At 70.8% G+C, this 42,393-nt stretch carries 43 protein-coding genes and 3 pseudogenes; 30 read left to right on the forward strand and 16 right to left on the reverse strand.

Going from position 1 to position 42,393, the window contains the following annotated elements; translation table 11 throughout:
- Nucleotides 1–340 precede the first annotated feature (340 nt).
- Nucleotides 341–586 carry a hypothetical protein gene (locus ACWD0A_RS29945; protein ID WP_451303135.1) on the reverse strand — a complete coding sequence of 82 codons (246 nt, stop codon included), beginning with the start codon at nt 584–586 and terminating at the stop codon, nt 341–343.
- A gap of 418 nt (nt 587–1,004) precedes the next feature.
- Here ACWD0A_RS29945 and ACWD0A_RS29950 point away from each other — a divergent pair, with 418 nt between their 5' ends.
- On the forward strand, nt 1,005–2,279 hold the full coding sequence (locus ACWD0A_RS29950) for a hypothetical protein (RefSeq protein ID WP_451303137.1): 1,275 nt from the start codon (nt 1,005–1,007) through the stop codon (nt 2,277–2,279).
- Between the two features lie 170 nt (nt 2,280–2,449).
- Here the strand turns inward: ACWD0A_RS29950 and ACWD0A_RS29955 are convergent.
- Nucleotides 2,450–3,248: pseudogene (locus ACWD0A_RS29955) on the reverse strand (IS5 family transposase).
- Between the two features lie 303 nt (nt 3,249–3,551).
- Between ACWD0A_RS29955 and ACWD0A_RS29960 the strand changes: the two are divergent.
- Both ACWD0A_RS29960 and ACWD0A_RS29965 read left to right on the forward strand, forming a co-directional pair.
- Nucleotides 3,552–4,013 (forward strand): GntR family transcriptional regulator, encoded by a 462-nt coding sequence (locus ACWD0A_RS29960; protein WP_451303139.1) that lies wholly within the window; start codon nt 3,552–3,554, stop codon nt 4,011–4,013.
- Nucleotide 4,014: 1 nt separating this feature from the next.
- Entirely contained in the window at nt 4,015–4,587 is a 573-nt protein-coding gene (locus ACWD0A_RS29965; protein ID WP_451303141.1) for an HD domain-containing protein, read from the forward strand.
- Here the strand turns inward: ACWD0A_RS29965 and ACWD0A_RS29970 are convergent.
- Together ACWD0A_RS29970 and ACWD0A_RS29975 are read right to left on the reverse strand one after the other, a co-directional pair.
- Entirely contained in the window at nt 4,575–5,048 is a 474-nt protein-coding gene (locus ACWD0A_RS29970) for an NUDIX domain-containing protein (RefSeq protein WP_451303143.1), read from the reverse strand. The two genes, ACWD0A_RS29965 and ACWD0A_RS29970, sit on opposite strands and share 13 nt — an antisense overlap.
- A 2-nt stretch (nt 5,049–5,050) precedes the next feature.
- Complete coding sequence (locus tag ACWD0A_RS29975; protein ID WP_451303145.1) at nt 5,051–5,809, reverse strand: helix-turn-helix domain-containing protein; 759 nt, start codon at nt 5,807–5,809, stop codon at nt 5,051–5,053.
- A gap of 967 nt (nt 5,810–6,776) precedes the next feature.
- Here ACWD0A_RS29975 and ACWD0A_RS29980 point away from each other — a divergent pair.
- From ACWD0A_RS29980 to ACWD0A_RS30040, 13 genes are all read left to right on the forward strand, one after another.
- Entirely contained in the window at nt 6,777–7,040 is a 264-nt protein-coding gene (locus ACWD0A_RS29980; RefSeq protein ID WP_451303147.1) for a DUF6284 family protein, read from the forward strand.
- Nucleotides 7,037–7,372, forward strand: coding sequence for a hypothetical protein (locus ACWD0A_RS29985; protein ID WP_451303149.1), 336 nt, complete (start codon nt 7,037–7,039; stop codon nt 7,370–7,372). The genes ACWD0A_RS29980 and ACWD0A_RS29985 overlap by 4 nt, the downstream gene beginning before the upstream one ends.
- Entirely contained in the window at nt 7,369–8,379 is a 1,011-nt protein-coding gene (locus ACWD0A_RS29990) for a DUF2637 domain-containing protein (RefSeq protein WP_451303151.1), read from the forward strand. The genes ACWD0A_RS29985 and ACWD0A_RS29990 overlap by 4 nt, the downstream gene beginning before the upstream one ends.
- Nucleotides 8,376–8,615, forward strand: a complete 240-nt coding sequence (locus ACWD0A_RS29995; RefSeq protein ID WP_451303153.1) for a hypothetical protein — start codon at nt 8,376–8,378, stop codon at nt 8,613–8,615. Before ACWD0A_RS29990 ends, ACWD0A_RS29995 begins: the two co-directional genes overlap by 4 nt.
- Nucleotides 8,615–8,953 carry an RRQRL motif-containing zinc-binding protein gene (locus ACWD0A_RS30000; RefSeq protein WP_451303208.1) on the forward strand — a complete coding sequence of 113 codons (339 nt, stop codon included), beginning with the start codon at nt 8,615–8,617 and terminating at the stop codon, nt 8,951–8,953. The genes ACWD0A_RS29995 and ACWD0A_RS30000 overlap by 1 nt, the downstream gene beginning before the upstream one ends.
- 78 nt (nt 8,954–9,031) lie before the next feature.
- Nucleotides 9,032–10,600 carry a hypothetical protein gene (locus ACWD0A_RS30005; RefSeq protein WP_451303155.1) on the forward strand — a complete coding sequence of 523 codons (1,569 nt, stop codon included), beginning with the start codon at nt 9,032–9,034 and terminating at the stop codon, nt 10,598–10,600.
- A gap of 1 nt (nt 10,601) precedes the next feature.
- Nucleotides 10,602–12,674 carry a hypothetical protein gene (locus ACWD0A_RS30010; RefSeq protein ID WP_451303157.1) on the forward strand — a complete coding sequence of 691 codons (2,073 nt, stop codon included), beginning with the start codon at nt 10,602–10,604 and terminating at the stop codon, nt 12,672–12,674.
- Nucleotides 12,675–13,046: 372 nt separating this feature from the next.
- Nucleotides 13,047–13,511 carry a hypothetical protein gene (locus ACWD0A_RS30015; RefSeq protein ID WP_451303159.1) on the forward strand — a complete coding sequence of 155 codons (465 nt, stop codon included), beginning with the start codon at nt 13,047–13,049 and terminating at the stop codon, nt 13,509–13,511.
- Nucleotides 13,512–13,523: 12 nt separating this feature from the next.
- Complete coding sequence (locus ACWD0A_RS30020; RefSeq protein WP_451303161.1) at nt 13,524–13,661, forward strand: hypothetical protein; 138 nt, start codon at nt 13,524–13,526, stop codon at nt 13,659–13,661.
- 86 nt (nt 13,662–13,747) lie between these two features.
- Entirely contained in the window at nt 13,748–14,602 is an 855-nt protein-coding gene (locus ACWD0A_RS30025) for a bifunctional DNA primase/polymerase (protein ID WP_451303163.1), read from the forward strand.
- A gap of 3 nt (nt 14,603–14,605) precedes the next feature.
- Entirely contained in the window at nt 14,606–16,081 is a 1,476-nt protein-coding gene (locus ACWD0A_RS30030; RefSeq protein WP_451303165.1) for an ATP-binding protein, read from the forward strand.
- A gap of 507 nt (nt 16,082–16,588) precedes the next feature.
- Nucleotides 16,589–16,810, forward strand: a complete 222-nt coding sequence (locus ACWD0A_RS30035) for a helix-turn-helix domain-containing protein (RefSeq protein ID WP_451303167.1) — start codon at nt 16,589–16,591, stop codon at nt 16,808–16,810.
- A gap of 78 nt (nt 16,811–16,888) precedes the next feature.
- Complete coding sequence (locus ACWD0A_RS30040; protein ID WP_451303169.1) at nt 16,889–18,157, forward strand: tyrosine-type recombinase/integrase; 1,269 nt, start codon at nt 16,889–16,891, stop codon at nt 18,155–18,157.
- 75 nt (nt 18,158–18,232) lie between these two features.
- On the opposite strand, the gene ACWD0A_RS30045 is transcribed toward ACWD0A_RS30040, so the two are convergent.
- Nucleotides 18,233–19,594 (reverse strand): glutamine synthetase family protein, encoded by a 1,362-nt coding sequence (locus tag ACWD0A_RS30045; RefSeq protein ID WP_307715817.1) that lies wholly within the window; start codon nt 19,592–19,594, stop codon nt 18,233–18,235.
- A gap of 315 nt (nt 19,595–19,909) precedes the next feature.
- Here ACWD0A_RS30045 and ACWD0A_RS30050 point away from each other — a divergent pair, with 315 nt between their 5' ends.
- The 5 genes from ACWD0A_RS30050 (at nt 19,910) to ACWD0A_RS30070 (ending at nt 24,326) form a co-directional block, all read left to right on the forward strand.
- Entirely contained in the window at nt 19,910–20,314 is a 405-nt protein-coding gene (locus ACWD0A_RS30050; RefSeq protein WP_451303171.1) for a hypothetical protein, read from the forward strand.
- 67 nt (nt 20,315–20,381) lie between these two features.
- Nucleotides 20,382–21,029 carry a DUF3105 domain-containing protein gene (locus ACWD0A_RS30055; RefSeq protein ID WP_451303173.1) on the forward strand — a complete coding sequence of 216 codons (648 nt, stop codon included), beginning with the start codon at nt 20,382–20,384 and terminating at the stop codon, nt 21,027–21,029.
- A 5-nt stretch (nt 21,030–21,034) separates the two neighbouring features.
- Nucleotides 21,035–21,721, forward strand: coding sequence for a DUF305 domain-containing protein (locus tag ACWD0A_RS30060; RefSeq protein ID WP_451303175.1), 687 nt, complete (start codon nt 21,035–21,037; stop codon nt 21,719–21,721).
- Between the two features lie 176 nt (nt 21,722–21,897).
- A complete protein-coding gene (locus ACWD0A_RS30065; protein ID WP_307715813.1) occupies nt 21,898–22,329 on the forward strand; it encodes a CBS domain-containing protein in 432 nt (143 codons plus the stop codon).
- Nucleotides 22,330–22,568: 239 nt separating this feature from the next.
- A complete protein-coding gene (locus ACWD0A_RS30070; RefSeq protein ID WP_451303177.1) occupies nt 22,569–24,326 on the forward strand; it encodes an NAD+ synthase in 1,758 nt (585 codons plus the stop codon).
- Here the strand turns inward: ACWD0A_RS30070 and ACWD0A_RS30075 are convergent.
- From ACWD0A_RS30075 to ACWD0A_RS30090, 4 genes are all read right to left on the reverse strand, one after another.
- Nucleotides 24,295–25,521, reverse strand: a complete 1,227-nt coding sequence (locus ACWD0A_RS30075) for an MFS transporter (protein WP_451303179.1) — start codon at nt 25,519–25,521, stop codon at nt 24,295–24,297. The genes ACWD0A_RS30070 and ACWD0A_RS30075 overlap by 32 nt on opposite strands.
- 620 nt (nt 25,522–26,141) lie before the next feature.
- Nucleotides 26,142–27,161 (reverse strand): endonuclease/exonuclease/phosphatase family protein, encoded by a 1,020-nt coding sequence (locus tag ACWD0A_RS30080; protein WP_451303181.1) that lies wholly within the window; start codon nt 27,159–27,161, stop codon nt 26,142–26,144.
- 268 nt (nt 27,162–27,429) lie between these two features.
- Nucleotides 27,430–28,092, reverse strand: a complete 663-nt coding sequence (locus ACWD0A_RS30085; RefSeq protein ID WP_451303183.1) for a TetR/AcrR family transcriptional regulator — start codon at nt 28,090–28,092, stop codon at nt 27,430–27,432.
- Nucleotides 28,093–28,292: 200 nt separating this feature from the next.
- The gene (locus ACWD0A_RS30090; protein WP_451303185.1) at nt 28,293–29,900 is read right to left on the reverse strand and encodes an MFS transporter; all 1,608 of its coding nucleotides are present in this window, start codon (nt 29,898–29,900) and stop codon (nt 28,293–28,295) included.
- A gap of 155 nt (nt 29,901–30,055) precedes the next feature.
- Between ACWD0A_RS30090 and panB the strand changes: the two genes are divergently transcribed.
- The 3 genes and pseudogenes from panB to ACWD0A_RS30105 form a co-directional block, all read left to right on the forward strand.
- The gene (gene panB, locus ACWD0A_RS30095; RefSeq protein WP_451303187.1) at nt 30,056–30,928 is read left to right on the forward strand and encodes a 3-methyl-2-oxobutanoate hydroxymethyltransferase; all 873 of its coding nucleotides are present in this window, start codon (nt 30,056–30,058) and stop codon (nt 30,926–30,928) included.
- Nucleotides 30,929–31,075: 147 nt separating this feature from the next.
- Nucleotides 31,076–31,444, forward strand: a complete 369-nt coding sequence (locus tag ACWD0A_RS30100) for a cupin domain-containing protein (protein ID WP_451303189.1) — start codon at nt 31,076–31,078, stop codon at nt 31,442–31,444.
- A gap of 90 nt (nt 31,445–31,534) precedes the next feature.
- Nucleotides 31,535–32,116: pseudogene (locus ACWD0A_RS30105) on the forward strand (ATP-binding cassette domain-containing protein); the annotation flags it as partial.
- Here ACWD0A_RS30105 and ACWD0A_RS30110 read toward each other — a convergent pair.
- Nucleotides 32,076–32,851: pseudogene (locus tag ACWD0A_RS30110) on the reverse strand (AfsR/SARP family transcriptional regulator); the annotation flags it as partial. The pseudogenes ACWD0A_RS30105 and ACWD0A_RS30110 overlap by 41 nt on opposite strands.
- Before the next feature lie 165 nt (nt 32,852–33,016).
- On the opposite strand from ACWD0A_RS30110, the gene ACWD0A_RS30115 reads away from it, so the two are divergent.
- Nucleotides 33,017–33,814, forward strand: coding sequence for a site-2 protease family protein (locus ACWD0A_RS30115; RefSeq protein ID WP_451303191.1), 798 nt, complete (start codon nt 33,017–33,019; stop codon nt 33,812–33,814).
- A gap of 26 nt (nt 33,815–33,840) precedes the next feature.
- On the opposite strand, the gene ACWD0A_RS30120 is transcribed toward ACWD0A_RS30115, so the two are convergent.
- Both ACWD0A_RS30120 and npdG read right to left on the reverse strand, forming a co-directional pair.
- Nucleotides 33,841–34,029: a hypothetical protein gene (locus ACWD0A_RS30120; RefSeq protein WP_177150116.1), complete on the reverse strand. Its 189-nt coding sequence runs from the start codon at nt 34,027–34,029 to the stop codon at nt 33,841–33,843.
- A 128-nt stretch (nt 34,030–34,157) separates the two neighbouring features.
- Nucleotides 34,158–34,871 carry an NADPH-dependent F420 reductase gene (gene npdG / locus ACWD0A_RS30125; protein ID WP_451303193.1) on the reverse strand — a complete coding sequence of 238 codons (714 nt, stop codon included), beginning with the start codon at nt 34,869–34,871 and terminating at the stop codon, nt 34,158–34,160.
- A 95-nt stretch (nt 34,872–34,966) separates the two neighbouring features.
- Here npdG and ACWD0A_RS30130 point away from each other — a divergent pair, with 95 nt between their 5' ends.
- The gene (locus tag ACWD0A_RS30130; RefSeq protein WP_451303195.1) at nt 34,967–35,587 is read left to right on the forward strand and encodes a hypothetical protein; all 621 of its coding nucleotides are present in this window, start codon (nt 34,967–34,969) and stop codon (nt 35,585–35,587) included.
- A 99-nt stretch (nt 35,588–35,686) separates the two neighbouring features.
- On the opposite strand, the gene ACWD0A_RS30135 is transcribed toward ACWD0A_RS30130, so the two are convergent.
- A complete protein-coding gene (locus ACWD0A_RS30135; protein ID WP_307715799.1) occupies nt 35,687–35,914 on the reverse strand; it encodes a hypothetical protein in 228 nt (75 codons plus the stop codon).
- Nucleotides 35,915–36,003: 89 nt separating this feature from the next.
- Between ACWD0A_RS30135 and map the strand changes: the two genes are divergently transcribed.
- The gene (map, locus tag ACWD0A_RS30140) at nt 36,004–36,861 is read left to right on the forward strand and encodes a type I methionyl aminopeptidase (protein ID WP_307715798.1); all 858 of its coding nucleotides are present in this window, start codon (nt 36,004–36,006) and stop codon (nt 36,859–36,861) included.
- Nucleotides 36,862–36,953: 92 nt separating this feature from the next.
- The gene (locus tag ACWD0A_RS30145) at nt 36,954–37,613 is read left to right on the forward strand and encodes a biliverdin-producing heme oxygenase (protein WP_451303198.1); all 660 of its coding nucleotides are present in this window, start codon (nt 36,954–36,956) and stop codon (nt 37,611–37,613) included.
- A gap of 31 nt (nt 37,614–37,644) precedes the next feature.
- Here the strand turns inward: ACWD0A_RS30145 and ACWD0A_RS30150 are convergent, their stop codons facing one another.
- Complete coding sequence (locus tag ACWD0A_RS30150) at nt 37,645–38,487, reverse strand: PhzF family phenazine biosynthesis protein (protein WP_451303200.1); 843 nt, start codon at nt 38,485–38,487, stop codon at nt 37,645–37,647.
- A 261-nt stretch (nt 38,488–38,748) separates the two neighbouring features.
- Between ACWD0A_RS30150 and ACWD0A_RS30155 the strand changes: the two genes are divergently transcribed.
- Nucleotides 38,749–39,738: a hypothetical protein gene (locus tag ACWD0A_RS30155; protein ID WP_451303202.1), complete on the forward strand. Its 990-nt coding sequence runs from the start codon at nt 38,749–38,751 to the stop codon at nt 39,736–39,738.
- A gap of 192 nt (nt 39,739–39,930) precedes the next feature.
- Here the strand turns inward: ACWD0A_RS30155 and ACWD0A_RS30160 are convergent, their stop codons facing one another.
- Nucleotides 39,931–40,698 (reverse strand): bifunctional DNA primase/polymerase, encoded by a 768-nt coding sequence (locus ACWD0A_RS30160; protein WP_451303204.1) that lies wholly within the window; start codon nt 40,696–40,698, stop codon nt 39,931–39,933.
- A gap of 197 nt (nt 40,699–40,895) precedes the next feature.
- Nucleotides 40,896–41,513: a TetR/AcrR family transcriptional regulator gene (locus ACWD0A_RS30165; protein ID WP_177150107.1), complete on the reverse strand. Its 618-nt coding sequence runs from the start codon at nt 41,511–41,513 to the stop codon at nt 40,896–40,898.
- Nucleotides 41,514–41,708: 195 nt separating this feature from the next.
- On the opposite strand from ACWD0A_RS30165, the gene ddaH reads away from it, so the two are divergent.
- On the forward strand, nt 41,709–42,393 hold a 685-nt coding region (ddaH, locus tag ACWD0A_RS30170), incomplete at its 3' end, for a dimethylargininase (RefSeq protein ID WP_451303206.1).

A 42,393-nucleotide genomic window follows, 5' to 3' on the forward strand; every position in this document is an offset into this window, starting at 1 on the left:
CCGTCCGCAGGTCAGCGCGCTGCGGGTGGGGAGAAATGTGAGCAGGTCTGGGGAACCCCTGAGCACCGGGTGGGGAAATTCAACGAGCCTCATCAGGCAACAGGCGTACAGCAAAGCTGAGCCTGTCGGCGCGTGCCTGCACCGCCTCACACCCCAATTGACCGTGGCTGACCGCTCGATCTGGCCCGGATCTGGCACGCGCGGCGTCGCCGACACCTGCCTTGTAAGTTCGCTCACCGGGCCGTGCTGCCTGCTCCGCGCCCACGACGCTGACAGTTCCCGGTGCTCCTACTCTGTTCCAGTCCGTTGCGTCCGAGGGCGTTGATGTCATCCGCTGATGTCACTCCGCGGAGCGCCGACGTGCTGCCAGTCGCCGTAGCCTACGGCGGCGCTGTCCTGCTGCGCGCTGCTGAGATCTAACGATGGCGACCGTCTGCGGATCACTGATCAGGTCATAGTCGTACATCAGAAGCGCGTCGTCATCCTCGGCGAGCAGGCGTCGCAATGTGTCGATGTGGCGCTCAGGGCTCGTGAGTAGCCGCTTCGACTCCAGCCAGGCGGTCAGACCACCATCGTCTTCCAGCACGGAACCACCGTAGTCAGCCGGCCCGGCGTCGTCATGCCAGTTCTCCGGGCTTAGGCATGGCTGTACCAGTGGCGCAGATCCACTCCGGTAGCCCAGGCCGCAGCGGGGTTGGGGGCGGTCACCCGTGGGTGCCGCCTGTCAGCGTTGGTCGGCCTCGCACGGCCCAGGGACGGCCCGGGGCTCACCCTTGGTGATCACCGCTGGGCAAGCGTAGATGTGTACTGATGACGACCCCCCGAAGCCAGCTTGGCTGTACAGCTCTCCAAGTGGCCGCCCGCAGCCGCACGCCAGCATCTTTCCGAGGCGTTGACTACACCGAATCGTGATACGTCACGACGGGCGAACATAATGCAGGACACGACACCACGCCCTGTGGGATCATCACTTCCTCAGAATCCACGCAACCCCGGGAAGAACGATGACTGCCGATAACAGCCCAGCGGATTCCCTGAAGTCGGATTCCCCATTGCTTGCCCTGGAGAAAACAATCCAGGCGGCGGGCATCTCCTGCGAATGGGCGACATCGTGGGACGAATCGGCATTACTGCAGATCGACATCGCGTCCGGCAGGAGCTCTCGCGCTGTACTCATTTCCGAAAATGATGCACCCACATGCCTGGAAATGGATTTCTCGAAAATTCGCGCCCTCGGCGAGTACGAAGCCTTTGAGGTATTGGGGGAAAATCCCAGTATCGAAGTTGCCCTGTCGGCCAACAGCGGGCCAACCCACCGCCTAGTAGAACGTATTCCCGGATGGGTAACTGCAGATCCGGCGAATCCACGCGCCAAAATTCAAGGATCCGTTACAATAACCGGCACTAGGGATGAGGACTGGTCTGCGGAGATCAGTCCACCGTCTAAGAGATTCTCTGTTCTCTCCAACTTTGGGCCTGTCACTCTCAAACTTAAGGGGCGACAGAACAGCACTTACCCTGAGGCTTTGGCATTTCTTGAAAGTGCGGGTAACGCCATCCTCTTCGAGCTCGATCTGAAGTATGGCCTTTCATTCACCTTCCGGCGCATGCGACCGGTGAGCGCAATGAGATTTGGTCGGCGGGCCAACCCAAACGCAAGCGCTCCTACGCTACCTAAGCTTCAGTACGCCGCTGAGCCGCTGAGTCTCTACCGGTACGCTCGATCAGCAGTGGGAATGCCCCTGCTTGAGTTCCTTGCCTACTATCAGGTCCTCGAATACTACTTCTCTCGCTACAGCCAGCGAGATCTTCTCGATAAGCTGCGCAACGAGTTGCGTGATCCAAATTTTAGAGCGAATGATGAACGTCACTTGTCGCGCATCCTGCGAATCACACGTCAACCTGGAAGAGGGTACGGAGACGAGCGTAGCCAGCTGAAGGCAACGGTTAGGTACTGCGTTTCCGAAGATGCAATTTCGGACTTTTTCTCAGCGAATCCTGAAGTCCTTGGACACTTCAGCGCTAAGAGGCAAGTAATTGCAGGACTTGAGCCAGTAGACCCGAAACGGAAAAAGGGAGACCTGGCCGACTCGCTTTGCGAGAGAATCTATGAAATCAGGTGTCGAGTGGTTCACACGAAGGAAGATGGTGGAGGTCAGGTGGACTCACTGCTGATGCCCTTCTCGCCTGAAGCCGAGTCTCTCCGCGCCGAGAATGTACTCATGCGATTTCTGGCACAGAAGGTGCTCATCGCTGGTGCTGTCGATCTTCCCGCATGAAACGTTCCAGGTCGGCGGAGCGGCTTTGGGCTGGAGCTGCTTTGGGGCGAGTGATCATGGCCCCGTAAGCTTCCGGCGCGTCGGGCAGTCTGTGGACCTGCCCGGTAAAGCACGACGTTGGGGCCATGATCTTCGAGGCTCGCCCCAAAGTGGCTGCCTAAGACGCCATCTCATTTGGTGAGTCTGCGGTAGCAGATGAGTGTGCAGGCGATGCTGGTGAAGGCGAGGAAGTGCTCGGCTTTGCGCTCGTAGCGTCGGTGGAGGCGGCGACAGCCGGCGAGCCAGGCCATGGTGCGCTCGATGGTCCAGCGGTGGCGGCCCAGCCGCTGCGAAGTCTCGATACCCTTGCGGGCGATGCGGTGCGTGATGCCGCGCCCGCGTAACCATCGCCGCAGGTGGGAGTAGTCGTAGCCCTTGTCGGCGTGGAGCTTTCCCGGCCTGCGTCGTCGGCGTCCTCGGCGGGAGCGGATCGGCGGTATGCCCTTCACCAGAGGGATCAGGGCCTGGCTGTCGTGCAGGTTCGCCCCCGAGATTCCGACGGACAGAGGCAGACCGGTTCGCTCGGTGATCAAGTGGATCTTCGACCCGTACTTGCCCCGGTCGACAGGATTCGGACCTGTCAGGTCCCCCTTTTCAGAGCCCGCATGTTCACCGAGTCGATCGCGCAGCGGGACCAGTCCAACTCGCCGCGGGAGCCGAGCTCATCAAGGACCAGGCGGTGGAGCCTGGCCCACACCCTGGCCTTGTCCACTCGGCAAAACGCCGATGAGCCGTCGCCCCCGACGGTCCGAACGACGCCGTAGGCAATTGCTGCCACGTGCAGCCCGACGTGGCCACGAACACGATCGCCGCCAGCACCTCCCGGTCACCATGCCGGCGTCGGCCACCACCCTGAGGCCGCGAGGGAGCCTCCGGCACCACCCGCTGGAACAACTCCCACAACTCGTCCGGCACCAGCCGCTCAACAATCCCCACCACAACCGACAGCCTACCGAACCAGCCAAATGAGATGACCTGTAAAGCCGTGGAGCCGACCGCCCCAGCCACAGAGGGTTTCTCCCACTCCATGCCCGCAGCCGCCGAGCGCGGCCAGCCGGGGCGGAGATAGGAGGCAGGCCGCGCCGCAGAGGCGGCGCGCGCCCGCGCCGTGCGCGGGCCTTGATCACGTAGAGAAAGTACGAGCTCACGACAGCCCGACCCGCTCAGCCCCAAGAGCCGAAACGATGCCATGGGACGCTTGTCCGTGACCAAGGGCACGAGAAGGGAGACCATGTGTCGCAGGAGGCTAGCCCTCGGGGAACCTTCCTGAGGATCGCCGATGTCGTGAAGGCAGAGATCGACGCCAAGCCGGAAATGGCCGAGCTGCCGTCGGCGGCGGAGCTCATGCGCGACCACGGGGTCTCACGCGGGGTCGCGCTGCGCGCCTTTGGTGTCCTGGAGAGTGAGGGGCGTGCCGAGCGGGTGCCTGGGGGGCGGTGGCGCGTCGTCCGGGCAGGGCAGGAGCGTGACCGCCGGCCGCTGACGGAGCAGATCGCAGAAGTGATCCGCGCCGACGATCTCAAAGTGGGGGCAAAGTTCCCCAGCACAAGTGCTCTTGCCGAGCGCTTCGGTGTCTCACGGCCGACTGTGGCAAAAGCACTCGACAAGCTGGAGGCAGCCGGTCTGCTGTCAACGAGCCAGCAAGGAAAACAGCGAACCGTACTGGCCCTGCCGGGCCGAGAGGAGCGTTCGTAGCGTGAGCAGCACGGGACTGACCGACTGGGCCTACCCGCTCGCGGAGTCGTTGCTCGCCGAGCCACTACCACGGCGGTGGGCGCACTCACTCGGGGTCGCCGAGCGTGCTCGAATCATCGCGCCGATCCTGGGCGACGATGCCGAGCTGCTGGAGGCCGCGGCGGTGCTTCACGACATCGGTTACTCACCCGACCTCGCCAAGACCGGCTTCCATCCCCTCGACGGCGCCCGGTACCTGCGGGACGTAGCCAATGCCGACGTTCGCGTGATCCGTCTCGTGGCCCACCACTCCTGCGCATGGATGGAGGCTGAGGCCCGCGGATTGCGCGAGGAGCTGGAATCCGAGTTCCCCCGCGAGCGCGCGGAGCTCTCCGACGCGCTCTGCTTCTGCGACATGAATACGACGCCAGACGGCGCCCCGACGAATCCTGTCGACCGCATCAACGAAATCGCGGGGCGGTACGGGCCGAACAGCCTGATCGGCATGTTCATCCGGCGCGCCGAACCGGAGATCCTGGCCTGCACCGCCCGCGTGCTCGAACGGGTCGCCGCAGTGAAGCGTCAGCCGATGTAGGGAGCCGTCCGCGTCCGGTCCATGGCGTGCTCGATGCGGAGCCGCATCGTTGGGTGAATGTCGAGTCCTGCCAGGTCCGCTGGGGCAACCCAGCGGACTTGCGTCGTCTCGCTACTCGTACGCACATCCCCGCCGACGGGCCGGGCGCGGAAACAGATGCTGAACTGCTGGCGCGCCTCCCCATCGTCGTAGAGCATCACGTGACCCGGGTCGGTGTAGATCCCTGACATGTCGACGACTTCGGCCTCGATGCCAGTCTCTTCCCACACCTCGCGCACGACCGTGTCGCTGATCGACTCTCCGACGTCGTGGCCGCCGCCAGGGAGCGCCCAACGGCCGTTGTCGGACCGCTGAATGACCAGCACCTCCCCTGCGGCGTTCTGCACGAACGCCACGACGGACGGCACCACCGAGTTGGCCGGCGGAGCGTCGGGGTCGTGAAGGTAGTCGATGCGTCCCATGGTCAAGCTCCCGTGAGGTCGTGATCCGTGACCTGGCGCGCGCCTCCCCAGGTCTGTTCGATGCTATTCGCGTACGTGTCGAAGAGGCCGCCGCCCGGCAAGCGTCGCAGGTGCAGGACGGGCGCCATGTACGCGCCGATGCCGTAGACGTGGGTGTTCACGAGCATCTCGTCGTCGGCTCGGAACAGTGAGTTGTAGAGCGTCGCGTCGTGGAGCCGGAAGCCGATGTCCGGGTGGCTCTTGAACAACGGGCGGTAGTTCATCAGTGCGTTTCGAATCTTGCCGTCCATGATCTGGTGCCCCTCGTCTATGCCGCGCTGCCGCACTGCGGCACAGTCGGGGTCCCCGAGCAGGATGCGTACCTGGGCGTTCCCCTGCACCTTGGTCTTGAGCAGGTCGTGAAAGAGCGGGTCCTCCGAGAGCCACAGGCCGGAGTAGACGAGCACGTCGATGTGCGACTGGGCCCGCCCGTAGATCTCCCGCCACAGGCCGGTGGGCACCATGTGCCGATGCGGGTAGACCGTCACGATCTCCGCTTTGCTCAGGTCGGTCGCACCGTCCACCGTGCGGGAGTCCTCCCACAAGGTCGTCACCTCGACTTTGAGCACGGATGCGGTCGCGTACTGGTGCCGCCGGTACGGGACCTTCCCCTGCGTGATCCAGCGCTCAACCGTCTTCGGGTTGACCTCGATCGCTTCGGCCAGGTCCTGCACGGTCATGCCCTGGGCCAAGAGGGCGGACCGTAAGCGCTCGTTGGACATCTCAACCCCCCGGCGGGACGTCTAGGGACTTCCTGACCGTAGCGAGATGACCCTCAGGTGTCCAAGGGCGGGGTGAACAACGCCCCTAACCTGCACCGATTCTGATGGTGCGCCAAGAAGTCCCGGCGCTGAGATCGGAGAGTTCGCCGTCAAGCTTGACGGAGCTCGAAGCAGTACCTGTAATAGAGGTACTGCTTCGGCTTGCAGGTCGATTGCGGTTCTCAACCGCACCCGAGGGGCCTTCTTTGGGCTGCTCGGAGCGTGCTCAACAACTCGACAGCGTGATCCACCGCAGCATCACGGTCGTGAAGACGCCGGCCGAGGCGAGTGGAGACCAGCCGACCGAGACCGGGCCCGCGTCACAACCGGGCCCCACACCCCGCGCAGGGGGACACGCCATCGGCTCTAAAGAACCGCGTGGCCGACATTGACGCCGCAAAACGCCCCGGGAACCAGACCTCCCCGGCGCCAGCGCCACCACGCGAATCGGAGGTCTGACGCACCACCCCCCTGATCCGCCGTCTGCCGACGGCGGCCGGTTGCCTCCCTCGCCCGTCCGGTGCTCGCGCCGTACGGGCGGGGCGTGGGGAGCTGGAATCCCCTGGCTCTACATGGATGCGCCGCCCGGAGTTGCAGCTCTGGGCGGCGCCTACAGGCACCTGTGTGGAGGTCCCTGTGTTCACCAGTCTGACAGAGGCGGAGCGGGCCGAGCTGGCCCGGAAGGCCGCTGAGGCGAACAAGCGCAGTGCGGACAACGCCCGTGTGCAGGGCCGCCGGTGAGCGGCGAGCACGAGCGGGACGAGCGGCCACCGCTTCCGGTGCGGCCCCCGCGTCCGCATCCGGATGCGGCGGCCGGCGGCCGCTGAGCTGATGCGAAGTACCTGATTCCCGACAACGGCGTGCGCCCCCGGAGCGGCAACTCCGGGGGCGCTGTCGAGCCGTCCACCTGCTAGGGAGAACACGACTCATGAAGCACATCGTTGCTGTTCAGGCGGTTGTTACCGCCGACATCGACCGCGAGCCGACGGCCGCGGAGCTGGAGGCGATCGAGCGGGAGATGCCGCTCATCGTGGCGGAGGTCGACCTGCTCGACGTCCAGATCGGTCTGCTCGACCGTCCGGCCACGGTGCTGGACGAGCGGCGGATCCGCCGGGCTCGCAACCGGGTCCTCGCGGCCCGCCGGGACCTGACGAACCGCGCCGCGACGGCGCTGAGGGGTGGTGCCGCATGAGCTCGTCCACCCTGGCAGCGCTGAACGCTCCGCTGGTCGTCCTGCGGATGTTCAGCGCGGAGTACGCGCATCTCCCGGCCCCGGGAGTGTCGGTGTCCACGGTCTACCCGGACCGGCTGGAGCTGTCCTTCCACGACGACTTCGCCGGGTTCGAGGCATGGCGGGACGCTTTGGGGATCGCGCCCGAGTCCGTGAGCTACCACGAGCACGGCGTTCACACGCGCGTCCTGAAGACGGAGACCGACTACGCCGGCGCCCGACTGGTGCTGGTCGGCTACACCAAGATCCCCGCCACCCCGGTGATGCGTTCACGGGCGGAGGTCGGCCCGTGAACAGTGTTCAGATCCGTTCAGCCGAGCGCGCTCTGTCGGTCGGGACGTGGATGATCGTGGCCGGGGCGATGCTCTACTCGATCCTCACCGTCACCCCGCTCGCGGCCCGGCACACCCCCGACGAGTGGGACTGGACCGCGCCGATCCTGCCCCTGGTGGTGGACGCCGCGGTCGTCATCGTGGTCCGCCTCGATGCCGTCCTGGCCAGCCTGGGCGGGCACGGCGGCCGGTGGCCGGTCGTGCTGCGGTGGCTGACCGGCTGCATGACCCTCGCCCTGAACGTGGCCGACTCCGCGCTGAAGAAAGACCTGGTCGGCGTGGCCGTGCACGCGGTCGCGCCGCTGCTGCTGATCGTCACAGCAGAGACCGGGCTCGCCTACCGGCGCGCCATCACCGCCGCAGTGACGCGGCTGGAGGCCGAGCAGCGCGCCGAGCGGGAAGCCCGCGAGCAGAAGGCGGCCGAGCGGCGGGAGGCGGCCGAGAAGCGGGCCCGCGAGGAGCGCGAGCACGCCACGCTGCTGGCGCGTGAACAGCGCGAGCACGAAGCAGCGCTCGCCCGTGAACACGCTGAACGCGAGGAGCGGGCACGCCGTGAGGAACGCGCGGAACGGGAGGCTCGGGAGCGAGCCGAGCGAGAGGCTCGTGAACGCCGTGAACGCGAGCGTGAACAGCTTGAGCGCGATCGTGAACGCCGTGAACGGGAGGCCGCTCAGCGCCGCGAGAACGAGCGTCGTGAGCGCAAGGAAGCCGCCCGTCGTGAACAGCGTGAGCGTGAGGAGCGGGCCGAGCGTGAACGCGCCGCACTGCTCGCCGCCGGGCCCGCGAACGAGAAGCTTCCCGAGGGCCGCGCCCGGCAGATCGTCCACGCCGCCTACGCCACCGGCCTGCCGGTGCGCACAGCCGCGGAGCTGTGCGGCTGGTCCATCGGCTGGGTCTCCACCCGCTACCAGGAACTGCGCGACACCGCCCCGACCGGCCCGCATGCTCTGGAAGGAGCCGTCTCGTGAAGCTCTCCCCGAACACCGCCCCGGTCGAGCCGGGTGACCTGCTGATCCGCCTGCACAACCAGTTCGGCGCCGCTGTCGACGTCACCGGCAGCCAGCATGGCCAGGCATCGCGCTGGGACTGTCACGGCTGCGGCGAGCAGTCCGAGTTCCCTCTGCTGGACAGCCTGTTCATGACCCGCGCCAAGGCCAACAAGCACGCCGCAGCCTGCCGGGCTGCCTACCACCGGCTCACGTGATGGCCGCGCTGCCGGTCTACCAGTGGCGGCTCGCCCCGGACGGCTACGCCACCTACCGCCAGCTGCGCGCACTGGGCTTGCGGCCCGGCGGGCAGGGTGTCGCGGCCGAGTTGCAGCGCCCGCGCCGGCGTCGCGGCCCGCTGGTCGCCTACCTGTACCGGATCGACCAGGCCAAGCCCGTCCGACCCATGACGCCAGCGAAACGGGCCGCTTTGGCGAAGGCGAACGCCGCACAGCGCGTCTGCCTCAACTGCCGCCGGGATGTGGGCTATCGCATCCCACGCTCGCACGGCATGTGCGGCACCTGCATCCACCACGAGGAACAGCGCGCTACCTGACCACATGCGCAAGGCCCGGACGTCTGCTTGGAGGCGCGTCCGGGCCTTGCTGATCTCCCGTGAAGGAGTGCACTCAGCATGACGGACACCACCATCACTCCGGTAGCGGCCCCCGAGGCCGCCCCGGAGCCCACACCACCACTCGTGACGCCGGACCAGACGAAAACCCCGGCCGCCGAGGTGGACCACACGCCCGGCGGCTGGCCGGTCGTCCCGCTCGCGGTGACCGGCACAAACGCCACCACGTCCCTGCTGGCCGCTGCCGCGCTGGTGGGTGGACCGGCCGCGCTCGCCGTGGCCGCCACCGGCGCGGTCGTGCTGGGCACGGCGGCCGCGACCCGCAACCGCCGTGACAAGTGTGGCCAGGCGAAGGCCCGGAGCGCTGCTCGGACCGGCGTGAAGGCCGGGGCCACTGCGCCCGGCCGCGGCTCCCGCCCCAGCGGGGGGCGGGTGCCGGGGCAGTCCCGTCACGGGAGCGCCGGCACCACTAAGGCCACTGGTCGCGGCCGGGGCAAGTCGCCCCGCAGCACGACCGGTTCCGCCGCCGCATCCGCCGGGCGGACGCGGGGACTGAACCGTACCGGCCGTAAGGGATCCGCCGGGTCGCCTTCCGCCTCGTCGGGCAAGGCACGCGGCACGGTGGGCCAGATCAAGGCATTGCGGGAAGCTGCGCGGCAGTCCTCGCCGTCGCGGGCCGCCCGCCGCAACGAGACGACCGGCGCCCGCCGTTCGGTGGCGGACGCGCGGCGGCAGGCCAAGGCCGACCGGCGGTCCGGGAGTCTGGCTGGTAAGGGGCCGGTCGGCCGTGCCGTGGGCAAGGCCGCCGGCCGTGTCGGGAAGGCACGCGGGGCGGCGATAGAGCGGGCCCGGAAGGCGCGGGATGCGCGGGCGGCCGGGCAGGTCGCCGCCGAACGCGACCAGGCGCGCAAGGCACCGGCCCGCAAGAAGGCGCGCAAGGCCCTGTGGCGGTCGGCGGCCCGGTTCCAGCGCCGCCGCCTTCTGGCCGCGCTGCTCGCCGGTGCGCTCGGGGTGGTCGGTCTGATCACGTCCCCGATCGGCCGCAAGCTCGGGCTTCCGTGGCTCATCCACCCCGGCCGCCGCCTGTACGCGCGGCTGATGCGCACCGCCGACGAGCAGCGCACGGCCCGCGACGAGGCCATTCGTGCCGCCCTGCAGGACGACGAGGCCGCCGCCGACGCCGAGGCGAACAGCGACGGCACCGAGCAGATCGGGGACCAGGTCGAGCGCCCGGCCGGTGTCGTCCCCGCAGCACCCAGCACGACGACGAGTGAGGGAGAGATCGTGTCCGGTTTCCGCTTCGAGGACTACGCGGCGGAGATGGAATCCGCTGCTCAGCAGTACGACCCCGAGAACGCCATGGAGATCCTCGCCATGGTCGAAGGGCTCCCCGCGGCGCTGACCAGCGTGGCGAACGTGATGCGGGTCCTCGCCGAGCGCGCGGACTCCGAGTTCCCGCTGGAGAAGGAGGTCGCGGACGGCTTCAACGACATCTTCGGCGCCGTCATGTCCGCGGTCGCGGTCGCGGAGGACATGGGCCCGCTGTTCCGCCAGGCCCACGAGCAGGACATCGCCCGCCACGAGGACCCGCGCAACGGGCCCGAGGCCGAGAAGGGATGGAACGTCTGACATGAGCGCCAACACACAGGCCAGCACGGGGCCGGTGTGGGACTGGGCGGCCGGTCACGGACCCGTGACCGGCGCTCTGTCCGCCACCACCGGATGCCTCGCCGTCGCCACCACCGGAGCCGCCACCGGCATGCCCCCGGGGTGGGCGCTCGCAGTCGGCGCGACCGGGGCGATCGGCCACACCGTCACCAGCCTGCGCGACCGCCTGTCCGCCCGCACCATCGGCATGCGCGCCGCCTCCTGGCTCGTCGGTGCCGGGTGGACCACGTGGGCCATGACCACCGGCCCGCTCTCGTGGGCCGCGCTCGGGTCGCTCGCCACGTTCGGGGTCGGGCTGGGGGCCGCCGCCCGCGCCACCCTGCTGCGTGAAGAGGCGATCGCCGTCCATGAGCGGCAGGTCGCCCGGGAGCTGTCCGCGGAGCGGCGGGCGATCGCCGCGGAATGGGTGGACCGGATCCAGCGCGTGTGTGGCATCACCGTGCGCGTGCTCGCGGTCGAGCAGTGGCCCGCCGGCACCGGGTTCACCATCGACGCCGAGCTCCCGCCCGGCGGCACCACCTACGACAAGATCGCGCAGCACTCCGCGCAGCTCTCCGCCGACGCGCGGCTGCCGCACGGCTGCACCGCAACCGCGTCGCAGGGCATCGACCAGGGCCGCGTCCTGGTGGATGTGACCACGGTCAACGTGCTCGCCGCCGAGGTCACCTACCCCACCGATTACGGTCCCCTGTCCCTGCACACCGGGATTCCGTGGGGGCTGCGGACGAACGCGGACGAGATCCGTGCCTACCTGCGCGAACAGTGCGCCCTCGTCGTCGGGCCGACAGGGTCGGGCAAGACGAACATGGTCCACACGATCCTCGCCGGATTCGCCCGCGCCACCGACATCCTCACCTGGGTCATCGACCTCAACGCCGGATCCGCCGGCCTGCCCTGGGTCCGCCCCGCCCTCGACGCGACGTCGGGCGACGGGATGCGGCCGGGTGTGGACTGGCTCGCCGCCTCCCACGAGGAAGCGGCGCTGATGCTGGACACAGCGGTCAAGGTGGCCAAGCACCGGAAGATGGCCTACCAGGACCTCATGTCCAAGGCGAACACCGATCTCCTGCCGATCAGCGACCGGATCCCCCAGATCATGATCGTGATCGACGAAGGCGCGGAAATCCTCGCCAGCAGCGACAAGCAGTCCCGCAAGCTCGCGGAGAAGATCCTCGAAGTGATCCGGATCGCCCGCGCCATGGGCATCCGCACCGTCCTGACCGCCCTCGGAGCCACCGGAGCCGTACTCGGCAACCTGATGATCCGCCGCGAGGCCAAGGTGCGCGTCGCTCTGACCGGCGGGGAGACCGAGGGCATGGACCTGGGCAAGCAGTTCCCCGGCTCCCGCGGCCTGCGCGTCGACCAGGCCCCATACAAGGGCGCCGGGTTCATGGGCACCCCCGAGTCCCCGGCCGCACTGTTCAAGTCGTGGCGGATCCTGCCCAACCAGATCCGCGACATCGTCGCCGCCACCTCCGACCGGCACCCGCAGCTCGATGCCACGTCCGCGAAGGCGGCCGGACCGGACTACGCGCGGCGCTGGGACAGTGCCCGCACCGCCTGGATGCGCGACGACGCTACCCAGGACCGGAGCACCGAGACCGGCACAGGGGCGCACGGACTGAACCTGTCCGCGCTGCGCGAGCAGCGGCCGACCGGTCCCCTGGACGAGGACGCGCTCGCGCGGAAGTTCCGCGAGCAGATCGACGCCCAGTTCGCCACCGCGCCCGAACGGGACGGCTCAGGAGCAGAGCAGCCGCCCGCGGCTGGCGGGCTGAACCTGTCCGCCCTGCGGGCCGAGGACAACGCAGCCAAGGAAGCGGCGCTCGCGCTGCTGCTCGCCGCCGGACCAGACGGCACCGGGGCATCCGCGATCGCCCGCGCCCTCGCGGACGAACACGGCACCACCCGGCAAACGGTCGTCGGCTGGCTCAAGACCTGGACCGACGACGGCACCGCCGTGCGGGTCGGCACCGGCACCAAAGCCCGCTACGTCCACCACCGCCACGCCCAAGAAAACCCTGCCGAAGAGTGAGCGGAGAAGGGGGGTGGTGCCACGGATCCCAATTCCAGTCCCGGGCTGGATGCCGGGGACCTTCCTACCCACCCCCCATGGCCGCGAGTCCCTCACGATCTCCGTCCGGCCGACCACCCCGCACAGTATCCGGAGCCACCGACAAGGCCCCGCGGCGTGTGGCCGCCTGCCACTTGTCGCACCGCCCGCGAGAAGGGGCCTGGGCAGCTCTGTGAGGGCCGAAAACAGCTTGTGACCTGCAAGGCGACAAGCGACAAGACAAGACAAGCGACAAGCCGCACGACAAGGCAGACGACAAGCGACACGACAAGCCGACACCGGGCAGCACCCCACCCACGGGGTGCTGCCCGCCGTCGTTGAAGGGACCCCGTTGTGCACTCCGAGACTCCGTACGAGATCACCACCCTGCCGCTCCAGCCCACCAACCGGCACGGCGAGATGCTGCCGCACGAGATCCCGCCCGGCGTCCAACTCGTCACCCTGCCCGGCGGCATGCGCACCCTCGCCTACACCCAGCCGCCCACCGTCCCGGCCCCTCAGCCGATGGCGATCGCGCAGCCGATCCCGACCTGGGCCAAGACCACCGCACTCCTCACCCCGACGATCGGCGGCGGCATCGCCGCCGCCGGCATCGGCCTCTCCTACGCCGCACCGGGACTGATCGCCATGAGCCAAGCCCTGTGGGCCGCCGTCGCCCTCATCGCCGCCGGAGCCCTCGCCCCCCTGCTGCTCCGCGCCACCCGCACCGGCAAGGCAGCGGCCGCGACGTACATCACGCAGAACATCACCGCCACCGGCCTGCTCGGCAAGGCCACCGGCACCATCAACCACCGCTGAGGAGAACCGCCCGTGCTCACGGACGACGAAGAGTTCATCGACTGCGAGCTGTGCGCACCCACCGACGACAGCGAGCCCTACCCCTACCCGCACTGCTGCCAGTGCGGCGACACCGGGTACGGCGACGTGCCCGAGTGCACCTGCGACTGACAACGCCGAGGGCGGCCCGCGTCTCGCCAAAGCCTCGGGCCGCCCTCGCCTGCCAGCAATCACCAAGAGAACTGGAGACGTCCAGCATGACCCAACCGACCACGAACGACCACCTCCGAACCGCCCTGCACTTGGCCGGGGCCGCCGTTCCGGTGTTGCCGCTGCGGGCCGGGAAGGTCCCGTTCGGGAACTGCCCCGACTGCACGGGCGGCGCGTGCGGCGGGCGGCCGAACATGAAGACGACCGGGGACTGCCGCTGCCCGCGGGTCTGCCACGGCTGGGCCGCCGCTACCACCGACCCCGCCGTCATCACCTCTGCGGCGTGGGCGCCGATGTGGCGCACGGCCGCCGCGGTCGCCTACCACCCCGCCGGCGCCGGGCTCACCGTCGTGGACCTGGACGACACCGACGCCGTCGCCTGGGCCCGCCACGCTCTGCCGTCGACCCGGACCGTGGCGACCACGCGTGGCGAGCACTGGGTCTACCGAGGCACGATGCGGTCCGTGAACGCCGTCCGCCCGGGCGTCGACATCAAGTCCACGATGGCCTACGCCCGGTGGCTCGGCCCCGGCATCGGCACCGTGACCGCCCTCCCCGACGCCGTCCGCGCCCTGGCCGCGAAGAAGCCCGCCCCGACCCGGCCCGCACAGACCGCCGTCACAGTGCCCGCACTCGCCGGGGGCGGGGAGTGCCGTCACCGGACGCCCGTCTACCTGGAGCGTGGCATCGCCATGGCGGAGCAGCGCATCACCGAGGCCCGCACCGCAATCCACACCACCGTGTACCGCACGTTCCTCGCGGTGCTGTCCGTTCACGGCCGGTGCGGCTGCCTGACCGACTCCCACGTCGGGCGGCTGTTCACCGCTGCGCAGGCCAAGGGCGAGAGCCTGCGGCACTGCACCGACGCGTGGGCCAACGCCCGCACCGCCCTGGGGATGTGAGGCATGTCTGAGGACGACAAGACCCCGGCCCGCGAGATCATCACCGACTACGCGCAGGCGCACTTCAGGTACTTCCGCACCCCCGACGGAACCGTGTACGCGCAGAAGAACGGCCACCCCGTGGCCCGGCCGATCCGGTCCCAGGGCACGACGGGCAGCCACCGGCAGGAACTCATGGTCGGCCTGTTCAAGGACGGCATCGGCGTGTTCAACGGCACCGCCCTCAAGGAGGCATTGGACTTGATCGAGGCACTGGCGATGACCGAGGACACCCAGCCCGTGCACATCCGCGTCGCGCCCGGTTTCGACGGCGCCACGTGGCTCGACCTTGGGCGCACCGACGGGAAGTCGGTCCGCATCCACCCCACCGGGTGGGACATCGCCGTCCCGGACCCGCGTGAGGTGTGCTGGCGGCGTACCCAGCTCACCGGGGAACTGCCCCTGCCCGTCAAGGACACCGACGGCAAAGGCATCGACCTGCTAATGCGGCTGTGCAACTTCGCCAATGCCGAGACCGAGTGCCTGGCCATCGCCTGGCTTATCGGCTGCCTCGGGCCCTCCGTCCCTGTCCCCGCCCCGTTCCTCACCGGCCCTCAGGGCGCGGGCAAGTCCACCGGCGGCAGGATGCTCGTGCGGATCATCGAGGGCATGAGCGGCGACCTGCGCCGGGCGCCGAAGGACGAGGAGAACCTGATTGCGGCGGTGGCGGCCGGATGGGTCACGGCGCTGGACAACCTCTCCCACATGACGCCGGACCTGTCCGACGCCATGTGCTGCATCGTCACCGGAGCTGAGAACGTCAAGCGCGCCCTCTTCACCGACGGGGACGTGTTCCGCGCTCGTTACCGCCGCCCGCTGCTGCTGACTGGTATCGATGTGGGAGTTGTCCGGCCCGACCTCGCCGAACGCCTTCTCGCCCTCCGCCTGGAGCGGCCCCGCGTCCGGCGCACCGAGGCGGAGCTGTGGGCGGAGTACGCGGAGGTGCTGCCCGTCGTTCTCGGGTCCCTCCTGGACCTGACGGTGAAGGTGCGGGCCGCCGAGGCGGAGACCCCCACCGACCTGCGGATGGCCGACTTCGCGCACCTGTGCGCGCAGCTCGACGCGGCGACCGGCCTCGGCGTCCTCAACGCCTACCGCGCCAGCCTGGACGACCTCAACGACGACGTCATCGAAGGCGACCTCCTCGCGCAGACCGTGCTGAAGCACGCCGCCGGCATGGCTCCGGGCACGGAAGTCCGGATGACCTCCTCCGATTGGCTGCACGCCCTCACCGGCCTCTACAGCAGCGACGAGTGCCGTCCCCTGCCCAAGGGCTGGCCCACCACCGGCAAAGTCCTCTCAGACCGCCTCAAGCGCCTCCAACCCACACTCGCCGCCCGTGGCGTCCTCATCGACTGGGGTCGCACCAGCTCCGCCCGCTACATCGAAATGACCCGCCCTCCCACGCCTGTCCAGCACCAGCAAGAAGCGATGCCCTGACCTGCGGCACCGCGACCGCCGCGCAAAAGCAAGAGGAGCACCGGGGCCGCGCGGACGTGCTCCTCTTGCTGTTCGGCGGCAACGCCGCCGCCCGATAGTCGCGCCGCGAAGCGGCTCCTTCTTCACGCCTTGAGGCGAGCCTCACCACAACAGACACACCCCTGCTTTTTTCCGAAGAGGAGAGACGCTGCGTCACCGACGTCACCCCGGGGCGCAAGACTGCCCGGGACCTGCCACAACAGCGGTGACGCAGACGACAACGGCTGCGTCATTCCGCGTCATCCGCGTCACCCGATGACAGAGACCACCGTCAGCGGTGACACACTTCAGGACCCGTCGCGTCACCCAAAACAGCAGGTCAGACGCACGGTTGACGCAGATGACGCGATGACACAGAAATCGGCACCTCGGACAGGCAGGGACCTCTGCGAAGCCCTCGGACCCGGCCCCGCTACGCCTACGGCCCGAATGTCACTCCAACTCTCGGAGGGTCACTCAATGCAGCCCATGTCCGACCCTCGCGCCACGCTCCGAGCCGGTCTGCCCGATCGCTACCTCACCCCCGAAGACATCGCCGCGATGTTCTCCGTCCCCATCGAGACCGTCTATCAGTGGCGCAAGAAGCGGACCGGTCCGCCCGGTTTCCGCGTCGGCAAGCACCTTCGTTACGACCCTGCGTCAGTCCGCACCTGGGTCAACGAGCAGATGGCCGCTGACCTGGCCGCCTAACAACCCGTCACACATCCGCGAGGGAGGGCCGCGAAAGCGGCCCTCCCTCGCGCGTCCTCAGAAGGGACCGACGCCTCCATGGCAGGCCACATCCAAGACCGCTGGTACAAGACCGAGACCGGTTCCGACGGCAAGCCGCGGCGCGTCAAGAGCGACCGCCACGGGACAGGCATGCGCTACCGAGCCCGCTACATCGGTCCCGACGGGACCGAGAAAAGCAAGTCGTTCCCCGACCGGCAGAAGCGTCTCGCAGAGCAGTGGCTCGCCCACATCGAGGCGGACATGTCACGCGGCCACTACGTCGACCCGACCGCCGGCCGGGTCACGTTCCGGCAGTACGCCGAGAAGTGGTTGGAGTCGCAGACCACCGACATCACCACTCGCACCTCCGTCGTGGTGCAGCTCCGCAGTCACGCGATTCCCTACCTCGGCTCACGTCCGCTCGGCTCTTTTCAACCGGGCCACATTCGCGACTGGCTCAGCGAACTTCAGCGGGCAATTACCGCATCGTCGTACCGCCGCGTGATCTACAACAGCGTCTCGAGCGTCTTCAATGCAGCGGTGGACGACGGGCATCTTCCAAAGAATCCCTGCCATGCGCGGTCCGTTCGGCCACCGGAACTGGGAGCTGGCCGGGTCGTTCCGTGGACCGCGGATCGGACCTTCGCCGTACGAGCGGCACTCCCCCGGCAGTACCAGGCCACAGTCGACCTTGGAGGGGGCTGCGGCCTGCGGCAGGGCGAAATCTTCGGTCTGCCGGACGACGAGATCGGATTCGACACGGGATGGCTGCACGTCGCATACCAGGTGAAGGTCGCGAACGGTCACCTCGTCTTCGGCCCCCCGAAGCGCAACAAGGTGCGCGATGTCCCCTTGCCGGATCGCGTGGCGCACGCTCTCAAGCAGCACAGAGAGGAATTCCCGCCTGTCGCCGTCACGCTGCCCTGGCTGCGGCCCGACGGCCCCCTGGTCACCAAGCGGCTGCTCTTCACGCGTATCGACTGCGGCGGAGCAGTCCGCCGTACTGACTTCAATACGAGGGTGTGGAAGCCCGCCCTTGTGGCGGCCGGCGTCATCCCCGAGCCGAAGACGGGCGAGCGGCACCAGGCCGCGCGCGAGCACGGCATGCACGCGCTCCGGCACTTCTACGCCTCGGTCCTGCTGGATGCCGGCGAGAACATCAAGGCACTGAGTCAGTACCTCGGACACAGCGATCCGGGGTTCACGCTCCGCGTATACACGCACCTGATGCCAAGCAGCGACGGGCGCACGCGAAGGGCCGTGGACAGCATGTACGAGGGCATCGTTTCGACACCGGACGGCCCAGAGACGGCCCAGGACGAGTAAGACGCCTCCGGGCCCACGGTCGGTGACCGTGGGCCCGGAGTGCCGTGCAGGACGAAGGCCGCCGCTGACCTGCGCCTACAGCACCGGCAGCGACTTGCGTAGCTCGAAGGCGGTGACCTCGGAGCGGTACTCCTCCCACTCCTGCTTCTTGTTGCGCAGGAAGAAGTCGAAGACGTGCTCGCCCAGCGTCTCGGCCACGAGCTCGCTGCGCTCCATCAGGTCGATCGCCTCGCCCAGGTTCTGCGGGAGCGGGGCGATGCCCATCGCGCGGCGCTCCGCGTCCGACAGCGCCCACACGTCGTCGTCCGCGCCCGCGGGGAGCTCGTAGCCCTCCTCGATGCCCTTGAGGCCCGCCGCGAGCAGGACCGCGTACGCCAGGTACGGGTTGCAGCCGGAGTCCAGCGAGCGCACCTCGATACGGGCCGAGCCGGTCTTGCCCGGCTTGTACATCGGGACGCGGATCAGAGCGGAGCGGTTGTTGTGGCCCCAGCAGATGTACGAGGGGGCCTCGCCGCCGGCGCCGGCGCTGCGGGCCGAGCCGCCCCAGATGCGCTTGTAGGAGTTGACCCACTGGTTGGTCACGGCCGAGATCTCGGCGGCGTGCCGCAGCAGGCCCGCGATGAACGAGCGGCCGACCTTGGAGAGCTGGTACTCGGCGCCCGACTCGTAGAAGGCGTTGCGGTCGCCCTCGAAGAGCGACAGGTGGGTGTGCATGCCGGAGCCGGGGTATTCCGAGAACGGCTTCGGCATGAACGTGGCCTGGACGCCCTGCTCCAGCGCGACCTGCTTCATGACCAGGCGGAACGTCATGATGTTGTCGGCCGTCGACAGCGCGTCCGCGTAGCGCAGGTCGATCTCCTGCTGGCCCGGCGCGCCCTCGTGGTGGCTGAACTCCACCGAGATGCCCATGGACTCCAGCATCGTGATGGCCTGGCGGCGGAAGTCCATGCCCACGTTCTGCGGGGTGTGGTCGAAGTAGCCGGAGCTGTCCGCGGGGGTGGGGCGGCTGCCGTCGACCGGCTTGTCCTTCAGCAGGAAGAACTCGATCTCCGGGTGGGTGTAGAAGGTGAAGCCCAGGTCGGAGGTCTTGGCGAGGATGCGCTTCAGCACGAAGCGCGGGTCCGCGAAGGACGGCGACCCGTCGGGCATCAGGATGTCGCAGAACATCCGGGCGGTGCCGGGGGCCTCCGCGCGCCACGGCAGGATCTGGAAGGTGCCGGGGTCCGGTTTGGCGATCATGTCCGACTCGTAGACGCGCGCGAAGCCCTCGATCGCGGAGCCGTCGAAGCCGATGCCCTCGTCGAAGGCCTGCTCCAGCTCGGCGGGGGCCACGGCGACGGACTTGAGGAAGCCGAGCACGTCGGTGAACCACAGGCGCACGAAGCGGATGTCGCGCTCCTCGAGCGTGCGGAGCACGAATTCCTGCTGCTTATCCATTTCCACCATTCCTTGCCGGTCCCGCCGCCTGTCTGCCGCCTGCCTACCCGCTCCGAGGATGCCACTCACGAGTTTCGGGCAGGTTGCGCAGGGCGGTTGTGCCCATTGTGGGCCAGGGCACATCCGGAGACGACCCTGAGGGGTGCCTCACCCCCTCCGGGGCCCCTGTGAAGGTCCTCACGGGCGCCCGAGGGTCCCGTCGCTTCCTGCGCCGGGGCCTTCGAGCGGTTCGCGCCGGTTGTCCGCCACCGGACCCGTGAGGTTTCCCTCCCCGTCCGGCCTGCACCGCCCGTGCGCCTACTACGATCTCGGGCCATGAGGGGTTCGCGGAGCGACCGCGTCTCGCGCAGTGCGCGTCCCACGGCTCTGCTGAGCTCCGTGGCGACGCTGCTCGGTGCGCTCTTCATCTGCCTGGGCCCGTCGGCGCCCGCGCCCCACCAGGGGGCGGCACACGAGGCCGCGGCCGTGCGGGCACCCGGTGCCACCGGTGGCGGCCCCGAGCCCTCGGCCGTGTTCGGCTGCCCGTACGACCGGGGCGACTGCGGTCTGCTGCCGGTGCTGAGTCCGGCGGTGCTCACCGCGCCCCCGCTCGACGCCCCCCTGGCCGCGGCCGCCGAGCTCCCGTACACGGCGGCGCCGGCCGACGGCGGCGGACCGCCGCGGACCGGTGCCCTGCCCCGGGCCCCCGACCTGCACGTCCTTCAAGTGCTGCGGGCATAGGTCCGCCCGCACACTTCCCGCGCACCGACAGACACCCCCCGCAGACCTCACGAAGGACGACCCCACGATGGCTTCCCGCAACACGACCAACGACCGCCGGGCCCGAATAGAGCAGATGCGCCGCGCCGAGCAGGCCCGCGAGCGCCGCAACCGCATCATCACGATCACTCTCAGCACCGTCGTCGTCGCCGCGCTCGTCGGCTTCGGCGCCTTCGTGCTCGACAAGAAGTCCGACGAGAAGGACCAGGAGGTGGCCGCGGCCAAGGCCCCGGTCACCGGCGAGCAGACCTGGGACGCCAAGAAGCTGGGCCGCAACCACGTCGAGACCCAGGTGACGTACGAGATGGCCCCGCCGGTCGGCGGCGACCACCACCAGGTGTGGATGAACTGCAACGGCGACGTCTACACCGAGCCCGTCGCGGACGTGAACGCCGTCCACTCGCTGGAGCACGGCGCCGTCTGGGTGACGTACACCGACAAGGCTGCGGAGGCCGATGTGAAGAAGCTCGGCGAGAAGGTCGAGAAGACCCCGTACTCGCTGATGAGCCCGTACAAGAACCAGAAGGGCGCGATCATGCTGAGCGCCTGGGGCAAGCAGGTCACGGTCGACTCGGCCGACGACCCGCGCGTGAACCAGTTCTTCACCAAGTACGTGCAGGGTCCGCAGACGCCCGAGCCCGGTGCGGCCTGCACGGGCGGGCTGAGCGGGAAGTGAGCGGCATGACGCGCACGCACTGGGCCGCGATCACCGCGGTCGTGCTCGCGCTGCTGTTCGCCGGGGCCGCCACGGTGGCCTCCGCGGGCGGGGACACGTCCGCCGCGCGTACGCCCACGGGGGATTCGGCGGACGCCGGCTTCGCCCGGGACATGTCGGTCCACCATCAGCAGGCGGTGGAGATGTCGTTCATCGTCCGGGACCGGACGGAGGACGAGGAGGTGCGCAGGCTCGCGTACGACATCGCCAACACGCAGGCCAACCAGCGCGGCATGATGCTGGGCTGGCTCGACCTGTGGGAACTGCCCAAGGTCGTCGCCGGCCGCGAGCCGATGGAATGGATGCACCAGGGCACGGACGCCGCCTCGTCCAAAGACGGCTCCGCCCACGGCGGACACGGCTCGGGCCACGCCGCCGGCGCGGCGGCGGACGGCCGGCTGATGCCGGGCATGGCGACGAAGGACGAGCTGGAGCGGCTGGGCGGGCTCAGCGGCCGGCAGGCGGAGGTCTTCTACCTCCAGCTGATGATCAACCACCACAACGGCGGTGTGGCCATGGCCCAGGGCTGCGTGGACCTGTGCACCGTCGGCACGGAGCGCGATCTGGCGCAGGGCATGGTGGACGCGCAGCGCTCGGAGGTCGAGCTGATGGTCGGCCTGCTGAAGAAGCGCGGCGCCGAGCCGCTCGCCTGACCGTACGGAAGACCGCGGGCCCGGCCCCGTCACCGCGTGGTGACGGGGCCGGGCCCGCGTGCTCCGGGGCCGGGCCCGCGTGCTTCCGGGTCGGGGGCCGCAGCGGTCGCGTACGCCGAAAGGCGCAACCACAATGGGATGGCTCGGGGTCTTTCGGCATCCAGGAGGCACGTTCGATGACCACGGCCAAAGACATCATGCACGCGGGGGCCCAGTGGATTCCCGCGCACGAGACCCTCGACCGCGCCGCACAGATGATGCGCGAGATGAACGTGGGCGCTCTGCCCATCGCGGACGCCGACGAACGCCTCTGCGGCATCCTCACCGACCGTGACATCGTCGTGGGCTGTGTCGCCATGGGGCACGACCCGTCGAAGGTGACGGCGGGCGAGATGGCCAAGGGCACGCCGCGCTGGATCGACGCGGGCGCCGACGTCGAGGAGGTGCTGCGCGAGATGCAGGGCCACCAGATCCGCCGCCTGCCGGTGATCGAGAACAAGCGGCTGGTGGGCATGATCAGCGAGGCCGATCTGGCACAGCACCTCAACGAGGACCAGATCGCGGGCTGGGCGGAGCGCGTGTACGCGGCGACCGGACCTCGTTCGTAGCGGCCTGTCGGTGAGGCGCGCTCGTGCCGCACCGACGCCCCGGGCCCGTGCGTGCGCTGCGCGCCGCGGGTCCCGGCGGCCGGACGACTGCGCGGGGTGCGGTCCGGCGGCCGGACGACCACCCGCACCCGCGGCCCCTCGCCGCGGGGTGCGGGTGGTTGTCGGTACGGGGCCTGCCGGCACGAGCCGCTCGCCCCGTCCCGAGACATCGCGTCAGAAAGACGATTACACTGAGCCGCGTGCCTCAACTACGCATCGCTCTGAACCAGATCGACTCGACCGTCGGCGACATCGCCGGCAACGCCGAGGCCATCGTCCACTGGACCCGGCACGCCGCCGAGCAGGGGGCGCACCTCGTCGCGTTCCCCGAGATGGTGCTCACCGGGTACCCCGTCGAGGACCTGGCCCTGCGCTCGTCCTTCGTCGAGGCGTCCCGCGCCGCGCTGCGGGCGCTCGCCTCGCGGCTCGCCGCCGAGGGGTTCGGGGACCTGCCGGTCGTCGTCGGCTACCTGGACCGCTCCGACACGGCCCAGCCCAGGTACGGCCAGCCCGCCGGCGCTCCGCGCAACGCCGGCGCCGTGCTGCACGGCGGCGAGGTGGTGCTGACCTTCGCCAAGCACCATCTGCCCAACTACGGCGTCTTCGACGAGTTCCGGTACTTCGTGCCGGGCGACACCATGCCGGTCGTCCGCGTCCACGGCGTCGACGTCGCGCTCGCGATCTGCGAGGACCTGTGGCAGGACGGCGGCCGCGTGCCGGCGGCCCGCAGTGCGAAGGCCGGCCTCCTGGTCTCGATCAACGCCTCGCCGTACGAGCGCGAGAAGGACGACACCCGCCTGGAGCTGGTGCGCAAGCGCGCCCAGGAGGCCGGCTGCACCATCGCGTACCTGGCGATGATCGGCGGGCAGGACGAGCTCGTCTTCGACGGCGACTCCATCGTCGTGGGCGCCGACGGCGAAGTGATCGCCCGTGCCCCGCAGTTCGCCGAGGGCTGCGTCGTACTGGACCTGGACCTGCCCGCGGCCGCCGCCGACGCGCCCACCGGTGTCGTGGACGACGGCCTGACCGTCGACCGCGTCGTGCTGTCCGAGGAGCCGCTGCCCGCGTACGAGGCCGAGCTCACCGGCGGGTACGCCGACCGGCTCGACGACGACGAGGAGGTGTACTCCGCGCTGGTCGTCGGCCTGCGCGCGTACGCCGCCAAGAACGGCTTCCGGTCCGTCCTCGTCGGTCTCTCCGGCGGCATCGACTCCGCCCTCGTCGCGGCCATCGCGTGCGACGCCCTCGGCGCGCAGAACGTGTACGGCGTCTCGATGCCGTCCAGGTACAGCTCCGACCACTCCAAGGGCGACGCCGCCGAGCTGGCGCGCCGGACCGGGCTGAACTTCCGGACCGTGCCGATCGAGCCGATGTTCGACGCATACATGGGCTCGCTGGGGCTCACCGGGCTGGCCGAGGAGAACCTCCAGTCGCGGCTGCGCGGGACGATGCTGATGGCCCTGTCCAACCAGGAGGGCCACATCGTGCTCGCGCCGGGCAACAAGTCCGAGCTGGCGGTGGGCTATTCGACGCTGTACGGCGACTCGGTCGGGGCGTACGGGCCGATCAAGGACGTCTACAAGACGTCCGTCTTCCGGCTCGCGCAGTGGCGCAACCGCGCCGCCGCGGAGCGCGGCCAGACCCCGCCGATCCCGGAGGCGTCGATCACCAAGCCGCCGAGCGCCGAACTGCGCCCGGGCCAGGTGGACACCGACTCGCTGCCCGACTACGACCTGCTGGACCGCCTCCTGGAGCTGTACGTCGACCGCGACCAGGGCAAGGACGCGATCGTCGCGGCCGGCTTCGACGAGGAGCTGGTGACGAAGACGCTGCGGCTGGTGGACACGGCGGAGTACAAGCGGCGCCAGTACCCGCCGGGCACCAAGATCTCGGCCAAGGGCTTCGGCAAGGACCGGCGGCTGCCGATCACGAACCGGTGGCGCGAGACGACGAGCTGACCGGCTCCGGTGTACGGGGGCTTCCTGCGGCGATCACGCGGGAGGCCCGCTTTCCGTCGCGGTCGAGCAGTCCGGCCGCGGCGGCGATCGCGAGACCCACGACGGCCAGGACGGCGCCGACGAAGGCCGGCGACGTCCAGCCCCAGCCGGCCGCGACGGCCGCGCCGCCGAGCCAGGCGCCGCCCGCGTTGGCAAGGTTGAACGCCGAGTGGTTGGAGGCCGAGGCGAGCGTCGGGGCGTCCTGCGCCTTGCGCATCACCAGCATCTGCAGCGGGGTGGTGGTCAGGAAGCCGACCGCGCCGAGGACAACGACGGCCGTGAGCGCGAGCCACGTGGTGTGCACGGTGAAGGGGAAGGCGACCAGGACGAGGGCGAGCGCGGCGAGGGAGCCGTACAGGGTCGGGCGCAGCGCCCGGTCGGTGAGCGGCCCCGCGACGAGCGCGCCCAGTGTCATGCCGATGCCGAACAGGGCGAGCACGAGTGTGACGGACGCCTCCGCGAGGCCCATGGCCTCGGTGGTCATCGAGGCCAGGTACGCGTACACGGCGAAGACGCCGGCGAACCCGAAGACGGCGGTCAGCAGGCCGAGGACGACCTGCCTGTCGCCGAGTGCGCGCAGCTCCCGGCCGACGCTCTGGTGGGCGTCGAGCGGCATGTGCGGGACGAGCCGGGCGAGGGCGGCCATCGCGAGGAGGCCGATGGCGGTGACGACGAGGAACGTGGCGCGCCAGCCGAGGTGCTGGCCCAGTGCGGTGGCGGCGGGGACGCCGACGACGTTGGCGACGGTCAGTCCGAGGAACATCGTGGCGACGGCGCGGGCCTGCCGGTTCTCACGGACCAGCCGGGCTGCGACGACGGCGCCGACGCCGAAGAACGCGCCGTGCGGCAGCCCGGCGAGGACGCGGCCCGCGAGGAGGGTACCGAAGCCGGGGGCGAGCGCGGAGGCGAGGTTCCCGAGGGTGAAGAGCGCCATGAGCAGCAGGAGCATCCGCTTGCGGGGCACGCGGGAGCCGAGGGCGGTCAGGAGCGGGGCACCGATGACGACGCCGAGGGCGTAGGCGGAGACGAGGTGGCCGGCTGTGGGGACGGAGGTGCCGAGGTCGTCGGCGACGTTGGGCAGGAGGCCCATCATGACGAATTCGGTGGTTCCGATGCCGAAGGCGGATACGGCGAGGGCGAGTAGCGCCAAGGGCATGAGGGGAGAGCCTTTCCGAGTAAGTTCGTTCTCGGAACAAATGGTCTCAGATGTTTTGTTCCCGGCGGTGAACGGTGGGTTGCGCGAGGTTTTCCTCCCCCACCCGCCTCTTCCCGCAACCGGGGCAGGCCCCGGACCCCGTACCGCGACGCCCTGCGAGCCGTGAGCGGACCCGGGTCCCCCGCGGGCGCTTGAGGCGCGGAGGGCGCCCGGGCGGACATCGCCAGGCCGGCGGGGCCGGGGTCGGAGGCCGGTGCTGGACCGGGGACGCAGCCCCCAGACCGCCCGGCTGGGCCGTGTCGGCCCCGGGGCGCAGCCCCGACAGGGCCGCCAATCCAGCCCCGCCGGCGCTTGAGGCGCGGGGTTCGGGGCGGGACAAGACGCCCGGCAGGGCCGCGCCGGCGCTCGAAGCGGGGAGATCGGGGCGGAGCCCCGGAGAGCCATCCGCCCAGGCGGGCACCCGGCCCCTTGGGCGCAGCCCCGACAGGGCCGCCCCACTCCAGCCCCGCCGGCGCTTGAGGCGCGGGGTTCGGGGCGGAGCCCCGACGAGACCGCACGCCCAGGCCGGTGCCGGGTCCGGGGCGGAGTCCCGGGTCAGGGAAGGGGCGGGGTGGGGAACGTCACAGACTGACGCGGGCCGCGATCGGCAAGTGGTCGCTGGCCGTCCTCGGCAGGGTCCACGACGACACCGGCTCCACCCCCCGCACCATGATCTGGTCGATCCGCGCCATCGGAAGCGCCGCCGGCCAGCTGAAGCCGAAGCCGTCCCCCGCCGCCCCCTGCGTCGAGCGCATCTGCGACGTGACCGCGTTCAGGGAGCGGTCGTTCATCGTGCCGTTGAGGTCGCCGAGCAGCACCACACGGTCGAGGCCCTCCCGCGCGATCGCCTCCCCCAGCGCGTCCGCGCTGTTGTCCCGCTGGTTGGCCGTGAAGCCCGCGTTCATCTTCACGCGCACCGACGGCAGGTGCGCCACGTACACGGCCACCTCGCCGCCCGGCGCCGCCACCGTCGCGCGCATCGCGCGGGTCCAGCCCAGCCGGATGTCCACCGGCGCCGCACCCGAGAGCGGGTACTTGCTCCACAGCCCGACCGTGCCCTCGACCGCGTGGTACCTGTACGTCTTCGCCAGCGCCTTCTCGTACGCCGCCACCTGTCCGCCCGGCAGCTCCTGCAACGCGAGCACCTCCGCGCCCGAGGCCGCGACGTCCAGGGCGGTGGCGGCCGGGTCGGGGTTGCCGGCGTTCACGTTGTGCGTGGCGACCGTCAGATCGCCGCCGCTCGCCGACGACTTGCCCGTGAGCAGGCCGCCGAACAGGTTGAGCCAGACCACGAGCGGCAGGAGCAGCGCGATCAGCGCCGTGGCCGAGCGGCGCACCAGCGCGCCGAGGAGGATCAGCGGCACGAACAGGCCGAGCCAGGGCAGGAACGTCTCGGTGAGGCTGCCGAGGTTGCCGATCCGGTTGGGGATCTGCGCGTGCAGGATCATCAGGAACGCCACCAGTACGGCGATCAGCGCGAGCAGGATGCCCCGCCGCCAGATGCCCCGGTCGCCGCGCCAGCGCTCGCTCCGGAAGCGGGATCCGGATGGCCGCGTCCCCACCGTGCCGTTCCCCGTCTCCGCCGTGTACGCCTGCGCCATAGAAGCTGTCCTCACTGCCTTGCTGTCACACCGGTGGTCGCGCCGCGCCGCTCCCCCGGGCCTCGGGCCCCTTTCCTCGAAGGACCCTAGGCCGTCGGGCAGTCCGGGGTCCCGCGGGCCCCCTCGGCACCCTAGGGGATGACCGGTGGTCACTCCGCCGTCCGCGGACGGCCCTACTGCGACGATGACGACAGGTCCGCATCCGGGGTTCCTGGTATCGGCCCAGGTGGGGCGGCTGTGACAGAACGCGCACATTCACACGCCGCGTTCAGCCGGGCGGCCGCACTCCGCGCAGCACGGTGTCCACGATCCGCTCGGCGCTGCCCGGTCCGGGCGTCGACTCGGGCCGCAGCACGGTGCGTACGAGCATGGGGCCCACGAACATGTCGCCGAGCAGGTCGAAGTCGACGTCGCCGCGTATCTCCCCGCTCTCGACGCCGCGCCGCAGGACGGCGTCCATGCGCTCGCGGCGGGGAGTGACGGCGATGCGGTGATACATCTCCCAGAGCCGGGGATAGCTCTGCATCTGCGCGAAGACGTTGTGCAGGAGGGCGGAGGAGCGCTTGGCGAGGCCGCGCCGGCGCAGCATCTCGACGAGGGCCACGAGGTCGTCGCGTACGGAGGTGCCGGGAAGGGGCGGGTCCACGGGCTCCATGGAGCGGACGACGTCGACGAGGAGGGACTCCTTGCCCTCCCAGCGGCGGTAGATGGTGGCCTTGCCGACCCCGGCGGTGCGGGCGATGCGCTCGATGGAGAGGTCGGAGATGGCCACGCCCTCTTCGAGGAGGCGGACGACGGCGTCGATGATGGACCGCTCGACGGCCTCGCTGCGGGGCCGCCCGCGACGGGCAGGCGGCCCGGCGGGCTGGTGGGTGTGCGCCTGGGCGCCCGGCTTCCCCGCGTCCGGCCCGTGCGCGCCGGAGCCCGGCACCCGGGCGTCCGGTCCGCGCGCGTGTGCCCCGGAGCCGGACCCGCGTGCGTCCCCTCCGTGGGCATGCGCGCCGGGGCCGGACCCGCGCGCGTCCGACCCCCGCCCGTCCCGCCCGTGCGTGCCGTGCTGCTGACCGGGGGGCACCGTCCCTCCGCCTCTCGCCGCCATCCGGCCATTCTCCCGCAGGCTCTTCACGCTGCTCACTCCCCCGGTGGCTCGGTCCTCACCGGCACCTGCTCGGGCTCGGGCTCCTCCGCCCGTGGCCCGACCCGGCCGGGCAGGAACAACGCCACCACCACCGCGCCGATCACCGCCACGACCGCCGACCCGAGCGCCGTCAGGTGCATCGCGCTCAGGAACGCCTCGTGCGCCGGGGCCGTCAGCGCCTCGCCCGCGGGGCCCAGGCGCTGCGCCGCGGCGAGCGTCGACTCGACCGACTCGCCCGCCGCCTCCCGCGCCCCCGCCGACAGGCCGGTCAGGTGGGGCTCGATCTCGCCCCGGTAGCGCGCGGACAGCGCCGAGCCGAGCACAGCGACGCCCAGGGCGCCGCCCACCTGCCGGAACGTGTTGTTGATCGCCGAGCCCGATCCGGCCTTCTCCCTCGGCAGCGTCTGCATCACGGCCACCGTCACCGGCGTCATGACGTGCGCCATGCCCGTGCCCTGGACGAAGAAGACGGCCTCGAGCACCCACAGCGGCGTCGACGCGTCGAAGAACCCGAACGAGCCGAGTCCCACCGCGACCATCAGCATGCCCACCGCGCACACGCCACGTGCGCCGTAGCGGTCCACGACCAGGCGGGCCCGCGGGGCGAACACCACCTGCGTCACCGCCAGCGGCACCATCAGCATCCCGGCCTCCAGCGCGCTGTGGCCCCGCACGCTCTGCAGGTAGAACGCGGAGATGAAGGTCACGCCCATGAGCGCGAAGAAGCCCAGGGCGCCCGCGGCGATGGAGGCGGCGAACGCCGGCCTGCCGAAGTACGACATGTCGATCGCCGGGTGGTCGCTCCGCTTCTCGTGCAGCACGAAGCCGGCCAGCACCACCACGCCGGCCAGGAGAGGGAGGACCACGGAGGGCGCGGTGAAGTCGGCGAGCTCGCCGCCGTGGATGATGCCGGACACCAGCAGGACGAGGCCGATGATGGACAGGACGACGCCGAGCGGGTCCATACGACCCGGATCCGGGTCCTTGGACTCGGGGACCAGCAGGACCATCGCCACCAGGGCGATGATCACGACCGGCACGTTGACCAGGAAGATCGAGCCCCACCAGAAGTGCTCCAGCAGCAGTCCTCCGGTGATCGGGCCGATCGCGACGGCGACGCCGACGCTGCCGGTCCAGATGCCGATCGCCTTGGGCTGTTCGTCGCGCTCGAAGACGTTCATCAGGACGGCGAGCGTGGCCGGCATGACGAAGGCCGAGCCGAGGCCCATCATGGCCCGGTAGGCGATCAGCTCGACGGGAGAGGCGGAGAACGCGGCGAGCGCCGACCCCACGCCGAAGACGGTGATGCCGAAGAGCAGCACCTTCTTGCGGCCGATGCGGTCGCCGAGCAGTCCCGCCGTGAAGAGCAGCCCGGCGAACACGAGCGTGTACGCGTTGATCGCCCACTCCAGCTGCCCCTGGGTGGCGCCGAGGCCGGTGGGCGGGGGCGCGGCGATCGTCCGCACCGCCACGTTCAGGATCGAGTTGTCCAGTACCACGATCAGCAGGCTGAGCATCAGGACGGCGAGGGTCGCCCAGCGTCTGCGGTGGACGGCCTCGGATACGCGGGGCGCCGTGGCGGCCCCGGGGGGGCTGGTCATGGAGCCAGCCTAACCATTTTGATACGACACCGTCTCGTATAGAAACTCCGCGACACGGGTCCTCTTCCGTCCGGGCGGCACGTAGTGCCACCATGGAGGCGGTCCGGGGACGCCGTCAGGGCGCCTCGAGATGACACCAAGGAGCCGGATCAGCCATGACGCTTCAGGCTGCGCAGACCCAGCCCGCCGCCCGCCCCTCCGACAGCAAGGCGCTCTACGGCGGCTCGCAGAGGCGGCGCATCACCGTCCACGACATCACCGCCGCCAAGGAGCGCGGCGAGAAGTGGGCCATGCTCACCGCGTACGACGCGATGACCGCGTCCGTCTTCGACGAGGCCGGCATCCCGGTCATGCTCGTCGGTGACTCGATGGGCAACTGTCACCTCGGTTACGAGACCACCGTCCCCGTGACGATGGACGAGATGACGCTGCTCTCCGCCGCCGTCGTCCGGGGCACCAAGCGCGCCCTGATCGTCGGCGACCTGCCGTTCGGCTCGTACCAGGAGGGCCCGGTCCAGGCCCTGCGCAACGCGACCCGGCTCGTCAAGGAAGCGGGCGTGGGCGCGGTCAAGCTGGAGGGCGGCGAGCGCTCGCTCGCACAGACCGAGCTGATCGTCGAGTCCGGCATCCCGGTCGTCTCCCACCTGGGTCTGACCCCGCAGTCCGTGCACACCATGGGCTACCGCGTGCAGGGCCGCGGCGACGAGGCCGCCCACCGGCTGATCCGCGACGCCAAGGCGGCGCAGGACGCGGGCGCGTTCGCCGTCGTGCTGGAACTGGTGCCTGCCGAGCTCGCCGCCGAGGTCACCCGCTCCCTGCACATCCCGACCGTCGGCATCGGCGCCGGACCGGACACGGACGCGCAGGTCCTCGTGTGGACCGACATGGCGGGCCTGACGGGCGGCAAGGTGCCGCGCTTCACCAAGCAGTACGCGGACCTGCGCCGCATCCTGGGCGACGCGGCGAAGGCGTTCGCCGAGGACGTCCAGGGCGGGGCGTTCCCCGCCGAGGAGCACACCTTCCACTGACCACTGCCGGTACGGACGACAGCCCGCCGATCTTCCCCCGTCGGCGGGCTGTCGGCATGTCCGGGTGAGGCTGCGGCAGGGGCCTTCGGCGTAAGGTGGAAAGTGGTCTCGGGGGTATGCCGTAAAGCCGCCAGGAGGCGGATGACCATGGCCGGAATTGTGAGCAGGACGTTCGACAAGGCCGACGAGACACGGGAATTCACCGAGGGCAAGGGACGGCTCGACCTCCTCGAGACGGACCAGGGGCCGGTCGGCCGGGCGGTCTTCGAGCCGGGGTGGCGCTGGTCCACCCACGTCAAGCCCCTCGCCGGGACGGACAGTTGCATGGCGTCCCATGTGGGATACGTCGTCAGCGGCCGGATGAAGATCACCATGGACGACGGCGAGACGACCGACGTCGAACCGGGCCAGTTCGTCACCATCGCACCCGGGCACGACGCCTATGTCGTCGGCGACGAGCCGTGCGTCATGCTCGACTGGGTCGGCTTCGGGGATTACGCGAAGTCCGGCGCCTGACCTGCGCGAACACCGGCCGTCGGCGGTGTGCCGGCCATGTGTCGGCTTTCTGTCGGCGGTCTGTCGGTGCGCCCCGCCACGGTGGACCGCATGACACGCACCGACAAGAACGCCGTCGAGGTCCGGGGCCTCGTGAAGCACTACGGCGAGACGAAGGCGCTGGACGGGGTGGACCTCGACGTCCGCGAGGGCACAGTCCTCGCCGTCCTCGGAGCCAACGGCGCCGGCAAGACCACCTCGTGCGCTGCCTGTCGACCCTGATCGTCCCCGACGCCGGGCGGGCGACCGTCGCGGGCTACGACGTCGTATCCAGTCACGGCAGCTGCGCCGCACCATCGGCCTCACCGGCCAGTACGCCTCCGTGGACGAGAAGCTGTCCGGCTGGGAGAACCTGTACATGATCGGGCGGCTGCTGCCGCGCCGGGAGGCGCGCCGGCGGGCCGACGAGATGCTGGAGCGCTTCTCGCTCACCGAGGCCGCCGGGCGGGCCGCGGCGACCTACTCGGGCGGCATGCGCCGCCGGCTCGACCTCGCCGCCTCGACCTCGCCGCCTCGATGATCAACCGGCCGGCCGTGCTGTACCTGGACGAGCCGACGCCCGGCCTCGACCCGCGCACTCGCAACGAAGTGTGGGACGAGGTACGGCACATGGTCGCCGAGGGGGCGACCGTTCGCCCGCCGCGGGAGCGGCGGGGGTGAGCAACTCCCCGTACAGGGCGAGAAGTTCGGCACCGCGGTCCGCGCCGAGCCGGTCCGCCAGTTCCTTGCGCACCTCCTCGTACGCGGCGAGCGCCTGCGCCGCCCGTCCCGTGTCGCGCAGGGCGCGGATCCGCAGGGCCTGGAGCGGCTCGTCCAGCGGGTGCGCCCCGCACAGGGCGGCCACTCCGGCAGGTCGTCGTCGGCGCGGCCGAGGGCGAGCGCGGCGGCCAGCCGCGTACGGCGGGCCTCCAGCCGCCTTGCCTCCCAGCGCGCCTCGGCGGCCGTACGGTCGGGCAGGTCCGCCAGCACGGGCCCGCGCCACAGCGCGAGCGCCTCGTCGAGGAGCGCGGCCGCCCCGGCCGCGTCCCCGTCCGCGAGCGCCTGTGCGCCCTCCCCCGTCAGCCGGTCGAAGCGGTGCAGGTCCACGGCGTCGGGGTCGGCGCACAGCCGGTAGCCGCCGTCGGCCGAGGCGATCACCTCGTGCCCGACGGCCCGGCGCAGCCGGCCGACGAGGGCCTGTACGGCGCCGTGCGCGTCGGCCGGCGGGTCTTCGTCCCACACCTCGTCGACCAGTACGGCGACGGGGACCGTGCGCCCGGAGCGCTGGGCGAGCACGGTCAGCAGGGCGCGCAGCCGCGCCCCGCCGAGCGCGACCGGGGTGCCGTCGGCGCGGACGGCCTGGGTGGTGCCGAGGAGACAGAAGCGCACCGGGTCATTGTCCCCGGTGGGGTCGAGCGCATCCCGCGGGCCGGGAGCGGGCAGGAACCGGGGAGGCCCCCGGCGACGTTGTCCCCCGTGTCACCGGTACGGTCTACTCCGCACCGCCGTCCCCGTCCCACGGTCCCGCACGCCCGCGTCCCAGGAGCCGCCCCCATGACCACCGCTGCCAGGCGCCACAGCGACCGCAGGATCAGTCCCGTGTTCATCGGGATCGCCGCGGTGACGGCGGTGACGGGCTGGGCCGTGTGGACGGACTTCGCGGCCAGCCCCGGCCTCGCGGTCTTCCTGTTCGTGGTCTCGGCGTGGATCGTCTCCCTGTGCCTGCACGAGTACGCGCACGCCCGCACCGCGCTGCACGGCGGTGACATATCGGTCGGCGCGAAGGGCTATCTGACGCTCAATCCGCTGAAGTACACGCACGCCCTGCTGAGCATCGTGCTGCCCGTCGTCTTCGTGATCATGGGCGGCATCGGCCTGCCCGGCGGCGCCGTCTTCATCGAGATGCACCGTATCCGGCAGCGCTGGAAGCACAGCCTGGTCTCCGCGGCGGGCCCGCTGACGAACGTGCTGTTCGCCGCCGTGTGCACGGCGCCGTTCTGGCTGGGCGCCCTCGACGGGGTTCCCCTGCCCTTCCGGCTCGCCCTGGCGTTCCTCGCGATGCTCCAGGTCACCGCCGCGATCCTGAACTTCCTGCCGGTGCCCGGCCTCGACGGCTACGGGGTGATCGAGCCCTGGCTGTCGTACAAGGTGCGCCGCCAGGTGGAGCCGTTCGCGCCGTTCGGCCTGCTCGCCGTCTTCGTGATCCTGTGGATCCCCGAGGTCAACGGCGTGTTCTTCGACGCGATATACGGCGTCATGGACGCGCTCGGCGTGCAGCGGATCGAGATCTACTGCGGCCGGGACCTGTTCACCTTCTGGGACGGCGAGAACGACTTCTGCGTCGCCGGCTGACAGACGTCGCGCGGGCGCCGGGGGCGTCAGACGGAAGGGGCGTCGGCCCCACGCTGCGCCCTCGCGCGGCGGATGTAGTACCAGGCCATGTTCGACGACAGGCCGGCGAGCAGCACCCAGACGATCCCGAGCCACATGCCCTGCGTGAAGGACAGCACCGCCGCGGCGACGGAGAGCGCGCAGACGACGAGGGAGTAGAGGGCGAGGCGGGGCATGGGGTGCGGCTCCTGTCGGGTCCTTCGGAGGGGGTGAGTCCCTCCAGTGTCCCCCATGCCCCGCGGCTCCCGGACGCCGGTCGCGTCCCGGACGCCGGTCGCGTCCGGGACCCGGGTCGCGGCGCCGGTCACACGTCGGTGACGCGCAGCCCCGCGTGTGCCTTGTAGCGGCGGTTCACCGAGATCAGGTTGGCGACGAGCGACTCGACCTGGTGCGCGTTGCGCAGCCGGCCGGCGAACACTCCGCGCATCCCGGGGATGCGGGCGGCGAGCGCCTGGACCATGTCGGTGTCCGCGCGGGACTCGCCGAGCACCATCACGTCGGTGTCGATCTCGTCGATCGACTCGTCCTGGAGCAGCACGGCCGACAGGTGGTGGAAGGCCGCGGTCACCCGCGAGTCCGGCAGCAGCGCGGCGGCCTGCTCGGCGGCGCTGCCCTCCTCCGGCTTCAGCGCGTACGCGCCCTTCTTGTCGAAGCCGAGCGGGTTGACGCAGTCGACGACGAGCTTGCCCACGAGCTCCTTCTGCAGCGTCTCCAGCGTCTTGGCGTGGCCGTCCCACGGCACGGCCACGATCACGATGTCGCTGCGCCGGGCGCACTCGGCGTTGTCGGCTCCTTCGACGCCGAGGCCGAGCTCCGCCGCGGCGGCCTCGGCGCGCTCGGCGGACCGCGAGCCGATGATCACGCGCTGGCCCGCCTTGGCCAGCCGGTAGGCGAGCCCGCGGCCCTGGTCGCCGGTGCCGCCGAGGACACCCACGACGAGGCCGGAGACGTCGGGGAGGTCCCAGGGGTCCTTGGCGGGGGCCTTCGGCGCGGCGCCCGTGCTGTCATTCGAAGTCATGGCCCGACCTTACTTCCTGGTACGCGGCTCCCGAACGGGTGAGCCGGGACCGACTCCGCCCCCGGCCGCGGGTCCGTGGTGCAGGATGCGGCTCCATGGATGCCGTACGCGTCGCGCTGCTGCGCGAAGTCCTCGCCGGGACCGAGTGGCCGGCCGCGACCCGGCACTTCGCCGCGGTGCTGCGCACGTCCGTGGTGCAGCGGGGCGGCGGGCTGCTGCTGGTGGGCACGCGGGAGTACGAACCGTGGCACCTGGCCGCGCATCTGGTGGACGAGGCGGCCTGGTCGGGTCTTCCGGAGCTGGAGCCGACGCTCGTACGCCACCGGGTGCGCCCCGGCGACCCGGTTCATCTGACCGTCGGGCTCGGCAGGCTGGAGGCGGCCCGCCGGGGCGAGACGCTGCTGGTCGTGGCGCCCGAGCTGCCCGACGCGGGCCTGCTGGAGCGGGTGCACGACGCCCGGCGGGCCGGTGCGACGGTGCTCGCCCTGGACGGCGGCGAGCCGGAGGTGCAGGGCCTGGCGCACGAGGCGCTGACGGTCCCGGCTGCGGGGTCGCAGGACACGACCGCCGAGATCGACATGGACATGGTGCAGCACCTGGTGAGCGCGGCGGCCGGGGAGAACGGCGGCCCCGTACGGCGGGGGCGTCTGCGTTTCCGCGACCGGCTCTCGCGGCTGGCGGACCAGCTGACGGAGCCGCCGCCGGCGCGCTGGTAGCGCGGCGGGACGGGGCGTCCGTGCGGAGGTGATTCGGTTGCCCCGCGCATCAGGAAGGGGCGGGGAGAACCCCCCGCGCAGCGGCCCCGCCCCCGCCCCCTACTCGCCCTCCGGGCGCGACGCCCCGTCGTGCCAGCGCGGGTCGTTCTCCCACTCCAGGTTCCGTTCCCGCGCCGTCTCCATCGCGTGCTCCGCCTCCGCGCGGGTCGTGTACGGCCCGAAGCGGTCCTTCGCCGGGCACTCCGGGCCTTCCTCGACCTTCTTGTGCTGCAGGCAGTAGTACCATTCGCCCGGTTTGCCCACTGTGCGCTTCTTGAACAGGGCCATCGTCGGCTCCTTCCTCCAGGGCCATGCTGCCCCATGGGCCTGGCCCTACGCCCGGCGGCGGGCAGGACGCCCCCGGTTAGACTCGCGACATGTCTGGCCAGTCGCTGCTCGTTCCCGGGGTGCTCTCCCCCACCCGTTCCGTCCCCGCCTCCATCGCCCGTCCCGAGTACGTCGGAAAGCCCGCGCCGACCCCGTACACCGGACCGGAGGTCCAGGACTCCGACACCATCGAGCGGATGCGCATCGCGGGGCGCATCGCCGCGCAGGCGATGGAAGAGGCCGCCAAGCACATCGCGCCCGGCGTGACGACGGACGAACTCGACCGTGTCGCGCACGAGTTCATGTGCGACCACGGCGCCTACCCGTCCACGCTCGGCTACCGCGGCTTCCCCAAGTCGCTGTGCTCCTCGGTCAACGAGGTGATCTGCCACGGGATTCCGGACTCCACCGTCCTGCGCGACGGCGACATCGTGAACCTGGACGTGACCGCCTACATCAACGGCGTGCACGGCGACAACAACGCCACCTACCTGTGCGGTGACGTCGACGAGGAGTCGCGGCTGCTGGTGGAGCGGACGCGGGAGTCGCTCAACCGCGCCATCAAGGCGGTCAAGCCGGGCCGGCAGATCAACGTCATCGGCCGGGTCATCGAGTCGTACGCGAAGCGCTTCGGCTACGGCGTGGTGCGCGACTTCACCGGCCACGGCATCAACTCGTCGTTCCACTCCGGTCTGATCATCCCGCACTACGACGCGGCGCACGCGACCACGGTCATCCAGCCGGGCATGACGTTCACCATCGAGCCGATGCTGACGCTGGGGACGTACGAGTACGACATGTGGGCGGACGGCTGGACGGTCGTCACGAAGGACCGCAAGCGCACGGCGCAGTTCGAGCACACACTGGTGGTGACGGAAACCGGCGCGGAGATTCTCACGTTGCCGTGAACCGACAGGCGGGTAGCGTTTTTACCGACAGGACGTCGGGAACAGGTTGACTCAGACGAACCTGAGCAGCCCTTCGGCCCTGGAGGCACGCCGTGGACGCAACCGGCACACCCTTTTCGACGCTCATCCGCGTCGCCTCGCACGAGCAGCACACCCGGGTCGGGACCTCCTCGTTCATGAGCGGTCTGCTGGGCGGCAGGCTCGGGGTCGCGGCGTACGCGCGCTACACCGAGCAGCTGTGGTTCGTCTACCGGGCGCTGGAGGACGCGGCCGGGACGCTGCGGGACGATCCCGTCGCGGGCCCCTTCGTCCGGCCCGAGCTGATGCGCGCGCCGGAGCTGGAGCGCGATCTCGCGCATCTGCGGGGTCCCGGCTGGCGCTCGGGCGTGCGCGCGCTGCCGGCGACCGCCGCGTACGCCGCGCGGATCGCCGAGTGCGCCCGCGACTGGCCCGCCGGGTACGTCGCCCACCACTACACCCGCTACATGGGGGACCTGTCGGGCGGGCAGGTCGTCCGTGACCGGGCGGAGAAGACGTGGGGCTTCGCGCACAAGGGCGACGGCGTGCGGTTCTACGTCTTCGAGGGAGTTCCCAACCCGGCGGCGTTCAAGCGGACCTACCGCGCGCTGCTGGACGCGGTCGACGCGGACGACCTGGAGAAACAGCGGATCGTGGACGAGTGCAGGCGGGCGTACGACCACAACAGCGCCGTGTTCCGCGAGCTCGACGCGGAGTTCCCACTCAGCGCGTGATGGCCCCGGGTCCCGGACCCCGGGGGCACGGTCAGGGCATCGTCACCGCGTGCGGAAGGCGGGACCGCTCGACGCGCCGCACAGGCGCGATACGGCCCACGCTCCCGCGCGCCGGCTGCGCCTGGGACGCGGGCCGTGCGAGGCGCACGCGACCGCCGATCTCGACGATGCCGTCCGGTCCCGGCGCGGTCAGGATCTGCGAGCCCCTGCCCTGGGTGATGTTCAGCGCCCGGCCCAGCCGGTCGGTGAGCAACAGGGCCGCCGCGCCGGTCGCCTCGTCCTCCACGAGGGTGTGGTCGCGCCGCCTGCCCGGGCCGTGGTTCACCAGGGCAGGGGCCGTTGACGGTTGCTCCCGGTGGTCGGTTTCCTCGGGGCGTGACCGCGGAAAGGCCCGCGCCCGCACCCGTCCGGCCGCCTCGTCCTCCCACGCCCAGGCGTAGAGCCGGCCCTCTCCGGGCGGCGGCGCCGGCAGGGCGTCGACCTCGGCGGCGGACGCGTACGGCACGAGCTGCCACGGCGGCGCCCACTCGGCACGGGCGGTGATCCAGGTGAACTCGCCGTCGTGGCGCGCCCACACCTCGCCGGCCGGCGGGCGGACCGCGTCGAGGTCCAGCAGCCAGGCCGTGCCGACGAGCGGGTGACCGGCGAACGGCAGCCGCAGACCCGGCGTGTAGATGTCGACGACGCCACGCTCCTCGTCGTCGACGAAGACGGTCTCGCTGTAGCCGAGTTCCGCGGCGAGCGCCTGCCGGGACACCTGGTCCGGGTAGCGGCGCGCGTCGCGGACGACGCCGAGGGCGTTGCCGAACCGGCCGTCGCCGGCGCAGAAGACCTGGAGGACGTCGATGACGTCGGACACGTCGCGTTGGTTCACGCGGGCATTCAAGCATCCGCGGCCGGCGAAGTTCTTCACCTGGACGGGCGGGATCCTCCTCGTCGTCGTCGAGACATCAGCACCACGATCCGGCCGGAAGCTCGTACGGGACGCTGCTGAAGGGCCTGTTCACCGTCCAGCCGGACCCGGCCGTCCTCCAGGTCACGGTGTGGGTGCTGTATCCGGTCCCGGCGCTCGGCCTGTTCCCGGCCCCGGTAGGGTTCGGACGGTCAGTGCGGGGCGAGGAGCAGAAGGCAACCGATGAGAAGGCTGGGTCGGGCGGCGACGGGGCTCGCGGCGACAGTGGTGCTGTCCCTGACGGCGAGCGCGTGCGTGACAATTCACGGGGAGCTGGAAGTCGTCCCGTCGGCGACGGAGGCTGAGGCCGCGAAGGCGCTCGCCGACTTCACCGCGGCGTACAACAAGGCGGACAAGGCGTACGACCCCGCCCTCGACGCGGAGCACGTCACCGGCGCGCTCGGCGCCATCAACCAGGCGGGCCTGAAGGCCCGGCAGGTCAACTTCCCCGACGGCAACCCGCAGCACGTCCCGCTGGAGCTCGCGGACGCCACGTACGTCATCCCGAAGAAGGCGGGCTGGCCACGCTGGTTCGTCGCGGACACGGACTCCAACCGCGACCGGGACGACGGCGGCGTCCAGGACAACCGCTGGCTCGTCGTCTTCGTGAAGGGCGGGGTCCAGGACACGTGGAAGGCCGCGTACCTGGCGATCATGTCGCCGAAGCAGATCCCGGCCTTCAAGCGGGATGAGGACGGCCACGCGGAGCCGGTCGCGCCGGACGACGCCGCGCTCGCGGTCGCGCCGCGCAACCTCAGCGAGGACTACGCCTCGTACCTGCAGAACGGCACGCCGGAGCACTTCAAGGCGGGCCCGCACACGTCGGGCTGGCGCGAGACGCGCAAGAAGAACGCGTCCGTGCTGGGCATGTCCACCCAGTACATCGACCAGCCGCTGGACACCGGCGCCTTCGCGCCGCTGGGGCTCGTCACCCAGGACGGTGGCGCGCTGGTGTTCTTCTCGGTGAAGAACTTCGAGCGTCAGACCGCCGCCAAGGGCGTGCGGCTGAAGGTCATCCCGGATGTGAAGGCGCTGCTCACGGGCGAGGTGAAGTCCACGATCACCAAGGAGCGGGTCTCCAGCCAGGTGGTCACGGTGCCCGTGGGCAGCGGCGGCGGACAGCCGGACATACTGGGCAGGCTGACCGGCCTGACGGCGGCCAAGGGCTCGTAGGGGACCACGCGGTGCGGCGTACCGCCGGCGTGTCCGGCGGTACGAACACGAGGCGCCCGCGCCAGGGGACCGTGCACGGCCCGTTGGCCGCGGGCGCGTGGCACTCGGGCCAACGGGCCGTGCCCACAGGGGAGTCGGGCGCGCGCAAGGACGCGCCCGTATGCGCTCGGCGCGAAAGGCCGACGCCCGGGGTCAGCGTCCCATCGGCCAGGCGGCCTCGTGGTGGCCGGCGTACTCGTCCTCGCCCGCCGCGTACCGCGCGCACGCGTCCGTCAGCGTCTCCAGGAGGGTCAGCGGGTCGGGCAGCGGATGCTCCACGCCGCGCACCCAGACCACTTCGGTCTCGCCCGGCAGGCGGGCGGGCGGCACCAGCACGTAACTGCCGCGGCAGTGCCAGCGCAGGCCCGGGTGCTCGTCCATCGTCTCGGGATGGCAGTCCAGCTCGCAGGGCCACCACTCGTCCTCGTCCTCCGGCGTGCCGCGCGTCGCCGTGAAGAACAGCATCCGGCCCCGCTCGCCGGCGCCGCCGGACTCGGCCACGGGACCGACGTCCACGCCCTGCGCCAACAGCCGCTCCAGAGCACTGCGACCGGCATCCGACGGAACGTCCAGGACGTCGTGGACCATGCCGGTCGCGGTGATGAAGTTGGCCTCGGGCTGGTTGCGGGCCCAGCGCTCGATCTGTTGCCGGTCGGTGGTGGACTGCGTCTGCCAGGCGAAGGACACGGGATGCGTGGCCGGGATGGGACAGCCGATGCGCTCGCAGGAACAGCTGGGACCCACGGGATACGCGGCGGGCGCGAGCGGCAGTCCGGCAGCAGCGGTGGCCAGGAGCAGGGCCTCGCGCTGCGAGCCCTCCGCCTCCGTGTTCCCGGTGCGGCGGCGCAACCACTGGGCCAGCCTGCTCTCCCGGGACGTCCTGCCCTCCGTGCCGCGGAAGCGGCCGATACCGTCGCCCATCTATCCCCTCACACCTCACGCTCGCCCCATGCGGACAATGCCATGGTCCCACCATCCTGCGCTGCCGGTGGCCACTGTCCCCAACCGGGGTGCCTGCTCATGTGTTCCCGGCGCGCGCCGGGCGCGCCGGTGCGGGGCCCCGGCGCACGGCGGCGCAGGGGTGCTTCGGGGGTACGACCGTTCCGGGGGTGCGTGCTTCAGGGGCGCGGCGCGAGGCCGTTGACGGCGTAGTCGACGAGCGCGTCGGCGTAGTCGTGGGTGAGCGGCAGGGTCCGCAGCAGCCAGCGGTGCGCGAGGGGGCCGGTGAACAGCTCCAGGGCGATGCGCAGGTCGATGCCCCGCCGCACCTGGCCCGCGTCCTGGGCGGCGCGCAGCCGGGTGACGTACAGCTGGAGCTGCGGTTCGAGGAGCTTCTCCACGAACTGGGCGCCGACCTCGGGGTTCACCACGCCTTCGGCGGTGAGGGCGCGGGCGGGGGCGTCGTAGGCGGGGCTGTTCATCTCGTCCACGGTGGCGCGCAGCACCAGGCGCAGGTCGGCCTCGACGTCACCGGTGTCGGGGATCTCGTACTCGCCCCCTCCCGCCTCCTCGGCGGCCTGCTCGGCCAGGTCGAGGAACGCCTCCAGCAGGACGGCGGCCTTGGAGGGCCACCAGCGGTAGATGGTCTGCTTGCCCACTCCCGCGCGGGCGGCGATGCCCTCGATGGTCGTCTTCCCGTAGCCCGCCTCGCCGACGAGGGCGAGCGCGGCCTCGTAGATCGCGCGGCGGGAGCGCTCGCTGCGGCGGGAGGAGTCGGGTGTCCTGGCCTCGGTCATGCCGTCAACCTACCAACCGGGAAGACGAGACGTCTCGGCTAGGTCTGCGCCGGTGCATGCCGCCGGAGCGGCCGCCGAACCACCCCTCCGGAGCGGCCGCCGAACCACCCCTTCGGCAGCGGGCGGCGGGCCCGCCCAGACCGCACCATGGCTCCACGCACAACCGTGCGCCCCCGCCGCCGTGAGGAGCCCGCATTGCCTCGTGACGCCTCGCCACGCCGTTACCTGATGTGCCCACCCGCGCACTTCGATGTGACGTACTCCATCAACCCGTGGATGGACCCCACCAAGCCGGTGGACCGGCCGCTGGCGCGGCTCCAGTGGGAGAGCCTGCGCGACCGCTACGTTTCGCTCGGCCATCGCGTCGACATCCTTCCGGCCCGGCCCGGACTGCCGGACATGGTCTACGCGGCGAACGGCGCGACCGTCGTCGACGGCCGCGTGCTCGGCGCCCGTTTCGCCCATGCCGAGCGGGCCGCCGAGGCCGCGCACCACCTGGACTGGTTCCGGGCGAACGGCTGGACCGATGTCCACGAGCCCCGGCACGTCAACGAGGGCGAGGGCGATTTCGCCGTCACCGCCTCCTGGGTCCTGGCCGGGCGCGGCTTCCGGTCCAGTCCGCTGTCGCACGCCGAGGCCCAGGAGGTCTTCGGCCGGCCCGTCATCGGGCTCGACCTCGTCGATCCGCGCCACTACCACCTGGACACCGCGCTCGCCGTCCTCGACGACAGGACCGACGAGATCATGTACTGGCCGGGCGCGTTCTCGCCCGGCAGCCGCGCGGTGCTCGCCCGGCTGTTCCCCGACGCTCTCGTCGCCGACGGGAGCGACGCGGCGGCCCTCGGCCTGAACGCGGTGAGCGACGGCCTCCACGTGCTGC

It is taken from the genome of Streptomyces sp. NPDC002867 (assembly GCF_053591895.1).

Bases quoted from the DNA above. Each gene is read 5' to 3' on its own strand.
- ACWD0A_RS29950 (WP_451303137.1), top strand. From the start codon at position 1,005: ATGACTGCCGATAACAGCCCAGCGGATTCCCTGAAGTCGGATTCCCCA.
- ACWD0A_RS29970 (WP_451303143.1), bottom strand. From the start codon at position 5,048: ATGGGACGCATCGACTACCTTCACGACCCCGACGCTCCGCCGGCCAAC.
- ACWD0A_RS29975 (WP_451303145.1), bottom strand. From the start codon at position 5,809: ATGTCCAACGAGCGCTTACGGTCCGCCCTCTTGGCCCAGGGCATGACC.
- ACWD0A_RS29980 (WP_451303147.1), top strand. From the start codon at position 6,777: ATGAAGCACATCGTTGCTGTTCAGGCGGTTGTTACCGCCGACATCGAC.
- ACWD0A_RS29985 (WP_451303149.1), top strand. From the start codon at position 7,037: ATGAGCTCGTCCACCCTGGCAGCGCTGAACGCTCCGCTGGTCGTCCTG.
- ACWD0A_RS30000 (WP_451303208.1), top strand. From the start codon at position 8,615: ATGGCCGCGCTGCCGGTCTACCAGTGGCGGCTCGCCCCGGACGGCTAC.
- ACWD0A_RS30005 (WP_451303155.1), top strand. From the start codon at position 9,032: ATGACGGACACCACCATCACTCCGGTAGCGGCCCCCGAGGCCGCCCCG.
- ACWD0A_RS30010 (WP_451303157.1), top strand. From the start codon at position 10,602: ATGAGCGCCAACACACAGGCCAGCACGGGGCCGGTGTGGGACTGGGCG.
- ACWD0A_RS30025 (WP_451303163.1), top strand. From the start codon at position 13,748: ATGACCCAACCGACCACGAACGACCACCTCCGAACCGCCCTGCACTTG.
- ACWD0A_RS30030 (WP_451303165.1), top strand. From the start codon at position 14,606: ATGTCTGAGGACGACAAGACCCCGGCCCGCGAGATCATCACCGACTAC.
- ACWD0A_RS30035 (WP_451303167.1), top strand. From the start codon at position 16,589: ATGTCCGACCCTCGCGCCACGCTCCGAGCCGGTCTGCCCGATCGCTAC.
- ACWD0A_RS30040 (WP_451303169.1), top strand. From the start codon at position 16,889: ATGGCAGGCCACATCCAAGACCGCTGGTACAAGACCGAGACCGGTTCC.
- ACWD0A_RS30045 (WP_307715817.1), bottom strand. From the start codon at position 19,594: ATGGATAAGCAGCAGGAATTCGTGCTCCGCACGCTCGAGGAGCGCGAC.
- ACWD0A_RS30050 (WP_451303171.1), top strand. From the start codon at position 19,910: ATGAGGGGTTCGCGGAGCGACCGCGTCTCGCGCAGTGCGCGTCCCACG.
- ACWD0A_RS30055 (WP_451303173.1), top strand. From the start codon at position 20,382: ATGGCTTCCCGCAACACGACCAACGACCGCCGGGCCCGAATAGAGCAG.
- ACWD0A_RS30060 (WP_451303175.1), top strand. From the start codon at position 21,035: ATGACGCGCACGCACTGGGCCGCGATCACCGCGGTCGTGCTCGCGCTG.
- ACWD0A_RS30065 (WP_307715813.1), top strand. From the start codon at position 21,898: ATGACCACGGCCAAAGACATCATGCACGCGGGGGCCCAGTGGATTCCC.
- ACWD0A_RS30075 (WP_451303179.1), bottom strand. From the start codon at position 25,521: ATGCCCTTGGCGCTACTCGCCCTCGCCGTATCCGCCTTCGGCATCGGA.
- ACWD0A_RS30080 (WP_451303181.1), bottom strand. From the start codon at position 27,161: ATGGCGCAGGCGTACACGGCGGAGACGGGGAACGGCACGGTGGGGACG.
- ACWD0A_RS30090 (WP_451303185.1), bottom strand. From the start codon at position 29,900: ATGACCAGCCCCCCCGGGGCCGCCACGGCGCCCCGCGTATCCGAGGCC.
- panB (WP_451303187.1), top strand. From the start codon at position 30,056: ATGACGCTTCAGGCTGCGCAGACCCAGCCCGCCGCCCGCCCCTCCGAC.
- ACWD0A_RS30100 (WP_451303189.1), top strand. From the start codon at position 31,076: ATGGCCGGAATTGTGAGCAGGACGTTCGACAAGGCCGACGAGACACGG.
- ACWD0A_RS30115 (WP_451303191.1), top strand. From the start codon at position 33,017: ATGACCACCGCTGCCAGGCGCCACAGCGACCGCAGGATCAGTCCCGTG.
- ACWD0A_RS30120 (WP_177150116.1), bottom strand. From the start codon at position 34,029: ATGCCCCGCCTCGCCCTCTACTCCCTCGTCGTCTGCGCGCTCTCCGTC.
- npdG (WP_451303193.1), bottom strand. From the start codon at position 34,871: ATGACTTCGAATGACAGCACGGGCGCCGCGCCGAAGGCCCCCGCCAAG.
- ACWD0A_RS30130 (WP_451303195.1), top strand. From the start codon at position 34,967: ATGGATGCCGTACGCGTCGCGCTGCTGCGCGAAGTCCTCGCCGGGACC.
- ACWD0A_RS30135 (WP_307715799.1), bottom strand. From the start codon at position 35,914: ATGGCCCTGTTCAAGAAGCGCACAGTGGGCAAACCGGGCGAATGGTAC.
- map (WP_307715798.1), top strand. From the start codon at position 36,004: ATGTCTGGCCAGTCGCTGCTCGTTCCCGGGGTGCTCTCCCCCACCCGT.
- ACWD0A_RS30155 (WP_451303202.1), top strand. From the start codon at position 38,749: ATGAGAAGGCTGGGTCGGGCGGCGACGGGGCTCGCGGCGACAGTGGTG.
- ACWD0A_RS30160 (WP_451303204.1), bottom strand. From the start codon at position 40,698: ATGGGCGACGGTATCGGCCGCTTCCGCGGCACGGAGGGCAGGACGTCC.
- ACWD0A_RS30165 (WP_177150107.1), bottom strand. From the start codon at position 41,513: ATGACCGAGGCCAGGACACCCGACTCCTCCCGCCGCAGCGAGCGCTCC.